This is a genomic window from Parabacteroides sp. AF39-10AC, from assembly GCF_003635405.1.
In the GTDB taxonomy this organism is placed as follows: Bacteria; Bacteroidota; Bacteroidia; order Bacteroidales; family Tannerellaceae; genus Parabacteroides; species Parabacteroides distasonis.
Genome location: NZ_QTLP01000006.1, coordinates 116,951 through 174,621, shown reverse-complemented (window position 1 = coordinate 174,621; position 57,671 = coordinate 116,951). Strand labels below are relative to the sequence as shown.

The following is a 57,671-nucleotide window of genomic DNA, read 5'->3' as shown; positions in this document are numbered from 1 at the left end:
TTTACCCGTTAGCTCTTTCAAGATAAGCGAAAGATACTGTGGGGTAATAAATAATTTCTCGGCATAGAAAGTAACGACGTGCTGCTCCTTGCAATGCTCGAAAAGCAATTGCAGGAACTGCTCGAAAAGCTCCTCCTTCCGGGAGAGTGTAGGTGCCGTCATCAGCTCCTTCTTACCCATAAAGATATTAGCCAACTCGATAAAGAAACCGACTAAGGCGTTTTGGAGAGCCTCCTTCTGGAAAAAATGGGTACGCAGCTTCATCTTTTCCCGTAAGATTGAGAATTGGTCGGATATATGCTCAGTCTCCTCGGCACTCATCGCAGCACATGGATTCTTACGGATCTGCATATAATGCACCATAGAGTTTTTTTTCCCTGCCGGGGTAGTATATCCATCCAGAAAAGATCTGGACACGATCAACAAACGCCCTCTCAAATCTTTGCTCACTTTCGATACCTGTATGATATGAGTCGGCATCAAGGTTATAAACGTATTCTTCTCTATCTTATATGGAATATAGTCTACCGAAATATCAGCAGTACCTTCCTGTACCAAGATCATCAACAAGGCATTTAAACGCATCGGGGTGGAATGCTCCAGCCTTTTTTCCTCGTAATTAATCAAATCTCCGTTCAGATCCGCTATCGATAAATCATCTTGAAAGTTGTCGCTGGACTCAATTCCCTTGATTAACTCAGTGACTTCAATTAAAGGTAAATTTTTCATATCTATCTGTAGATTTTTATTATCACCTCGGACAAAGATAGAAATAAAAAGCCAAAGACCACCCACTATTTCGTTTTTAACCAATTTTCATCCAAAATTGAACGAATAACAAGAATTTTTGACAATATCCTGTTTCATTCCATACCAATACCGTAACAGTATAAACCTTTCTGGTTTTCTAAATATATCAGACCTTTGCGAATAGATTCGACGGGAATATCCGGTCATTGGTCGATTCCAACGGACGAGTCAGCGCTTTTTACTTGTATACGGGGATTGCCCCGGCTACTTTTGACGTAACAAAAACGAATATGATAAAAGAACAGATTATTAATACGGCGTTCGATCTTTTTTCTCAATATGGCATCAAGAGTGTGAGTATGGATGATGTAGCGAAAGCGGCTGGTATCTCCAAGCGCACACTTTACGAGTCGTTCGAGGACAAGGAAACCTTGCTGATCGAGGGGATCGATCACAATTCCGAATCGCTCGGACAATATCTGACGGGACTGGAAAAAGAACCTTTCAATGCCTTGGAAGTAATCCTGCTTTTCTATGAGGAGATGATGAAAAACCCGAGATGGTTCAACGAGAAGTTTTACGAGGACTTGAAGAAATATCCGAAAGCCCAACAAAAAATAGAGATGAATAAAGCGAGAATGGGTAAGAGGTGTATGGACTTGTTCACACGGGGCGTTAAAGAGGGCGTGTTCCAAGAGGGGATCAACTTCGAGATCATGGCCTTACTGGTGAAAGAGCAGACGAAGATGTTGCGGCCTTCCAATGTCTTCTGCAAGCATTCCATCACCGAGGTATACAACACGATCCTCCTCACATTCCTGAAAGGGATCAGTACCGAGAAGGGAAGAGCGATCCTAGACCGATTCGATCTCAAACAATCCTATGATTTATAGCGAACACTTAATGAGTTTAATCACAGACAAAATCTATCCTAAATGAAACGATTATTGATGAGTAGAAAAATGATGTTGGTCACATTTATGGTATTGCCTTTTCTGGCGGCGAGACCGGTTCTGGCTCAAGACACCCTGAAACTGGATCTTGGGAAAGCGCTAGAGATCGCCCTTAGCGAGAACCCGACCGTAAAAGTTGCCGATAAAGAAATACAGAAGAAAAAGTACGCACGTAAAGGCTCGTACGCTTCTCTATTTCCGCAGATCAGTTTTGCGGGGGACTACAACCGTACCTTGAAGAAACAGGTGATGTATATGGATTTCGACATGGGTGACATGGGAGGCGGCAGCTTGCCCGAAGGCACGGACATGTCGAGTATGGACGAGGGTTTCGAGGTAGGACGTAGCAACAACTGGAGCTTGGGCTTCAACGCTTCCATGCCACTGGTGAACGCCTCCTTATGGAAAAGCTTGAGTATCTCGGCCTTAGACGTGGAATTGGCGGTGGAGCAAGCTCGCTCTTCTAAAATAGCGATGGTGAACCAAGTGAAAAAGAGCTTTTACGCCGTCCTTCTGGCAAGCGACTCTTACCGGGTATTCAAGCAAAGTTACGACAATGCCATGGAGAATTATCTGGATATCAAACGGAAGTATGAACAGGGAACCGTAGCTGAATACGACTTGATACGTGCCGATGTGACGGTAAAGAATACAGAGCCTAATCTGTTGCAGGCAGAGAACTCCCTTACCTTGGCTAAATGGCAGTTAAAAGCGTTATTGGGTATGGATCTGGATTTAAATATCGATTGCGACGGGCAACTGACGGATTTCAAGTCCAGCCTCTTCGCCGACTATCTATCCACGGATACAACCTTATCCGAGAATACGGACTTGAAACAATTAGACCTTCAGGCGGAACAGCTAAAAAAGACGCTGGTCATGCAGAAATTCGATTATCTGCCGACCTTGTCGCTGACCGGTCTATATCAATGGAGTGCCATGAACAATGACTTCAAGTTCAAGAATTACAGATGGAACCCCTATTCGATGATCGGTATCACGTTATCGGTTCCTATCTTCTCCGGAGGTAGTAAATTTTATAAGGTAAAGCAGACGAAAGTCTCCATCGACCAACTAAACCTGCAACGGGACGATACCAAGCGTAATTTGCAGTTGGCCGTTAAACAGTACATAGATAATATGAATACCTGTATCAAGAAGTTCGACGCCGCCCAAAAGGGAGTCGAGCAAGCGGAACGGGGATATATGATCTCGCAAAAACGGTACGACACCGGAGCCGGTACATGGCTGGAGATGAACGATGCCGAACTTGCCTTGACGCAGGCCCGGTTGAACTTCAACCAATCTATCTACGACTATATGGTAGCGAAGGCGGATCTGGAGAAAGTATTGGGTAACGGACAGATGAATTGAAAATTAAAAATTGAAAGTTTAATAGATAATAATTAGGAACAATTATATGAAGACAAGTCAAATGCTGAAAGTAATACCGATAGCTACATTGGCCCTGCTGATGTCTTGCTCGGGTAATAAGAGTGAGGAAGCCACGGAAACACAGAATGAGAAAGTAAAGGTGAAAGTGGAGACGGTCTCTGTTCAAGACGTGGAGCAACTCAGTGAATTTACCGCTACAGTGGAAGCGAATATCAAAAATAATATCGCTCCCCAAACCCCATTCCGTATCGAGAAAATCTTCGCCGAGGTAGGCGACCATGTAAAAGCCGGGCAGTTATTGGCCAAGATGGACGCTACAAGTCTAAAGCAAGCGAAGATACAATTGGATAACCAAGAGATCGAGTTCAAACGTATCGACGAGTTGTATAAGGTAGGCGGTGCTTCCAAATCCGCTTGGGATGCCCAAAAGACTTCCTTGGAGGTGGCTCGCGAGACGTATAAAAACTTGGTGGAGAACACCCAATTGCTAAGCCCGATCAGCGGAGTCGTAACCGCCCGTAACTACGATAGCGGCGATATGTACAGCGGCGGAAACCCCATCTATACGGTAGAGGAAATCCGTCCGGTCAAATTAATGGTGAATGTCTCCGAGAGTCTTTTTACGAAAGTGAAGAAGGGCCATGAGGTAGACATCCGGCTGGATGTCTACGGAGACGAGGTTTTCAAGGGTAAAGTCAACTTAGTTTACCCGACGATCGATCCCGCTACCCGCACGTTCCCCGTGGAGATCAAGATCGCCAACTCGGATGAGCGAGTGCGACCGGGTATGTTCGCCCGGGTGACAATGAGTTTCGGCCATATGGATCACGTGGTGGCTCCGGATCGCTCTATCGTAAAACAATCAGGCGCCGGCGACCGGTATATCTATGTATGCAAAGACGGCAAGGTATCCTACCAGAAGGTGGAGCTAGGACGCCGTATGGGTGATAAATATGAGATCATATCCGGAGTGGAGGATGGCGACCAAGTGGTTATCACCGGGCAAAGCCGCCTGACGAACGGTATGGAAGTTGAAATCGAAAACGAATAACAGACTATGAGTTTATATGGAACAGCGGTAAGAAAGCCCGTATCGACCGCCCTTGTATTTGTGGCGATCGTGATCTTCGGACTTTTTTCCTTAAGCAGGTTATCAGTGGACTTGCTTCCGGAGATAGAGACGAACACCATCATGGTGATGACGGCCTATCCCGGCGCCAGCGCTTCGGATATCGAGATGAATGTTTCGAAGCCCTTGGAAAACGTGTTGAATAGCGTAAGCGACTTGAAGCATATCACGTCGCAATCCCGTGAGAATATATCGATCGTAACGTTGGAATTTAATTATGGCATCGATATCGATGTCGCCACGAACGATGTCCGCGACAAACTGGACATGGTAGAGTCTTCCCTACCCGATGACGTAGAGAATCCGATCATCTTCAAGTTCGGTACGGACGATATTCCCATCTTGATCCTCTCCGTAACCGCGGAGGAGAGCACGAACGCTCTTTACAAGATCTTGGATGATAAGGTATCCAACCCATTGGCACGTATCAGTGGCGTGGGCGCCGTTTCTATCTCCGGTACGCCGATCCGTGAGTTGCAAGTGTATTGCGACCCGTACAAGTTGGAGGCTTACGGCCAGACCATCGAAGGTATCTCTACCATCATCGCGCAAGAGAACCGGAATACACCGGGGGGTAGCGTAGATATCGGCTCAAATACCTACTCCTTGCGTGTTCAAGGAGAATTCACGGACGCTAAGCAGATGCTGGACCTAGTGATCGGTAGCCAGAACGGAAAGAACATATATCTGCGTGACGTGGCCCGTGTAGAGGACAGTATCGAGGAACGTGCGCAAGAGACGTTCAACAACGGCACGAAAGGTGGTATGATCGTCATACAGAAACAGTCCGGAGCGAACTCGGTGAACATCGCCAAGAAGGTACACCAGAAACTTCCGGAGATACAGGCTAGCTTACCCTCAGACGTGAAGCTGGACGTAATCATGGATACTTCCACGAATATCTTGAATACGATCGATAGCTTGAAAGAGACGATCATGATTACCTTTATCATCGTTATGTTGGTGGTATTCGTGTTTTTGGGACGTTGGAGGGCCACGTTTATCATTATCTTGACCATCCCGATCTCCTTGATCGCTTCTTTCGCTTATTTGCTGGCCTCGGGTAATACGTTAAACATTATCTCGTTGAGCTCACTTTCTATCGCTATCGGCATGGTGGTGGACGACGCTATCGTGGTATTGGAGAACGTAACGACCCATATCGAGCGGGGTAGCCAGCCGAAACAGGCCGCCGTACACGCCACGAACGAGGTAGCTATCTCGGTTATCGCCTCCACCCTTACGATGTTGGCGGTGTTCTTGCCGTTGACGATGGTTACGGGTATGGCGGGTATCTTATTTAAGCAGTTGGGATGGATCGTTAGTATCATCATGATCGTTTCTACGGTAGGTGCCTTGACATTGACCCCGATGCTTTGCTCACAGTTATTACGCCAGCAACCGGAGAAGGGTAAATTGTACCGGATGTTCTTCACGCCTATCGAAAAGGGATTGAACGCCTTGGATCGCGGTTACGGACGCTTCTTGAACTGGGCCGTACGCCACCGGAAAACGGTGATCGTAGGCGCTACGCTGATCTTCATCGGCAGTATGATGCTGATACCGGTCATCAAGACGGAATTTTTCCCGACGCAAGATAACGCACGCATCGGTATAACGATTGAGTTGCCGATCGGTACACGGCAGGATATTACCCGTGAGTTAGCTCTCGACATCGACAAGAAGTTCCGTGAGAAATATCCGGAGATCCTGATCAGTAACTTCACGGAAGGTACGGCGGATACGGATAATACCTTCGCCCAGCTAAGCAATAACGGTACGCATATCATCGAGTTCAATATAAACCTGACTAGCGTGGGCGACCGTGAGAGAGGTCTTACCGAGATTTGCGAGTTGATGCGGCAGGACTTAGCCCAATACAGCGAGATCAAGAAATTCGAGGTACTCGCCGGAGGGCAGGAAGGTTCTATGGGTGGAGAGACCTCGGTTAACATCGAGATCTATGGTTTTGATTTCGCCCAGACGGATGCCGTGGCGAATGAGATCGCCCGTCGTATGAGAAATGTAAAAGGATGCTCGCAAGTAAATATCAGCCGTGAGGATTATATCCCGGAATACCAGATCGACTTCGACCGGGAGAAACTGGCCATCAACGGGCTGAACGTAACCACCGCCTCCATGTATCTCCGAAACCGTGTAAATGGTTCCACCGCTTCAAAATATCGTGAGGATGGAGATGAGTATGATATCAAGGTACGTTACGCCCCAGAGTTCCGTGAGTCCGTAGAGGATCTTGAGAATATTTTGATCTATAACAATGAGGGCAAAGGCATCCGCATCCGTGATTTAGGCAAGGTAGTGGAACGTATGACTCCCCCGACCATCGAGCGTAAAGACCGTGAGCGTGTGATCACCGTATCTGCCGTAGCGGGTAAGGGAGCAGCATTGAGCGACTTGGTTGCCGCCGCCCGGAATGAGTTGAAACAAATGGATATCCCATCCGACGTAAGTTGGCAGTTGGGTGGAACATTCGAAGATCAGCAGGATACATTTACCGATTTGGGTATCTTGATGGTATTGATCATCATCTTGGTATTCATCGTGATGGCTGCCCAGTTCGAGTCGTTGGTAGACCCGTTCGTGATCATGTTCTCTATCCCGTTCGCCTTTACAGGTATCGTATTGGGATTGGCGGTCACGCAGACACCATTGGGCGTTATGGCTTTGATCGGCGTGATCATGTTGATGGGTATCGTGGTTAAGAACGGTATCGTGCTGATCGACTATACGATCTTATGCCGGGAGCGTGGCATGGGTATTATCACGTCGGTAGTGACTGCCGGAAAATCCCGTCTCCGTCCGGTATTGATGACAACGTTGACGACCGTTTTGGGTATGATCCCGATGGCGGTGGGAACCGGCGAGGGTTCCGAGATGTGGCGCTCGATGGGTATGACTGTGGCTTGGGGTCTTTCCGTATCCACCTTGATTACCTTGATTATTGTTCCGACGGTCTATGCCGTATTCGCTGCCAACGGCGTAAAACGAAGACGCCGCAAAATAAGGAAGGCATTACGAAATAATTAATTATCTTTGCGTACCATAGGGAAGCCGAGGCCAAGCAAACCTCGATGGGCATTGTTAGGTCATAACAATGCCCATTGTAAGGTGCTTACGATGCCCATAATAAGCAGGCTTGAATGCCCATCGTAAGAAAAGCTTCCCTACGGATATGCGATCTCATAAAAAACAACTATATGAAAGCGATATTTATATCTTTCAATCAAGCGTATTACGAAGCTATCGTCAGTATCATGGACCGTAATAACCTTAAAGGTTTTACCTATTGGGATGTCGTGCAAGGACGGGGAAGTAAAACAGGCGAGCCACATTACGGCAATCACGCTTGGCCTACCTTGAATTCAGCTATCCTTACGATGGTAGAAGACGAGAAGGTCGATCATTTTCTGGAAATCCTACACAACTTAGACAAGGAAACGGAAGCGCAAGGGCTTCGGGCCTTCGTCTGGAATATAGAGAAAACCATCTAACTTAATTTTTCGAAACAACTACATTAATCTATTGATATGGACAAATCAATCCTGTTTACACCCGGTAAGATCGGTCCGCTAACACTTAGGAACCGCACGATCCGGGCCGCCGCATTCGAGAGTATGTGCCCGAGAAACGCTCCCTCGGAGCAGTTATTCAACTATCACACATCCGTAGCCGCCGGAGGGATCGGCATGACGAACATAGCTTATGCCGCCGTGACGCAAAGCGGCTTGTCGTTCGAGCGTCAGCTGTGGATGCGTCCGGATATTATTCCCGGCCTCCGCAAGCTCACCGACGCTATCCATAAAGAGGGAGCCGCCGCTTCCATCCAGTTAGGCCATTGTGGTAATATGTCGCATAAGCGGATTTGCGGATGCACGCCTATTTCAGCGTCCAGCGGTTTCAACCTCTACTCTCCCACGATCGTACGAGGTATGAGACAATCCGAGATCGCTTCCATGGCTCGTGCCTACGGTGAGGCCGTACGATTGGCACGTGAGGCAGGTATGGACGCTGTCGAGATCCATGCCGGGCATGGTTATCTGATCAGCCAATTCCTTTCCCCGTATACCAACCACCGGAAAGACGAATATGGAGGAAGCCTTGAGAACCGTATGCGCTTCATGAGAATGTGTATGGAAGAGGTGATGAAAGCAGCAGGTTCCGACATGGCCGTAACCGTAAAGACCAATATGCGGGACGGGTTCAAGGGAGGACTTGAAATAGACGAATGTCTAGAAGTAGCCCGTACACTCCAAGACCAATGCGGAGCGCATGCCTTAGTACTAAGCGGCGGATTCGTGAGCCGTGCCCCCATGTATGTAATGCGGGGAGAAATGCCGATCCGTACGATGGCGTATTATATGCCTCGCGGCTATCTACCGATTGGAATCCGCATGGTGGGTAAATATATGATTCCCTCGGAACCGTTTAAGGAGGCTTACTTCCTTGAAGATGCGTTGAAATTCCGCAAAGCCTTACATTTACCTCTTATTTACGTAGGAGGATTAGTCTCCAGAGACAAGATCGAGGAGGTACTGAACGACGGGTTCGAGTTTGTGGCCATGGCACGTGCCTTGGTGAACGAGCCGGGCTTCGTCAACCGTATGAAAGAAGACGAGCACGCCCGTTGCGATTGTGGGCATAGCAACTATTGTATCGCCCGTATGTATAGTGAGGATATGGTCTGTCATAAGAACGTGAAAGGTCTTCCGGAATGTATCGTACGTGAAATCAAAAGGCTTGAATATAAATAATGGAAAAGAAATGGGCTTTAGTCACGGGGGCCAGCTCCGGAATAGGTCTCGCCTATGCCGAGGAACTAGCCTCACGAGGCTATCAGTTAGTGATCGTCAGCAATGAGAAGCAGGCGATCCGGGAGAAAGGTGAGTTTCTCTCCGAGAAATATGGTATAGAAGTTTTGCCGCTTTATCGTGATTTGGCGATCCCCGGGGCGGCCAAGGAGCTATATGATACTTGCCAAGAGAAAAACATCCCAATAGAGGTATTGGTCAATAACGCCGGTATGTTTTTTTTCTGCGAGACCTTACAAGCTAAGGCCAACATCGTCGAGAAAATGCTCTACCTCCACGTGACCACTCCTACCCAGCTTTGTTATTATTTCGGGCAAGAGATGAAGAAACGGCGTCATGGATATATCCTCAATATGTCATCCCTATCTTGTTGGCTACCTTATCCGGGAATTACGCTGTACGCTTCCACCAAGCGATACTTGAAAAGCTTCTCCCGAGGCTTGCGTTCGGAGTTACTGGATTATGGAGTAAGCGTAACCGTACTTTGTCCCGGCGCCGTCGCCACGAATTTATATAACCTAAGCGACAACTTAAAGACCTTAGCGATCCGCCTAGGTATCATGATGCGCCCGGAAAAACTGGCTAAAAAAGGGATTAATGCCTTGTTTCACCACCGGGCTTCCCTATTACCGGGTCTCTTCAACAAAATATGCACACCCCTCGTTGTGCTCCTCCCCCACGGCCTTGTCCGCTGGATCATGCGAACCACGAAATTAGTGAAGCTAGATCGATAATCCGACAAATAACATGCGAAATATTTGTCACATCAAACAAAAATCGTATCTTTGCACCGCTTTTTAGCCCCGTACCGTGTGATGGGAAATTAGGAAGCAAAATAACTAATTTTGAGTAACACAAAAATTAAAGAAAATGAAGACTTTTGAGTTAGAAGGAAAAGGAAGAGAGATCGTCGCTCGTTCCGCTGATCAGAAAAGAGCCTTGAAGGCAATGCGTAAGAACAATGAAATTCCCGCTGTATTATACGGTGGCGAAAAAGTAACTCACTTCACGGTTACAAAAGAAGCCGTTCGTAAGTTGGTTTACACTCCGGAGATTTTCGTTGTTGAGTTAAGCATTGACGGTAACAAGACGATGGCAATCGTTAAGGACATGCAGTTCCAACCTGTAACTGACGAAATCCTTCACATGGACTTCTTGGAAGTATCTAAGGACAAAGCCGTAGTAATGGAAGTTCCGGTTGTTTTGGAAGGTCACGCAGAAGGTGTTAAAGCCGGTGGTAAGTTGTCTCTTCAAATGAGAAAACTGAAAGTGAAAGCTATATACGATCAAATCCCTGAAAAGTTGACGATTAATGTGGATCACCTTGGATTAGGTAAGACTATGCAGGTAGGTGCTTTGCACTTCGAAGGTCTTGAATTGATGAACGCTAAAAACGCTGTTGTTTGCGCCGTTCAATTGACTCGTGCCGCTCGTGGTGCTCAGGCTAAAGGATAATCTGAGGTAAAAACATTATTACAATACATGAAGGGGAGGATATTCATAGAATGTTCTTCCCCTTTCTTTTATAGATTCGAGGATAATGAAATATTTGATAACAGGACTTGGTAATATCGGTTCCGAATATTGGGGAACCCGCCATAATATAGGTTTCCGGGTTGTCAACCATCTGGTAGAGAGCGTAGGAGGCAATTTCACTGAGGAGCGATACGGGGCAATCGCACGCATACGGGTGAAAAACTGTGACTTGATCGTGCTAAAGCCGAATACTTTTATGAACCTCAGCGGCAACGCCGTTCGGTACTGGTTGCAAAAAGAGAACATTCCCGTGGAAAATCTATTGATTGTCGTAGATGATCTGGCATTGCCATTCGGAACCTTACGTCTGAAACCAAAGGGTAGCGACGCCGGGCATAACGGGTTGAAGAATATCGCCCAGTTATTGAATACGCAGGAATATTCCCGCCTTCGTTTCGGCATAGGCAGCGATTTCCCACGGGGCGGACAGATCGATTACGTGCTAGGGAAATTTCCCCCGGAGGAATTGCAATTGATGCCAGAGATATTGGATCGTGCGACAGAGATCATCAAGAGCTTCTGCCTCGCCGGCATCCAGATTACGATGAATCAATTTAATAATAAATAAAAGAGACTGAGAATACAGATATGAACGAGGTACGTATCGATAAATGGATGTGGGCGACCCGTATCTTTAAGACCCGCACGATAGCCGCGGAAGCTTGCAAGAAAGGGCGTATCATGATAGGTGGAGTAACGATCAAACCTTCCCGCATGATCAAGGTTGGCGATGTGATCCAAGTGCGTAAACCGCCGATCACCTTCTCTTTTAAGGTAATCGGATTGATCGAGAATCGTGTGGGCGCAAAGCTCGTCCCGAATTACTTGGAGAACGTGACAACCCCGGATCAGTATGAGATTCTGGAGATGAACCGTATCTCCGGTTTCGTGAACCGTGCGAAAGGTCTCGGACGTCCTACCAAGAAAGACCGTCGTGAACTGGAGCAATTCACTGAGCCGGAATTCATGGATGACGGATTCGATTTCGAGTTCGACTTTGGAGAAGAGGAAGAGGAGTAAGCATACTGATTTCCATTCAATTACATTTACCAATATTTTCATCAAGAAGTAAAAGTATTTTCACCTAGAGGTAAAACTGTTTACATACTGATGTAACGACATTTACCTCTAGAGGAAAAAACATTTACCATTAGAGGTAAATGGCGTTACAACGGTATGTAAACGGCAATTATCCCTATTGATTCTCCTCGGAAAGCAGATTCCCCTCCTCATCCCAGCTACGCCAGACACCAGATTTCTTCCCTGCCGTATAGAACATCTCATACAACAAATTTCCCTTATCACTCCAGATACGCCAAGGGCCGTCCTTTTGCCCTTCCTTATAAGAAGCCAGGCCGATCAGCTGGCCGTTCTCATTATATGTACGCCATTCTCCGTGAAAGATCCCATGATAATAGGAACGCACCTCGGCGATCTTGCCACTCGGATAATAAATCACGTAAGTTCCCTCCGGACGGCCATCTTTCAAATATAACTCCATCTTAAGCATACCATCGTCATAAAATTCCGTATAACGACCCGTATATGGAGTGGTTTGCGTGGCATCGGTATAATACTGTCCTTCGCTTAAAACCAAGTCTTGCGCTTGTACGGTCCATGAGGCCCCCGCCATAAAAGCAGAAAATAACAATAGCTTTTTATTCATGATACATTCTTATCTAAATTATATGCGAAAAGACACCGAGGGATCTTTCCGGATACCTCAGTGCCCCAAACAAATTCACAGCCTATTCAAAGTCAAGCTAAATTAATATTCAGTGTTATTCGGATCGAAGTTGGTCCAGTTAGCGGCCCAGTCATTCTTGCCATCAAAAGCTCCCTTATAAGATACCTTCTCGAAGAAAGCGTCGTTCAAAGCCGTATCAGAGAAATCCGCTCCGTCAATCTTATCCGCTACGATCGATGTATAGTCACCATCTTTAGCGATGATATCATTGCTGGAAGCGTAAGTAAGGTTGCTCAAGTCTGCTGTCTGAAAGTAATTTTGGCTAGTTTCATCCTTGAAATTCTCCCACATACCGGCGAAGATCACATTCTTAACAACCGCACCCACATTTGCGTTTTGCAGATACAAACCGTATGGCCAACCCACGAAAATCGAGTTATACACATTCAAGGAAGAGTTACGGCGGATGTGCATAGCGGCTTGGAATGATCCACCCTTAGCGCCATTAGCCGCGTCTTCCGTAACATAAAAGATATCATTTTCCGTTTTACCAGCTGATTCACCATAGAACGGACCGATCAAGGTCACGTTAGAAAAGACCGGAGTGGTAAGTGGAGTATTATTGGAACCATCAGCGTCGTTATCAGACTCGAAGCCATTGGACTTGGACGTATCAGCGTGCTTCGGGTCGCGAACGCCTAACAAGAACTGCAATTTACCTTGGAATCCATAGTCCGTATCAAACTCATCATCCCAACCTTTGTAAGCAATCAGGTGTTTTGCGTTTACCGTACCGCCAAACCACTCGAATGAGTCGTCGCCACAGAAAGAGACCTGCACGTATTCGATCGTAGTGCCACGGCCAACACCACCGCAAGTCAAACCATTGATCTCCTTATTTGGCTCCAATGGATAACCGGCGAACTCGATACGGACATATTTCACGATACCGGAGTTATCTTCCGGATCCTTTCCACCGTAGTAAGAACGAGGACCGCCCTCTATCTGAGCCTCGCCAGCCGTATTATTCACGATAGACTTGCCACAAAGAATCAAGCCACCCCAATCACCATAGGTACGAGAAGCTTTCGGTTGGTCGGAAGTGAACACGATCGGTTTCTCCGCCGTACCCTCGGCGATGAGCTTTCCGCCACGCTCGACGATCAAGGAGCCTTTAGACGATTTCTCCCCCTTGATTACCGTTCCCGGCTCGATCGTCAAGGTCACGCCATCCGTCACATATACGAAACCTCTCAACAGGTTGTTATCAGCAGCCTTCAAGGTCATATCCGAGGTAATCTCACCTTCCAATATAACATCTTGAGTTTCCTCTACAGGCGGCTCTACATTTACGAGATCATCATCGTCGCCACAAGCGGTTGTTCCAAACATCGTGGCCATACAGAAAGCGGCGGCCACACCTTTTAATAATAACTTGTTCATAAGTAAACGAATTTAGTTTATATGAGTGAATTCAAATTAAAACTTCACGGCTACACCTAGATTCACGGTCACACCCGGACGATAGCTACGGATTAATTGCTCGACCTCCCGTTTCTCTCCGGAAGCCTCTGTTAATTCTAGGAATTGTTTATATTCTACTTTTGAGTTCAATAGATCTTTTACGCCTCCCTTGACCTCCACGTATTTACCGATCTTCTTCGAGAAACTCAAGTCCAAGGAGTTACGGGGCATCTCATAGATATCGGGAATATCATCGTTCGGCTTCTGCTTCGGTACGCCTACCGTCTCAATACGCTTGCCAATCCGGTTATACAAGGCGGAGGCTGAGATTCCTGCGTTGTCATTCTGATAGAATAAGCCCGTATTGATCAAGTAAGGGGATTGCCCCTGCATCGCACGATCCCGCTCGAAAGAGCCCTCGGCGAAATACACCCTACTATGGATATAAGCCCCGTTGAATACGAAGCTCAAGCCTTTCAGACCGATAAAGTCCAGATTCTTCTTGATATCCAGCTCCACGCCGAAAGCATTCGCATGATCGGCGTTGTGGTATGTGTACTGCAATCCGGAACCCGCTTCCATATAGGTTTGCTCGATCGGATTATCGAACCGTTTGTAGAAACCGCCGATCGTCACCGTCTCACCCGGAGCCGGGTAAAATTCATAACGCAGATCCATATTATTCGCATAAGCGTTCTTCAAGTTTACGTTACCCGTGATATTCGCATCTAAGGCGAAATCATAATATACGTAAGGTACGATCTCCCGGAACTCCGCCCTATTCACGGAACGTCCATAAGCCAAGCGTACTTGGTGCTTCTCATTCAAATTATAAGCGATGTTGACGGAAGGAAAGAAATCCGTAGCGTTCTGATCCAGATGCACCGGTTTTATACCGTCCGACTCATAACCATCTAATTTCAATTGATAGTACTCCATACGTACACCTACGTTCGCATTCAGCCTCTCTCCCCAGTTCAGTTTAGCGGCTACGTAAGCGGCACCCAGCAGATTATCGGAAGTATAAGAGTCGCTCTTGTTCGTACTCTCTTTCATATAGATACGATCGGTCGATATATTTGCGTCCGAGAAGACCGAGCTGTAGTCCCATTCGGCAAAACGGTCATAACCACTTCCCAGCATATTATAGACAAAACGACGGGCATCAAAGTTACGTTTCTTAAACTCTCCATATACCCCCGTGTTCAAGACAGGGGTAAACATCTCCGAGACGGCGAACTTATGCTCGTAATTCAAGGCGGCGGAAGCGCTGTTATCTTTCAAGTCTTGATAATAACGAGTCGGGTCGGACACGTAATAACGAGAGTCACCATCCGTCGTACTCTCCAAAGATTTTACCACCTTGCGATCCGGTTCCTTGTAAGCGGCGAAAGCATAACCTAACGTCCAATCCAGTTTATTCATATCTTCTCTCAATTTATGCTCCCCGCTTAGCTGGCCGGAATAGGTAGTGCGTCCGGTATAAAGGGATTCCCATTTCCGGATATTTTGGTCGGAGTAGAAATCCGTTCCCTCTCGTTGCGATAAGGAAGAGGTTCCACGCTGGTTGAAGAAATTCCTGAACTCATATTTGCTCGTTCCCTTCATCAACGACCAGTTGAACAAGGCTCCTAATTTTGTCGTATTCTTATATTGTACATCATCGTAGCGGTAACGGTATGAGGATTGATCCTTGGCCATGTCGTACGAGAGGTAGTTGTTGTTTTTCATCTCGTAATAATCATAGCCCGTGCTATAGTTCACACTGGTGATATTACCGATCTTCATGTCACCGATATCAAAGGTACGATTCATCGTGAACGTCAGTTTCTGTTCCGGCATCGCCGTGAAATGACACACGTTCCATCCCGTATTCGCCCGCTTCGTAAACGCCGCCGCATCCGCTGCCGATATGTCGTTCAAATGAGATGGGGCGTTCGAGGGTAACATTCGGGAGCCAGCGCCAAAGCCCAGATAATCCAAGGCGGAACCTTTCGTCAGTTGGAAATCTCGGAAAGCGGAGTTTGTATTAAACCCGACTTGATAGGAGACGTTGAGCGTATTACCCTCGGGAATATTCTTGGTCAGCACCCGCACGAAACCTCCGGAGAAATCCGCCGGCAATTCCGCCGAGGGGCTTTTATAGATCATCATATTATCGATCAAGGAAGAGGGCAGCACATCGAACGAGAAGGCACGGCTGTCCGTCTCGCTGGAAGGGGTCGTGGCATTGTTCAGCCATACATTATTATAACGTTGCGCAAGCCCTCGAACTACGATAAAACGATCGTCCACGATGGTGATTCCCGGGATACGGCGTAGTACCTCGGCGGCATCGCTATCCTGTGTTTTACTGATTTGTTGGGCGGAAATGCCGTTCACGACCGGAAGGCTCTTGCGTACGGTATTTAATACGGCCATCTCGGTTCCCAATTTCCGTTGGGCCACTACGACCACATTCTGTAATTGGAGGTTAGCGTCGGAAAGCTCGATATTCAACACCGCCTCTTGGCGTGCGACTACCGGAACATCCTTTACCGTTTGCGTTTGGTACGACACGTAAGAGGCGGCTACCGTATAAGTACCCGGCTTCACGTTCTCGATACGAAAATTACCGTCTATATCCGTGATAGCGCCAACCGTAGTCCCCTCGATCACGACCGAGGCGCCGATCAACGGTTCTTTCATCTTAGCGTCCGTAACCGTCCCGCAGATAACCCCTGTTTGTGCCCATAGAGAGAATGACAGGAAAACTCCCATCCAGAAAAGCCCTAACCTTTTCAATCTTTTGCCCCTTAAACTCTTTCCCATTATCTTACTACTTATTATTTCATCTTTGATTTCGACGCGAAAGTACGGGGGCGATATTTCAAAGATGTTTAGATCCGATAACAATAAAGACTACAAATGTTACATTTTTAAGACCGCAACTTTTCCTTATCGTTTGACATAGCTAACGTATTTTTACTACATTTGCACTCCTGAATGCATAAAGACATTTAATAACATGAAGAACATTAAAATTTTTCCGAAAGACTGGTTGCAGTTGCATCCCTATAAACAAAGCACTCCCGTGGATTCCTATTATACCGGAATAGCGAACCGTATCTACGATATCATGGAGAAGACCGAGTTGGTAAACTCCTTCGAGGGCGAGGAAACAAAGCAGATCTGTATCCGCATGGCCGCCTACTTCGAGGACGTGATCTCCGGCATGGGGATTTGGCGTGCCTTCATCCTTACCCATAAGGAGCTATACGGCAAATACCTTCCCTTCTACACTCCGGACGATCATTATTACGACGATGAGGTGAACCTTGAGGACGTGCGCTTCCTCCTTTGGCATTATACCCAGCAGTATCACGGCTATCGTAAAGGCACTTTCGTCAGTCCGGACAACCCTGCCAACGAATCCACCGGCATGCTTATCTACGACCTGTTCTGCAAAGAGTGGACCACGGCGCCGGAGAATACCCGCATGGCCAAGCTTTTCGCCCTTGATACCCGCTACGAGCGGCAAGAGGATTACGACCGTCTATTGCAATGGTTCCATTACGAATCCTATATCCTGCCTGAGTCGGCCCGGGAACTGAGCGACTTCGCCCACGACCGCTGGAAGGAGCAGCCCGACCTCAACCAAGAGCAGCTTAACAACCTGCTCGTCAACAGCCACGGCATGATGGCCTACACCAGCAAGACCTCCTTGCTAGGTCTGACCTCCCCGCAATGGCTGACAAAGATATTGCCCGCCGAGCATCCCGACCATGCGGTATTTCAGAACACCGCCGACGAGTCTGTAGCTACCCTGCCCGACGATATGCTGGAGGAAAACCGCCAACAATACGAGACTTTCCGCAAAGCCGCAGGTGACAAACTGCTTCTCTATTTCGACAAGACCGAAGATGCACAAACATTTATCACGGAGACTTCCGGCCTTATCCCCGCCGAGAACTTCCATCTTCCCGAGGACTGGCAAGGCAAGAAGCTGGCGATCTACGCCACGCCCGAGGAAGGCGCCCAAGTCATTACCCGTGACGTGGAGCTGATCAAGGATGAGAACAATCCCTTCTACGACGCCAACCGTGCCGCCAAGCAAGCGCTCTCTTTCTTCATCGTGAAACATTGCAGCGTTTACTTCCTGAAAGAGCTGGTAGACCGAGGTATGTTGGCCGACGCACAAACAAAAAGCCTTACCAGCCCGGAACGTGGCAAGGCGATCATACAAGAGAATTGGAAGTTCCTAGCCCGCTATTTCATCCGAGAATATCCCGATAGATAAAACAGATAGGAAGCGACATCACAATCCGTGACAGCGCTTCCGGAAAAAAAGAAGCACTGTCGCAAAACGTGACGGTGCTTCTTTTTTTAGTTCATCTTTCATTTAGCAAACTAATCAACCAAATATCTTTCAAATAAAAAGAATAAACCCAGTGAATACTTACAAATAGAAACATTAGATAAGATATTCTTATCTTTTCTCCGTTCTTTCGCTCCTACAAGCAATCACATTATGCCATTAATACCTATATTTGCGAAACAAATTGACGCAATAATCATTTATACGCAAACATAAGGTCAACAAATGAAAACAAACAGAAATCATTTTAATAGCAGACAAGGATTATACGACCCGTCTTATGAACATGACGCTTGTGGAGTAGGAATGTTAGTAAATATCCACGGCGAGAAATCGCACGACATCATCGAATCAGCCCTTAAGGTACTAGAGAACATGAGGCATCGAGGCGCTGAGGGAGCCGATAACAAAACGGGTGACGGAGCGGGAATCCTATTACAGATCCCGCATGAGTTCATCCTCCTGCAAGGAATTCCGGTTCCAGAGAAAGGCAAATATGGCACCGGACTAATCTTTCTCCCCAAAGACGAGGAACAGCAAGCAAGCATCCTCAGTATCCTCATCGAAGAGATCGAGAAAGAGGGATTAACCTTGATGCACTTACGCAAAGTTCCCGTTCATACGGAAATCTTGGGAAAGGACGCACAAGCGACCGAACCGGATATCAAGCAGATATTCATCATCGGCTGCAACGATCAGCAAGAGCTGGAACTAAAGCTATACCTCATACGTAAGCGGGTCGAGAAAAGGGTATCGGCCACCGACCTTCCGGCCAAGGATGATTTCTATATAGCGTCTCTTTCCACCAAAAACATCGTTTACAAAGGCATGCTGGAATCCATGCAGCTACGCCATTACTTTCCGGACCTGACGCAACCTTATTTCACTAGCGGACTGGCCTTGGTACACTCACGTTTCAGCACCAACACCTTCCCCACTTGGAGCCTGGCGCAACCTTTCCGCCTACTGGCACATAACGGGGAAATCAACACGATACGAGGCAACCGGGGATGGATGGAGGCCCGGGAGAGCGTACTATCCTCCCCCAGAATCCCGGATATCAACGATATACGCCCGATCATCCAGCCGGGCATGAGTGACAGTGCCTCACTGGATAACGTATTGGAATTCTTCGTGGCCTCCGGGATGAGCCTGCCGCATGCCATGGCGATGCTGGTACCGGAGAGTTTCAACGAGAAGAACCCGATCTCCGAAGACCTAAAGGCTTTCTACGAATATCACTCCATCTTGATGGAACCGTGGGACGGGCCTGCCGCCCTGCTCTTTAGCGACGGACGCTACGCCGGAGGCATGCTAGACCGTAACGGTCTCCGCCCCGCCCGCTACCTGATCACGAAACATGACATGATGGTCGTGGCCTCCGAAGTCGGCGTCATGGATTTCGAGCCTAACGAGATCAAGGAAAAAGGCCGTCTGCAACCCGGAAAGATCTTACTCATCGATACCGAGAAAGGCGAGATTTATTACGATAGCGAGCTGAAGGAACAACTGGCGAACGCCCAGCCCTACCGTACTTGGCTGGAGAAAAACCGGGTGGAATTGGACGAGTTGAAATCCGGCCGTAAGATTCCTCATAAGGTAGAGAAATACGACAAGCTACTGCGTACGTTCGGATACAGCCGTGAGGATATCGAACGTATCATCGTACCGATGTGCACGGGAGGGGCGGAACCGGTCGGCTCCATGGGCAACGATACGCCACTGGCCATATTATCCGCCCGTCCGCAAATCCTCTATAATTATTTCCGCCAACAATTCGCCCAAGTAACCAACCCGCCGATCGACCCGATCCGCGAGGAACTCGTCATGAGCCTGACCGAGTATATCGGGGCCGTGGGAAGCAATATCTTAGTTCCAACCGAGAGCCACTGTAAAATGGTTCGGCTGAACCATCCGATCTTGACCAATACACAACTGGATCTCCTGTGTAACATCCGGTATAAGGGCTTTAAAAGTGTTAAGCTTCCCACTTTGTTTGACGCAGAGAAAGGATGCGCAGGACTGAAAGCTGCCTTGGACGAATTATGTAAACAAGCGGAGCAATCCGTCACCGACGGCGTTAACTACATCATTTTAAGCGACAGGAACGTAGATGAGAAAAAAGCGGTGATCCCCTCCCTGTTAGCGGTAAGCGCCGTGCATCACCATCTGATCTCCGTGCAGAAAAGGGTGCAAACAGCGCTGGTAGTGGAAACCGGCGAGATGCGTGAGGTAATGCACGCCGCCCTCTTACTAGGCTACGGAGCCAGTGCCATCAACCCCTATATGGCTTTCGCTATCTTAGATGATCTGGTAGACAGACAAGAGATACAATTGAATTACGAGACTGCCGAGAAGAATTACGTAAAAGCCATTTGCAAGGGTTTATTCAAGGTTATGAGCAAGATGGGGATCAGCACGATCCGCAGTTATCGGGGAGCAAAGCTTTTCGAGGCGATCGGCCTAAGCCGGGATCTGGCAGAGACTTACTTCGGGGGAACCACCAGCAACATCGGTGGTATCCGCTTGGAAGAGATAGCGGCAGATGCGATCGCCATGCACAATGACGCATTCTCCCACCCCACGGATTCTTTATTGGAACATAAAGGCATTTATTCCTTCCGCAAGGATGGCGAGAAACACGCTTGGAACCCGGATACCATTTCCATGCTTCAACTAGCTACCCGCTTGGGGAGCTACAAGAAATTCAAGGAATATTCCCATGTGGTTGATGAGAAGGAAAGCCCCATATTCTTGCGTGATTTCCTGACCTTCAAACAACGCACCCCGATCCCCTTGGAGCAGGTAGAGCCGGAAGAAGCGATCATGCGCCGCTTTGTCACGGGAGCGATGAGCTTCGGCTCTATCAGCCGGGAAGCGCACGAGACGATAGCTATAGCCATGAACAAGATACACGGACGCAGTAACACGGGCGAGGGTGGTGAGGACTCGGCTCGTTTCATCCCCCGTGAGGACGGGTTATCGCTCCGCTCCGCCATCAAGCAAGTAGCCTCCGGACGCTTCGGCGTGACCACGGAATATCTGGTAAACGCCGACGAGATCCAGATCAAGGTCGCCCAAGGAGCGAAACCGGGCGAAGGAGGACAGCTTCCCGGCTATAAGGTGAACGATATCATAGCGAGAACCCGTCACTCGATTCCGGGAATCTCTCTGATCTCTCCTCCACCTCACCACGACATTTATTCGATCGAGGACTTGGCACAACTGATCTTCGATCTGAAGAACGTGAACCCTCAAGCCGAGATCAGTGTGAAACTCGTATCCGAGAGTGGCGTGGGAACTATCGCCGCCGGTGTAGCCAAAGCTAAAGCGGACCGGATCGTGATCTCCGGGGCGGAAGGAGGAACGGGGGCTTCCCCGATAAGCTCTATCCGTTACGCCGGAATCCCACCCGAGCTAGGACTATCCGAGACTCAACAGACGCTCGTGATGAACGGCCTCCGGGGACAAGTCCGCTTGCAAACAGACGGACAATTGAAAACCGGACGGGATATCGTATTGATGGCGATGCTGGGTGCCGAGGAGTTTGGATTCGCCACCTCCGCCTTGATCGTCTTAGGCTGTGTGATGATGCGTAAATGCCATATGAACACGTGTCCGGTAGGTGTCGCTACCCAAGATGAGGAATTACGTAAACGCTTTCATGGCCGACACGAATATTTGGTGAATTTCTTCACCTTCCTCGCCCGTGAAGTTCGAGAATATCTGGCAGAGCTAGGCTATACGAAACTAGACGATATCATTGGCCGTACGGACTTACTCATGCGTAAACCTTCCGATCATATCGAGAAACATGATCTATTGGATCTCAGCCGCTTGATCCATCTACCGAAACAAGCCGCCACGCAGGTCATCCATCATGTCACCCGTCAACTCCACGCGATCGACAACGTGAAAGATGTGGATATAATCCGTCACGCAAAGGCCGCCATCGAATCCGGACAGGAAGTATCGTTGGATTACGCGATAGCCAACACCGATCGTTCCGTAGGAGCCATACTTTCCGGCGAGATCGCCAAGCGGTACGGGAACATCGGGTTACCGGAGAACACCCTGCATATCAAGTTCAAGGGGGCGGCGGGCCAGAGCTTCGGAGCCTTTCTGGCTCACGGCGTACATTTCCGGTTGGAAGGCGAGGCGAACGACTATCTCGGAAAAGGATTGAGCGGCGGACACATCAGTTTAATGCCTCCGGTACGCTCCACCTTTATAGCGGAAGACAATACGATAGCCGGTAATACCTTATTATATGGGGCTACCAGCGGTGAGGTTTATATCAACGGCCGGGTCGGAGAGCGTTTCTGCGTGCGAAACTCCGGGGCGATCGCTGTCGTGGAAGGTGTAGGCGACCATTGTTGCGAGTACATGACCGGAGGCCGGGTTGTCGTCTTAGGCAATACAGGCCGGAACTTCGCCGCCGGAATGAGCGGTGGTGTCGCTTACGTGTGGAACAAGAATGGTGATTTCGACTACTATTGCAACATGGAAATGGTAGAGCTTTCCTTGATCGAGGATAGCACCTCACGAAAGGAACTTCATGAATTGATCCGCAAGCATTATCATCATACCGGCAGCCATCTGGCCGGATTGATGCTCGATAACTGGAACAAGTACGTGGATGAGTTCATCCAGATCGTCCCGATCGAATACAAGAAAGTACTCCAAGAGGAACAGATGCGCAAACTCCAACGCAAGATCGCGGAGATGCAGAAAGACTACTAAATATTTACACAAAAACAAGAGAACTATGGGAAACCCAAGAGCATTTCTAACGATACATAGACAAGAGGCGGGCTATCGTCCCGTCCACGAACGTATAGATGATTTCAGCGAGGTAGAACAGACCTTGAACAGCGGTGACCGCCGTACGCAGGCCTCCCGCTGCATGGATTGTGGCGTACCCTTCTGCCACTGGGCCTGCCCGCTGGGTAACAAGCAACCAGAATGGCAAGATTTGTTATACAAAGGCCGTTACAAAGAGTCATATCACGTATTAGAGCAGACCGACGATTTCCCGGAGTTCACGGGACGTGTCTGCCCCGCCCTCTGCGAGAAAAGCTGCGTACTGAAACTTAGCTGCGACGAACCTGTCACGATCCGTGAGAACGAGGCGGCTATCGTGGAAGCCGCTTTCCGGGAAGGATACGTACAGCCTATCCAACCGGTACGCAACGGGAAAAAGGTAGCCGTGATCGGTAGCGGTCCCGCCGGATTGACCGTGGCGAACCAATTGAACCGGAAAGGATATGAAGTCACCGTATTCGAGAAAGATGAGTTACCGGGCGGCTTGCTACGCTTCGGCATCCCCAATTTCAAGCTAGGCAAGCACATTATCGATCGCCGTATCCGTATCATGGAGCAAGAAGGGATTCTTTTCCGTGTAAACACGATGGTCGGCAAAGAGATATTAGCGAAAGATGTAGTGAAAGATTTCGACGCTGTTTGCGTAGCGATCGGCGCCGAGGTTCCCCGGGATCTATCTATCGAGGGACGTCATTTAAGAGGCGTACATTTCGCCTTGGAGTTATTAAGCCAGCAGAACCGGATCTTAGAAGGCATCCCCATCCCGCCCAAAAGCCAGATCAATTGTAAGGGCAAGAAAGTCTTAGTGATTGGCGGAGGCGATACGGGTAGCGATTGCGTAGGGACAGCGAACCGTCATGGGGCGGCCTGTGTCACCCAGATCGAGATCATGCCCCAGCCACCCGTCGGACAGAATCCGGCGACACCTTGGCCCATGTATCCGCAAGTACTGAAAACCAGCAGCAGCCATGAGGAAGGTTGTATCCGCCGGTGGAATCTAGCCTCTAACCGTTTTATCGGAGAGAAAAACAACCTGATAGGGGTTGAGGTAGAAGAAGTCGAATGGGTTCCCTCCCCAGACGGAGGCCGTCCGCAGATGAGACAGACCGGCAAGAAAGAGATCATCGAGGCCGATCTGGTTTTCCTCGCCATGGGCTTCCTACATCCGGTACAAGAAGGATTGATCAAAGAACTGCGATTGGCTACCGACAACCGCGATAATATCGCCGTAGATAATGCCGGATACACCGCCAACAGCAACCTATTCGCCTGCGGAGACGCTGTCAGCGGAGCGAGCCTAGTCGTAAAAGCGATGGCCTCCGGCCGTAATGTCGCCCGATCCATCGACCGTTTCTTACAAACCAACTAATTTTCAACTCTCAATTTTCAATTATCATGTGTGGTATAACAGCGATATTCAATATACACGACGGAGCGCAAGCCCTGCGTAAACAAGCGTTATTAATGAGTAAACGAATCCGTCACCGTGGACCGGATTGGAGTGGTATCTACCAAGGCAAAACCGCTATCTTGGCCCATGAACGCCTCTCCATCGTAGACCCTGCCTCCGGAGGGCAGCCTTTGGTCAGCCCCGACGGGAAACTCATCCTCTGCGTCAACGGAGAGATCTACAACCATCAGGAATTACGAGAACGGTTAAAAGGCGATTACGAGTTCCAAACCGGCTCCGATTGCGAGGTGATCCTCGCCTTATACAAGAAGAAAGGGATTGATTTCATCGAGGATCTCAATGGTATTTTCGCCTTCGCTCTCTATGACGAGGAGAAAGGGGTTTACTTGATCGCCCGTGACCCGATCGGCGTGATCCCGCTCTACATCGGATACGATGACGAGGGACACTTGATGGTATCTTCTGAGTTAAAAGGACTTGAAGGCTTCGCCACTCATTACGAGCCGTTCCTCCCCGGTCATTATTTCTATAGCGAAGACCGTAAACTCACGAGATGGTACACCCGTGACTGGATGGATTACGCCAACGTGAAAGATAATCCTACCGACGTACAACAACTTCACGATGCGCTGGAAGCCGCCGTCAAACGCCAACTGATGAGCGATGTCCCTTATGGCGTCCTTCTATCCGGAGGTCTGGATTCCTCCATCACCTCCGCTATCGCCAAGAAATACGCGGCGAAACGCATCGAGACCAATGGGAAAGCGGACGCATGGTGGCCTCAACTCCACTCGTTCGCCATCGGATTGAAAGATGCCCCGGACTTGATCGCCGCCCGTAAAGTAGCGGATGCGATCGGTACGGTTCATCATGAGATCCATTATACGATACAAGAAGGATTGGACGCTTTACGAGATGTCATTTATCATATCGAGACCTATGATGTCACTACCGTCCGAGCCTCCACCCCCATGTATTTATTGGCCCGTGTGATCCGGAGCATGGGTATCAAGATGGTACTAAGCGGCGAGGGGGCGGACGAGGTATTCGGGGGATATTTATATTTCCATAAGGCCCCGAACGCACAGGCTTTCCATGAAGAGACCCTGCGCAAATTAAGCAAACTGTATTTATATGATTGCTTGCGCGCGAACAAAAGCCTTTGCGCATGGGGCGTAGAAGGACGAGTGCCGTTCTTGGATAAAGAGTTTCTTGATGTGGCCATGCGTCTGAATCCGGTGGCAAAGATATGCCCGGGTACGATCATCGAGAAGAAGATACTTCGAGAAGCATTTTCCGACAGCTTGCCCAAGGAGATCGCTTGGCGGCAAAAAGAGCAATTCTCGGATGGGGTAGGCTATGGCTGGATCGATACATTAAAGAAAATAACCTCCGAGTCGGTCACTGATGAAGAGATGGCGAATGCCGCCAAACGATTCCCGATCAATCCGCCCCAAAACAAGGAAGAGTATTATTACCGCTCCATCTTTGAAGAGCATTTCCCCAGCGAAAGCGCGGCGAGAAGCGTACCTTCCATTCCTAGCGTAGCATGTTCTACCGCAGAGGCTTTAGCTTGGGACTCGGCTTTCAAAAACATGAACGAGCCAAGTGGCAGGGCCATAAAAGACGTACATGAATCCGCTTATTGACGAATATTTCTTTTCTTTAGTAGCAAAATGCACCAACTTTTATGAATAATAAACGCTGGTGCATTTAATTTTTATAATAACTTTGCCAGCTAGAGTCATAAAACACTTTAAAACAAATTTATATGAAGAAAATCTTTACATGCATTAGTTTGGCAGCCGCTACATTCATGGCTACCACCCCAGTGATGGCACAACAACAAAAACAAATATCAGACCAAGAAAAGGTGGCTTTTGTAAAAGCTGCCGTACCGGCGATATTTGATCAAGTAAAACAAATCAGTGGTATAGATTTCATGGGATTAACAAATCCCAACATTGAAACCGTACTAAACTCTCCGCTTTTTGGCACACAAGGCATGTTACGTGCAGCTACATCAACACCGATTAGTATTCAGCCAGATAGTATGAATATTAATTTAAGTGAGGTAGATATCAATGGCATACCAGCTACAGTAAAGCCAATGTTAGCCAATATCAAATTAAAATTTGCGGATTACAAAGATTATACGATGACAACCGCAAATGGGCAAACTATCGAAATCAGCGTACCTTTGAAAGTTACAGCTAGTGCTTTAGATGGTTTTATCTCTTGCGGTGTGAATTTTTCTGTAGGAGAAAAGAAAGGGTTACTTCCGTTTAGTTCCTTCACGGCCAATCTTGATCTTGGAGATCTTGAAGCACTATTGACATCATTAGGTATGACTAATATAAAGAGTGGCACTCTTGTTTCCATGACAGAAACAGGTTCCAATGCTGTTTATAATTATGATATTAAAATTGGAGAAAGCTTACGTGGAATAACAGCGATAAGCAAACTTCCAAACTTCCAGATATCCATTGATATGACTAAAATGCAGAGTCAAAAACCAACAATCAACGCATCTTTGAAGGGTATCATAACAAATGGAATATTGCCTATGGGGGATGCAGTAGTATATTTAAATCCACAGGCAACAGTAGCAGGTACTATAACTCCTGACTCTACAATCTTAACCTCATACGTTTCCGGAACTGTCAACGTAGATAAATACAAAAAACTAGTACAAAATGTCAATGTTGTAAATAGCAAGAAGATCCAAACACGTTACACAACGTATGAGAAAAAGACATTAGATGCTACTTGGAGTTGGGAAGACGCTAGTATGACAACTATACAAGGTAATCAAGAAATTAATCCTCAACATTTAGCATCTTCTATATTGAATGGAGTTTTTACTGATCTGGTTTCAGGAAGTTCTACTTCTTTCAACATGAGTACAACTGAATTTGAGTCTGAAGCAGATAGTAAAGGTATTACAACATTTGCAATGGAAGTTGTTCCATCTATGGTAGGTACACAAGCAGCTAAAGCAACTATTAAAATGAGTTCATACGATGATGAAGCAAAAGCATTGAAAGCAAGTATGAATATAGATGTAACTATGCCATTAAAAAATCAAACTATCACAGTTGATTTTACACCAGCAGATTATACAGCTCCTGTAGGAACAATGTATATCAAATCTAATGCTATGGGTATCATCACAGACAACGAGACTATCGAGAATGATGTCGAAGAGGTTAAGGTTTCTACAACCGCTAGCGGTCTTTATGTAAAGAATGGTAAGGGTAATTATGTAATCGTTAATATGGTAGGTAGAGTTGTTTCTACGGGTATCATCACTAGCGATGAGCAATACATCAGCACTCCGAATATGCCGAACGGTATTTATATGATCTCAATCGATCAGTCTAAGCTCTTGAGATCTGCTCATAAGACAACTGTTAAGTTCGTAAAATAAATTATCTAGATAATTAGTTAATCTGATAAAAGGAGCTATCCGGAAACAAAACCGAGTAGCTCCTTTCTTTTTGTCAATTTGTAAACCAAACTCCCGGAGAGTTGATTTTTCTGGCCTGATGTACTTCTCGTCCCTAAATATGAGAAAAAATATTAGCAAATGATTGTTTAGTAATATATTAACCAAATACGACCTTTTGTTCTAGAGAAATAATTCATGCTAGTTCACATTTATACGGGTCAAAACATGTTTTTTATACGGATAAAAGAGGCATTTCATACGGTTGTATCGCCCGACGCGACTATATGTATCGCCTTACGCGACCTATCGCGTTGGCTAACGCCACTACTTGCATCGCCCAACGCGACCTTTCGTGTGACAAAACATGACCTTTTACGTAGAAATCAGTGGTTAAATACATATTTTCACCCATTATCTATCCCTAGTTGAGACTTCTTGAAAAAGAGGCTCGTCAGACAAACAGACTTATTTTAAGCAAATAGATAGATATATAGCTTTTTTACTTACAGTTACAGCAACCCATATTCACAAAGCATATATTACGATATAAAACCAAAACGCACACTTCTAATTATCATTTATAACTAAAAGCATATATTATAACTTCAATCTATTACAAACCTCATATTTATAAAACATTCGAGCCTCTCACCTGTTATATACTTATCAAAACGTTATATATTTGCATTACAATAAAACAAAAAGAAATAATATAAAGAATAATATCATCAAAATGACAAAATCAATCAGATTCACAAAGATGCACGGTGCCGGAAATGATTACATCTATGTAAACACGATGGTCTATCCGATAGACAACCCCGAGGAATTATCTATCGCATGGAGCAAGCCGCACACAGGCATAGGATCTGATGGTTTGGTCTTGATAGGTTCTTCAGACATCGCGGATTTCAGCATGCATATCTATAATGCGGACGGCTCCGAGGCGATGATGTGCGGAAACGCATCCAGATGTATTGGCAAATATGTCTATGAGGCCGGCCTAACGCAAAAGAACAAGGTTACCTTAGAGACCTTATCAGGTATCAAAGAGCTACAATTGAAAATAGAGCGTGAAGAGGTCACCGAGGTCACGGTAGATATGGGAATGCCTGCCGTAGGCGAGATCGCCTTGGAGGTTGAGGCTGGAAGAGAAATTTACACCGGCACCGTCATCTCCATGGGAAATCCTCATTTGGTTATCTTCGTGGACGAGATGGACAAGGTCGATCTGGCAAGCGTAGGCCCGTTACTGGAATGCCTCCCGCTTTTTCCGGACCGGACAAACGTGGAGTTCGTGCAGGTGCTAAAACCGGACGAGGTACGGATGAGGGTGTGGGAACGAGGTTCCGGCATCACCCAAGCCTGCGGAACCGGAGCTTGCGCCACCGCCGTGGCCGGCGTCGTACGTGGGAAGACAAAGCGAAAGACGAAGGTCATCATGGATGGGGGCCCTTTAACCATCGAGTGGGACGAGCGAAGCGGTAAGGTCTTTATGACCGGCGGAGCGGTCAACGTGTTCGAGGGATTCATCAAAGTCTGACACGGGGAACAAGACAAAACAACAAAAACAACAACATAAAAACAAAAGAACTGAGTATGGCACTAATTAATGAACATTTCCTGAAACTACAGAACAATTACCTTTTCTCCGACATCGCGAAAAAGGTAAACAGCTTCAAGGTTACCCATCCCAAGGATAAGATCATTCGAATGGGTATTGGTGACGTTACGCAACCACTTGCCCCCGCCGTTATCGAGGCGATGCATAAAGCAGTGGAAGAAATGGCGAGCAAGGATACATTCCACGGATATGGCCCCGAGCAGGGATATCCTTTCCTAATCGACGCTATCATTAAAAACGATTATGCCAGCCGGGGAGTCTTTATCGAACCGAGCGAGGTATTCATCAGCGACGGAGCGAAAAGCGATTGTGGAAATATAGGCGACATGCTCCGCCACGACAATAGTATCGGGGTGACAGACCCCGTATATCCGGTCTACATCGACTCGAACGTAATGAGCGGACGCACTGGGGTATTGGAAAACGGGAAATGGAGCGATGTCGTATACATCCCTTGCACGGAGGAAAACAACTTCGTACCGGATCTGCCCAGTCGCAGGGTGGACATCCTTTACCTCTGCTATCCCAATAACCCGACCGGAACGACCTTGACTAAGGACGAATTGAAGAAATGGGTAAACTATGCCCTTGCCAACGACGTGCTTATCATGTACGACTCCGCTTACGAGGCTTATATACAGGACCCGAATATCCCCCACTCTATCTACGAGATCAAAGGAGCGAAGAAGGTAGCCATCGAATTCCGGAGCTTCTCTAAAACCGCCGGGTTCACGGGGATACGTTGCGGATACACGGTCGTACCGAAGGAGCTGAACGCCTTCACGCTGGACGGGCAACGGGTACAGTTGAACAAATTATGGAACCGTCGCCAATGCACGAAATTCAACGGAACCAGTTACATAACCCAACGGGGTGCGGAAGCGGTTTATTCCACCGCCGGGAAACAGCAAGTAACAGCTACTATCAATTATTATATGACCAACGCGAAGATCATGAAAGAGGGTCTGCAAAACTGCGGTCTTACGGTGTACGGAGGCGATAACGCCCCATACCTCTGGCTAAAGACCCCGGACAGCCTCTCCTCATGGAAATTCTTTGACAAACTGCTTTATGAAGTCAAGATAGTCGGAACCCCCGGAGTGGGATTCGGACCGAGCGGGGAAGGTTATCTACGCCTCACCGCTTTCGGCGATAGGGATGACACCCTAGAGGCCATGGCTAGGCTGAGGAAGTGGCTAAGATAAGTCATTTACTATAAACAACAATAATCATCAGGTATTATGTCAAAGTTAAGATTTAGAGTCGTAGAATCGGCGTTCGAGAAGAAAGCGACCGAGCTAACCACTCCCGCCGAGAGACCTTCCGAGTATTACGGTGAGTTAGTATTCAACCGTGAGAAGATGTTCAAATATCTTCCAGAGAGAGCGTACGAGAGACTGGTGGACTCCATCGACAACGGTACCCCGCTAGACCGTGAGACAGCGAACGCCGTGGCCTCCGGCATGAAGAAATGGGCGATGGAAAAAGGCGCTACCCACTACACCCACTGGTTCCATCCCTTGACAGAAGGTACCGCCGAGAAGCACGACGCTTTCATCGAGCACGATGGCAAAGGCGGCGTACTTGAGGAATTCGAGGGCAAACTACTGATCCAGCAAGAGCCGGACGCCTCCAGTTTCCCGAACGGCGGTATCCGCAATACGTTCGAGGCCCGTGGCTACTCGGCTTGGGATCCTTCCTCCCCTGCTTTTATCGTAGGAGACACCCTGTGCATCCCGACGATCTTCATCGCTTACACAGGCGAGTCCCTCGACTACAAAGCTCCCTTGCTGAAAGCCTTGGAAGCCGTGAACAAGGCGGCGGTCGATGTCTGCCACTACTTCAACCCGGACGTGAAGAAAGTATACGCCTACCTAGGTTGGGAACAGGAATACTTCCTAGTAGACGAGGGCCTATACGCCGCACGTCCCGATCTGTTGATGACCGGCCGAACCTTGATGGGACATGAAAGCTCGAAGAACCAACAGTTGGAGGATCATTACTTCGGAGCCATCCCCACCCGTGTCATGGAATTCATGAAAGACCTCGAGGTTGAGGCATTGAAACTTGGCATTCCCGTAAAGACCCGTCATAACGAGGTCGCCCCGAACCAATTCGAGCTGGCTCCCATCTTCGAGGAATGCAACCTCGCCAATGACCATAACTTACTGATCATGGCCCTAATGCGCAAGATCTCCCGCAAACATGGGTTCCGTGTCCTGTTGCACGAGAAACCGTTCAAAGGCGTGAACGGTTCCGGCAAACACAATAACTGGTCGCTGGGAACCGATACCGGAATCCTTTTGATGGGACCGGGTAAGACGCCGGAAGACAACCTGCGCTTCGTCACCTTCGTGGTCAACGTACTGAAAGCCGTGTACACCCATAACGCATTGCTGAAGGCCAGCATCTCCAGCGCTACCAACGCCCATCGTCTGGGAGCGAACGAGGCTCCCCCAGCGATCATCTCCAGCTTCTTAGGGACACAGTTGTCCAAGGTTTTGGAACATCTGGAGAACAGCGATACGGAAGATTTCAACCTAGCGGGAAAGCAAGGCATGAAACTCGATATCGCCCGTATCCCCGAGTTATTGATCGATAACACGGATCGTAATCGTACCTCCCCTTTCGCCTTCACCGGTAATCGTTTCGAGTTCCGTGCCGTAGGTTCCTCCGCGAACTGCGCCGCCGCCATGCTGGTATTGAACGCCGCCGTAGCGGATCAGTTGAGGCAGTTCAAGGCCGAGGTAGACGCTAAGATAGCCACCGGAAAGGATAAGTTCGCCGCTATCATCGAGGTAATCCGCAAGGATATCAAGGAATGCAAGGCGATCCATTTCGACGGCAATGGCTACAGCGAGGAATGGAAGGCCGAGGCCGCACGCCGGGGCTTGGATTGCGAGACCAGCGTGCCTTTGATCTTCGACGCTTATTTGAAAGATAGCAGCGTCCGCATGTTCGAGTCCACGGGAGTCATGACCCGTAAGGAGCTGGAGGCTCGCAACGAGGTCAAATGGGAGATGTACACGAAGAAGATCCAGATCGAGGCCCGTGTATTAGGCGACCTGACGATGAACCATATCATCCCGATGGCCACCAAATACCAGTCTTCCTTGATCGACAACGTATATAAGATGCGTGAATTATTCCCCGCCGATAAAGCCGCCCATCTATCCTCCAAGAACATGGAGATCATCGAGGATATAGCGAACCGCACGATCTTCATCAAGGAAAAAGTGGACGAGATGGTCAACGCCCGCAAGATAGCCAACAAGATCGAGAGCGAGCGGGAGAAGGCGATCGCTTACCACGACCGGATCGTCCCGATGATGGAAGCCATCCGTTACCATATCGACAAGTTGGAACTGGTTGTCGATGACCAGATATGGACCTTGCCGAAATACCGTGAGCTTTTATTCATCAGATAGTCTTATTCAGACAGTAGTTTTTTGTTGATTGTTTTGTGTTTACAAGGGGAGGATGCTGCGAAGTATGCCTCTCCTTCTTTTTTATCCCATACAAAATACATACCTTTGGGGCATAAATATATAGGAGGGAAATTGATATGACGACAATAGAGTTACAACAATGGAGAGAAAGCTTTATCGAGAGGTATCTCAATAAAATAGACGATATGGAAACGGTCCTAAAGATCGAGAAATATATGAAACGAATTATGTCCAAGGCGAATGCAGCATCTCCCATTTCATTCAGTTTGAAAGAAGCCAATAGGGAAATAGATATAGCCGAACAGGAGCTAGAAGAAGGTAAAGGCATCAATGAGGATGATATGCACCAATTCTTTGAGACATGGAGAAACAAGCTAAAGTAATCTGGGCACCCCGTGCGAAAAGACAAGCTGATTTAGCCATAGCCTACTGTTTAAAGCACTTTGGGAAACAAGCTGCTCTCAACTTTATCGATAAGTTGGAGAAGAATTGTATCCGGATAAAGAACAATCCTCTTATTGGTACTATAGAAGAGACTTTCGCCGATAGAGACAAGGAATATCGCTCCTTGATCGAGGGACATCATAAACTTATATATACCCAAGAAGGAAAACGTTCCATACGTATCGTATTGTTGTGGGACTGTCGTCAAAACCCCGATAAATTAAGAACATCTATCAGATAAACAATAACAAATATGAATTACGGATTCGTCAAAGTAGCGGCAGCCGTACCACAGGTTAAAGTGGCTGACTGCTTTTATAATATTCAACAGATCGAGGGATTGATGCGCCAAGCGTCCCAAAAAGAGGTCCAGATCATCGCCTTCCCCGAATTATCGGTTACGTCTTATACTTGCATGGATTTGTTCTCGCAAGAGACCTTACTCAGAAACGCCGAGAAAGCCTTGCTGGATTTAGTGAACAACACCGCCGATCTGGATTTACTAACGATCGTAGGTTGCCCGCTTGTCAGCGGAAGCCAACTGATAAACGCCGCCGTCGCTTTCCAACGGGGCGAGATATTGGGGGTAGTGCCCAAAAGTTACCTGCCCAGCTACAAGGAGTTCCAAGAAGAGCGTTGGTTCACGGCCTCTTCACACCTACAGCAATCCATGATCACGATCGGTAACCGGGAAGTGCCGCTGGATTGCTACCTGATCTTCGAGTACGATGAGGTACGTGTGGGTATCGAGATCTGCGAGGATCTTTGGGTTCCCATCCCTCCCAGCTCCGAGCTAGCCATGCAGGGGGCGAACTTGATATTCAATCTATCCGCCAGCAACGAGTTGATCGGTAAGCATGCTTACTTACGATCCTTGATCTGCCAGCAATCCGCACGTTGTATCGCCGGATACGTCTACGCTTCCGCCGGTTTAGGAGAATCCAGTACCGACCTCGTATTCGCGGGAAACGGTATCATAGCGGAGAACGGCACGTTATTAAGGGAATCCGAGCGTTTCTCCATGGAGGAGCAACTCGTTATCAGCGAGATCGATATCCAGAACTTACAGAACGACCGACGGATCAACACCAGTTTCATGCAGGGTTATCTCAACCATAACATGGATAACGGCACCGTAGTCTCATTCAGCCTTCCCAACCGGACACTGGATTTGACCCGGGCAATCGACCCGCATCCCTTTACCCCTTCCGGCGATGCCTTGAAAGAACGTTGCGAGGAAATATTCCATATACAGGTAGCGGGACTCGCCAAGCGCATCCTCCACGCCCACGCCCAAACCGCCGTCGTAGGCATCTCCGGGGGACTGGATTCCACCTTGGCCCTACTGGTCACCGTCATGACCTTCGATGCCTTGAAGATCCCACGGGATAAGATCATCGGCATCACCATGCCCGGCTTCGGAACGACGGATCGTACCTATACCAATGCCTGCGACTTGATACGCTCCCTGGGCGTGACCCTCCGGGAGATCTCCATCAAGGACGCTTGCATCCAACACTTCAAGGATATCAATCACGACATCCATGTACATGACGTGACGTACGAGAACAGCCAAGCCCGTGAGCGTACCCAACTTCTTATGGACGTGGCGAACCAAGCGAACGGCCTCGTGATCGGTACGGGAGACCTCTCGGAGCTTGCCTTGGGCTGGGCTACTTACAATGGCGACCATATGTCTATGTACGGCGTCAACGGTAGCATTCCCAAGACATTGGTTAAATATCTGGTGGAATGGGTGGCCAATAACAAGGTAGACGAGGCTTCCCGCGCCACGTTATTAGATATAGTAGACACTCCGATCAGCCCGGAATTGATTCCCGCCGACGAGCATGGGAATATCAAGCAGAAGACAGAGGATTTGGTAGGCCCGTACGAGCTGCACGATTTCTTCCTCTATCACTTCTTACGCTTCGGAGCCTCACCCGCGAAGATTTATTTCTTGGCGAAGCGGGCATTCGGGGAAACCTACGACGATGCCACCCTCAAGAAATGGCTCCATACCTTCTTCCGCCGCTTCTTCCAGCAACAGTTCAAGCGCAGTTGCCTGCCGGACGGCCCGAAAGTGGGCTCCATCAGCCTCTCCCCCCGCGGAGACTGGCGAATGCCGAGCGACGCGATGGCTACGCTTTGGCTGGATGAGATCGCAGGGCTTTAACATTTTTTCAATGGTATAGTCATAGACGAGGCTCTCTTATGGGCCATAGACGAGACACCTACCCCCATAAGAGAGCCTAATCTATGACCTATGAGAGAGCCTCGTCTCTCACCCGTATTAACCGAGGCCCTAACATAGATCGTAACTAATCGAACTGCGTAATCACCCTGCGAATCCGGGTGAAGCTATCCGTATCCTTCTCCAGTTTATAGATGTGCTTATAGGACAGGGCATCCTGCTCGGTCGGCGAACCATTGATCAAGAGAATATCCCGGTCGTTGGCAAATTTCAAGATCCCCGCCACGTTATTCGGGTGCAGCTTCCCGATCTCATCCATCATGCAATGGAGCCTGAAATCGGAGAATACCGTGGAGGCGTTCCGCTTGAACACGTTCAGCAACATGATATTCACCATGGATTTGACCAAGATATCCGTACCCTCGGAGCCTACGTTCGTAAGACGTTCTACGAAGCCCGTATCATTCCGGTTCTCGATCACCCGGAATTTAAGGTCGAAGAAGTCCGCCAAGCGGATCAAGTTGCCGGAATAAGCGTCCATCGACTTGATCAACTCACGTAGCAACGTCGTCGCCTTCTCCCGGGTAGCCGTATCGTCGGCTGAGGAAGCGAAGAGGTTCTGCCCCAAATCCCAGCTATATTCCTCGTTGAATCGCTTGATCTCCTTCAACAGATTGACGATCTTGTTCTGGCTCGGATCAATACGCATCTCGATACACTGGATAATCCCCACGAAGTTCTTCTCCTTGAAATCGGCGTTGATCTGATCCACCACGCCACGGATATTGCCTTCCTGAGAGACCATGCTTTTCGTGTCCGCCGTAATCTGCCGGAAGATATCGGAGTTGCGGGTATTGATACGCGATTGGTATTCCGAGACCTTATCCTCGTCGATAAACTCCTTCAAGTCGCAAGCGAAATCCATATACTCTTTATCATCCGAGAAGCTCGTCTTGAAGGCGAACACATTATCCTCGGAGAAATTGCCGGTGTAGGCGGTTATCTCCTTGCGCAGCTCGGAAAGCTTCTGGGATTGCTCGCTGACGCGGATCGTGATCTCCCGTACCAAGGAACGGCAATCGCCATCCGTATCGGTACGATTCATGGAAGAGAAAATGGATTCCCTAGAGGTAAACCAGTCCAACAGGGTAGAGCGGTGATATTCCTCCCGGTTCTCCAACGCTTTCCGGTTGGCCTCCTTCAGCTCCTTCAACTCGGCATCTACCTTGAAGATACTCCGGTTCACGTCCGCCAGACGTTTTTTCAATTCCTCCCGTTCCCCGTGGATGATCTGCTGCAAGCGCAGGCTCTCCGTCGTCCAGTCGGATACCTTATCCAGCATCTCTCGTTTATCTTTCAGATACTCGATAATCAATGCCTTGGTCTCGTTGATATATTTAATCTCCCCACCGATATACGCCAAGCGGGAATGGATCTCCTCCAAACGTTTCGGATCGCCACCACTGGCGGTCAGGCTATCCAATTGCTCCCTGTCATATCCGGATTTGCGCTCTTCCAACTCCGCTTTCTTGCGTGCGATCTCCTCCGAGATAGCTTCCCTTGCGACGGAGAGTTCCTTATCCAAAGCAGCCAACTCATCTTTCTCTTGCTCATCCAAGGAAGCGAGTTCCCGGTCCATCTTACCTTGAAGCGTGGCGATCTCCTGCTGGATCGAGGAAAGGACGGCTTCGGCAGCGTTCAACTCCTCCTCCAAGCGCCGGATCTCCTCCTGCCTCAGACGGGTCGCCTGATCCCGCAAGGCCGACAGACAAGACTCGTCTTCCTTCTTGCGGACCGCCAGTTGCTCCAACTCATATTCCGCATGATAGATATCCTCCTTGATGGGCTTCACCGAGGATTGATATTGCTTGCGAAGATTCTCCTTAGCCGCCTCCAAATCCTGCCGCGCCGTAGCGATGAACCGCTGGATTCCGGCACGTTTTTCCTCGGCCTCCTTCTTCTCCGTCAAGTAATCCTCCTTGGTCTTGACATTCCGGTGAATCCCGGAGGTGAAGCGGATTCCATAAAAGGTATCTCCCTCGCCTACCTCCGCCGTAAACTCTTTCCCGTAAAGCAGACGCTCGTCACACACTTGCCCGATCGTCTGCTCCCAGCCGGGTTTATGCTCGGACAGCCAGTTGAAGAAGCTATCTTTCTGGTTGTCCAAGAACTCCGTCAGTTCCGCTAGCTTAGCGCTCAGGGCCTCGATCTTCACCTCGTTGGATTCCGCTAGCTTTTGATAATCCTCATCCAAATGCTTCTCGGCGGTCTCGAACTCTTTCGTCTGGTAGTTCAACTCGTACTTCAGCTCACGGATCTTCAGCTCCAAGTCCTTCCGGTTCGCGTCGTAATTGCCGAGACGCCCCTTGACCGCCTCCAATTCCTCCGAGGTTCCCGACTGCCCCCGGGCAGTCTTGATACGCATCTTCAAGGCGGCGACCTCCGTCGTACGTTTCTCCCGATCCACCAACAAACGCTCTTTCTCCTCCGAGGCGGCATGGCGCAATTCCTCCCGTAGCCGTCGATAATACTCCCGGCGAGCCTCCCGACGAGCATTGATCTCGGTCTCTGCCGCCAGTAATTGTTTCTGTTTCTCGTTCTCGAAGCCGGCCAACTCGTTCTTCAGATTAGCTATTAAATTGGCGTGCAAGACCGAGGCTTCTTTATTCTTGGAAGAAAGCAAATCTTTCTCCACGACTAAGGATTCCTGTTCCTGCTGTAAGATCTCCAATTTGTTACAACGATCCATCGCCGTCTGGATATCTTTTCCGGCATAGAAAACCCGTTTCGCTTCCGCCTCCGACAAGGCGTTTTTCAGCACGGCCAACTCGCCTTCCATCGTGGCTGTCCGGTTCTTCGATTCAGCGTCCAGCTTATCCCTTTGCTTATAGAAATCCGATTTGACCGCCTCCTGCTCGTGTATCTTCCGGGACAACTCCGGCAAGATACGCTCCGTTTGCAGATAAGCCCCGCGCAATTGGCGGCACAGATCGTTGATCCGTAAATCCCGCTTACGGATATCGTCCGACAAGGTGGAGATCCCGGCGGCCTTCCGCGCCATGCCCGGCTCACGGAAAACACCGATATCATTCAGTTGCGCCTCAAAGCCGGATAGATGGCTCCGATAACGGCTCAAGTCGATCACGCTATCCGCCTCGTTCAAGGAGGTGATGATCGTCTGCTTGATATAATCCGCCTCCAAGCGTGAATTCAGCAAGACGTTCTGGATCGTACGGATGATATTCTGGTAGGAGCCGCTCTCCATCAAGGAAAAACAGGAGTAATCCCGTTTATTATCCGAGTTTCCGTAGAGGATATTCCGGTATTCCTCATACGTGGAGATCGCCCCGCTATACTTGATACCGTTCTTATCGAGCACCGAGCGGATACGATCCGACGGATAAGGCGCTCCCTCCTCGTCGATAAAAAGATCCGACCGGTACGGAGAGGCGATAAAACGGTAGCAGATACGGTTCATCGTCTTATAGCTAAGTACCGTAAACCAACCATCCTCCCTCGCTACCTCGTAGATGATCGAGGAATCGGCATAAGGGAAATAATAATCCTGATACGACTTCTTCTCGACCGGGATTCCGAGCCGCTGCGTATCGGCGTTGTAAAAGAAAAGGATCGCACGGAGGATCGTACTCTTCCCCACTCCCTGCGTTCCGATTAAATGTATATTTCCATCCAGCTGTACTTCCGAGTAACGGATAGCGGCGCTGTTTATAAATACTATTTTATTGAGATATCTCATCTTCGTTCTTTATGTTAATACTATGGATCATCTTCGTGAGGTAATCCCACGAGGAGAGCACTTTCCACGTCCCGTTCATATCGCTCACGCACTCGATAAAGCCCTCTTTCGTCATCCTGTCCAAGATGGTATCGAGGATATCCTTGCGTTTTTCCTTGCCTCCGGTATGTTTTTTCAACCCGTCCAGCTTCATCTCTAGATCCATGTCGATACGGGAACGTACCAATATCTCCGCCGGCGAGAAAGTGAAACCGGGCCCGAAGGCCGTATCGTACGTACAGAAGAAGTCCATGATATCGATCCAAGCGAAGAAACGCTGGAGCTTTTGCTCCAAGGTAGCCCGGGGCTCCTTGCGGGAGAAGTAAAAGTAATTATTCCCCTGCTCCAACACGAAATTGATATGCGAGAAATAATCACGTAAACGCTCAAAATTATCTTCTACGACCGAGAAGAGTGTCCTCAACTCCTTTACACTTGTATTCGAGCACAGAAAATTACCTTTCGACAGGTAATCATAGATCTGTGCGGTCTGTACCGGTAAATTATCTATCATCCTTATTATTGTTGTTTTATTTTATCCAGTTGTAGAGACGGGGCGTGCCCCGTCTCATCACAGGGGACACGCCCCGTCTCTACAACTAGGTTCTTTGAATAATGGCATATTCTATATGCTCCGTATGCCCAAAACGGTCTGTTATCTCCAACTCATTTTCATAGAGGGAGAGCAAACGGCAAAATAACGTAACCTTCGCCTCGAAATCCATCTCCCGGTTATACTCGTAGCCCATCACGAAAGAGAACAAATCCCCTCCGGTCCGGCTAAAAAGATCCATCATCTTCCGGGTATTGATAGCGGCCTCCCCCACTTCTTGATTCTCCATCTGCTCGGCGGAGATCACGCCTAGCTCCTGCCGGTGGATCGCCTTGTCCGGCCGCATGCCGTCGGCCACCTTCAAGATGACATCCAGCGCCTCGTCCGTTTGCAAATAAGGAATGGAAATCTTGAATAAGGTAGGCTGCACGCCCTCCAATACCACGGAACGCTCCGCATCTACCACCTCCCGTACATTCGTGTTCTCCTGTAACTCAAACTGCTCCCGCAGATATTTGATACGACGCAGCTTACGGGTAAAACCCACCTGCGTACGGATCTGGTTCAAGTAATCAATGATATCCTGTTGGGAATGGATCAAGCTATGGCCGGCGCTCAATAACTCCGTCTTCAACTCACGGGCGATCGTCAACAGCTCCTCGTCCGGGACTTGGGCGAAAAAGGGAGTCCGTTCCCGATCCAGCAGCTTCTCCACTTCCACGATCAGGCGGTTGATCTCGATTCGTTTAGCGTCCAGATTCTCCAGTTTGGCGATCTTCACCTTATAGCTCGGCTCGTTCTTGAACGTATTATCGATCACCCGTTGCAAGGACACCACGTTACGTACCAAGATCTTCCCGATCTTCCGCAAATGCGCCTTGACCGATCGCAGATAACCCAGCTTACGCAAATCGTTATCCTCCTTGCCATAATAATCGATCAATTGATACACCAACTGGATATTCTCATCGATCACTGAGGTAGAAATCTCCTCATTCGCCTCCAGAAGCAGCTCATAGAAAGAGAGATAATGCTCATCCATCTCGATATAAGGGCCGTTCCTGCGGATCACCTCACGCTCGATCAGGATATTCAATTTATTCTCATCGATAATATCCAACGCATAATCATAGCGAAACGGTAATGATTTTCTTTTCTCAAATAAGACCTCCAATAGGTCCTTTCCCAGATTTAGCGTGTTCGTTATATGGGGTATTGAATTATATATGTACATCCTAAACAATTAAGGACACAAAGGTAATAAAAATACAAGTAACCCTTTTTTCTCCGTGATGAAAAAGGATTTCCATCGTAGTGAAAAAGCTTTTTCATCACGGTGGAAAAAGTTTTTCACTACGATGGAAAAAGAGGAAAATCACGAAGAGTTATCAATCCGCCGGATAGACAATTCCCAACTGCCGGCGTACTTCATCGATAATCTCCAATGTAATCAAAGAATTATCAAGGCTATTGATTTCTGACTCCCGCTTGCCAGACAAGACGAGGTTGATAAATTCCGCTACCTCATAATAGTACTCATCCTTATCGGCGACCACGCTTAGGTCTTCCGGAACCGGTTCCGGGCCTTTTCCCATCGCCGGAGCTAAACGGGGAGAATACGTCACTTTACGGATGATATTGATCCGGTCCAAGGTCAAGTTCCCCTCCTCCCCTTGTATCTCGGTAGGCAAGGCGGAGTTGGCGATCTTAGAATAAAGCACCGTGGCGTTCATCCCCTCATACAAGAAATTCACGGCCCCTTGCCCGTCCGCTCCTGAGGACAGGACTATGCCCGAGGCATCTATCTTCTTTGGGCGACCAAACAAGACAACCATCGGATAGACCGTATAAATACCGATATCCATCATGGCCCCATTAGACAACTCCGGCTTGAAAGCGTTCAACACGATTCCTTCCTTGAACTTATCATAACGGGAGGAATACTGGCAATAGCAGGCGAAATAACGACGAACCGTACCTACACGCCCAAGATTCTCTCGCACGGCAAGGAAATTTGGCGTAAGCGTAGGCTTCATCGCCTCCATCAACGTGACATTATATGTACGGGAAGCCTCGATCATCGCACGTACTTCTTTCGCGTTGGAAGCGAAGGGTTTCTCGCAAAGAACATGCTTGCCATAGCTCATGCAAAGAATACTCTGGGAGGCATGAAGGAAGTTCGGGGAGGCAATATACACAGCGTCGATCAACGGGCTTTTCGCCATCTCCTCCAAGGAGGTAAACGTATACGGTATATTATGTTTCGAGGCGAAAGCATCCGCCGTCTCCTGAGTTCTCGAATATACAGCTACCAGTTCAAAACGCTCATCCTGCCGGGCTCCGGCAATTACCCAATCACTTATGAAATTGGTTCCGACTACACCAAAACGTACTTTATCCATATTCTATCGTATTATGTTCTTTATTTACAAATGTACGATTTCTGTTTAACATAAATACTCCGTGGAAATGTTATTGTATCTATAAAAAGGATAAGTCACAGGAACTTTTTCGCGACGACGCTGTTTAATCTATACAATTTAAAACCGTTTTAAAACTAAATCAAGTATGAAAAGAATTGTATCTTTTATCGTCGTTCTCGCTGTCGCTATGTGCGGAATGACACAAGTAATGGCTCAAAAATCGATAACAAAGGAAGCCAAAAAAGTAGAGAGAGAAATCAAGAAACAAGAGCGTCTGGCACAAGATGCCGTAGAAGGCCAAGAAGAGTTTAACGCCGCTGTACAAGCTATCAACAACCAATCATTCGTATTGGAGGCTAACAACATACAACCGATGAACGGACAGGTATTCTACGTAAATTCAAATACGAACTTCGTATCTTTGAATGACGGACAGGCTATGGTCCAGATCGCGTCCAACTCTCCGTATCCCGGTCCTAACGGATTAGGTGGTATCACCGTACAAGGTAGCGCCTCCAATATCCAGACCAAGCAGGATGACAAGGGCAATGTTTATCTGAACATGAACGTACAGGGTGTGTTTATCTCCGCTACCGTTAGCTTGATGCTTACCAACGGAACAAACAACGCAACCGTTACCGTAGACCCGAACTTCTCCGGTAGAAACTTGAGAATGACCGGTACCCTACTTCCGTACTCACAATCGAACATTTTCCAGGGAACAACATATTAATCATGTCCAACTTTTCTATAATAAGGAAGGCGGTGCTCCGTGAGGAACATCGCCTTCGAACTATTTATAGATAGCCTTATCTCTTATTTACGGAAAGGAGCCTTTACCACTTGAGCCTTCAAGTTCTTATTACGCACCTTGATAAAGATATCCGTACCAGCTTTCGCAAACTCAGGTTTCACGTATCCCATACCGATCCCCTTCTTCAATACCGGAGACATCGTACCGGAAGTAACCACGCCAATTACATTCCCTTCCGCATCGGCGATCTCATAGCCATGACGGGGAATTCCCTTTTCCTGCAACTCGAAAGCACACAACTTACGGGTTACGCCCTCTTTCTTCTGACGCTCCAATTCCGCACGATTCGTAAAGTTCTTACCCTCGGCGAACTTCGTGATCCAGCCTAAACCAGCCTCGATCGGAGAAGTCGTATCATCCAAATCATTTCCATACAGACAGAAGCCCATCTCAAGACGAAGTGTATCACGTGCTCCCAAACCGATCGGCTTGATCCCTTCCGGCTTTCCAGCCTCGAAGATAGCGTTCCAAATCGTCATCGCATCACTCGGATAGAAATACAACTCGAAGCCACCCGCACCGGTATACCCCGTGTTGGAGATAATCACGTTCTTGCAACCGGCGAACTCACCCGTCACAAATGAATAGTAAGGAATAGAAGATAAATCAACCGGAGTAAGACGTTGAAGAACCTCCTGTGCTTTCGGTCCTTGGATAGCCAATTGAGCCGTACGGTCGGAAGAATTCTCCAATTCGACACCTACCGTATTATGGCTTACGCACCAATCCCAATCCTTGTCGATATTACCGGCGTTTACGACCAGCAAATATTTCTCCGGCTCGTAATGATATACCAAAAGGTCATCCACGATACCTCCCTTGTCGTTCGGGAAGCAAGTATATTGAGCCTTGCCAAGCGGCAAGACAGAAGCGTCGTTAGAAGTTACGCTTTGAATGAAAGCCAAGGCGTTCGGGCCTTTTACCCAAAACTCGCCCATGTGGGAAACATCGAACACACCTACACCATTCACTACAGTCATGTGTTCGTCGATAATTCCGGAATATTCGATAGGCATATTGAAACCTGCGAATTCGTGCATCTTTGCGCCCAACGCGATATGCACGTCGGTAAACGGAGTTGTTTTCATGTAATTATTGCATTTAAGATTTACGAGCCGATAGCTCTATGATTTTTATAACTGTTTCCATACTCTTCTCCAACGAACGAACGGGCAAGAACTCATAACGTCCGTGGAAATTCAGGCCTCCCGCAAAAATATTCGGGCAAGGCAATCCCATAAACGACAGGCGGGCACCATCCGTACCTCCCCGGATCGGTTTCACGATCGGTTCTACCCCAACGGAGGTCATCGCCTCAAACGCCAAATCAACGATATGTTTCTGGGGCTCCACAACCTCGCGCATATTGTAATATTGATCCCGAAGCTCTAAATGCGCACATCCCGGATGCGCTTCATTCATCTTATCAACCAACATACGAAGCAATTCTTTCTTCTCCTCGAACAACTTCCGGTCATGGTCACGGATGATGTAAGATAGAGTAGCTTCCTCGACTGAACCGGTCATACCGGTCAAATGGAAGAATCCCTCATAACCAGTCGTATGCTCCGGACGTTGCTCGGCCGGCAACCAAGAAGCAAACTCGATCGCACGCAAGGAAGCGTTTTGCATCTTATCCTTGGCGTATCCCGGATGTACGTTCAAGCCCTTGAAGATAATTTTAGCGCCGGCGGCATTGAAATTCTCATATTCCAACTCACCGATTTGTCCACCGTCAATCGTATATCCCCAATCACAACCGAACTTCTCCACGTCGAAATGATCGGCACCTTGTCCGATTTCCTCATCCGGGGTAAAAGCGATACGGATCTTACCGTGCTTGATCTCCGGATGATCCTTCAAATATTGCATAGAGGCGACGATAGCGGCTACACCTCCCTTATCATCGGCACCTAATAAAGTCTTACCATTCGTTACGATAATATCCTGTCCCTTATAATCTGAAAGCTCTGGGAACATCGATTGAGATAGTACAACATTTTCTTCCGCATCCAAGACAATATCACCACCCAGATAAGTCACGATACGAGGTTGAACATTCTTACCCGACATATCCGGACTCGTATCCAAATGAGCGATAAAACCGATAGTCGGGATTTTCTCGTCCGTATTAGCCGGCAGAGTAGCCATTACATAACTATTCTCATCCAAGGAGATCTCCTCCATACCAATCGCTTCCAATTCCTTCACCAAAGCCTCGGCAAAGACACGTTGTCCCGGCGTACTAGGAGTCGTACCCGTCTCCTCGTTCGACTGGGTATCGAACGTAACGTACTTTAAAAATCTATCTAAAACTGTCATAACTCACTCTTTTTAGCCATTAAAACATTGCAGGCATAAAAGTAGGTAAAATTTTTCTAAAAACAGCTTGAACCATCAAAGCAATGCGTACAAACCTTACACTTAGGAAGGTCGATCGCCTCCACCAAGGTTTCCAGCGTATTAAACTTCAAGGAACTCAACCCGAAACGCTCGGCGATAATTCCGACCATCTTCTTATATTCCGGAGAGTCTGTCGTAGCATATTTATCCAGATTCTTATTCTCATCCCCTTCCAATTCCTTGATAATCTGACGAGTTATCAACTCCAAAGGACTCTTGGAAGAAGTAAAACCGATAAACGGGCAACTATAAATCAATGGAGGGCAAGCGATACGCATATGTACCTCTTTCGCCCCATAATCATATAAGATCTTCACGTTATCACGAAGCTGTGTACCACGCACGATCGAGTCGTCGCAGAAAAGGATGCGTCTGCCTTCCAGCATCGCACGGTTCGGTATCAATTTCATCTTAGCCACCAAGGAACGCATCTCTTGGTTAGCTGGGGTAAAACTACGAGGCCACGTCGGTGTATACTTAGCGATAGCCCGATGATAAGGCACCCCCTTACCTTCCGCATACCCCAAAGCCATACCCACACCGGAGTCCGGTATACCACAAGCGCAATCCACCTCCGAGTCATCCTTCTGCCCCATCTTATAGCCACTCATAAACCGGACATCTTCCACGTTCTTTCCCTCATAGCAAGAAACAGGGAATCCATAATATACCCAAAGGAAAGAGCAGATCTGCATCCCTTCATTCGGTTTACGCATCTGCTCCATACCATCGGCACGCAACCGGACGATCTCGCCCGGGCCTATAAATTTCTCGATCTCATAATCCAAGTTCGGAAGACTGCTGGACTCGCTGGTCGCCGCATAAGCCCCGTCTTTCCTTCCGATTACGATCGGCGTACGCCCCCATTTGTCACGGGCAGCGATAATACCATCCTCCGTCAGGAGCAACATGGAGCAAGAGCCCTTTATCTTATTGTAAACATTCTCAATGCCCTCCACGAAGTCCTTACCTTGTGTAATCAGCAAAGCGACTAACTCCGTCTGATTCGTTTTTCCTGAACTCAATTCCGAAAAATGCATATTCGCCTTCAATAACTCATCCTCCAATTCGTCCAAGTTATTGATCTTCGCCACCGTCACGATCGCGAATTTTCCTAAGTGAGAGTTGATAACGATTGGCTGCGCATCCGTATCGCTGATAATACCGACCCCGGCATTTCCTTTGAATTTAGGAAGCCCCGGTTCAAACTTGGTGCGGAAATAAGAATTCTCCAGATTGTGGATCGAACGCGTAAATCCTTCTTCCTTATCGTACGTAGCCATACCGCCTCTGCGGGTTCCTAGATGAGAATTGTAGTCCGTACCATAGAATAAATCCGTAATACAGTCTCCATTAGAAATAGTTCCGAAAAAACCACCCATTGTTTTTTATGTTTGTATTTATGTTTGAGACCGCAAAGTTACAAGTTTATTTATATATGTTCCAAAATTTACTTCATAACGTTTATTATCATCGGCAATAAAAAAAGGATACCCCTTTTCGGGATATCCTTTTCCTTATTCTTTGGTCGCAGAAACTTAAGCCTCAGCAACAACTTCTTTTACAGAAACGAATGATCTGTTTTCTTTTCCTCTACGGAAAGTAACAACGCCATCTACCAACGCATACAACGTATGATCCTTACCGATACCTACGTTCTCGCCCGGATGATGAACCGTACCTCTTTGACGAACGATGATGTTACCAGCTTTAGCAACCTCACCACCAAAAAGCTTAACACCTAATCTTTTACTTTGTGATTCACGGCCGTTCTTAGAACTACCCACACCTTTCTTATGTGCCATTTCTTTTCTTCTCCTTTAAACGTTAAGCAATAACTTCTTTAATACTCACCTCAGTGAACTGCTGACGGTGACCGTTCAATTTACGGTAACCTTTTCTTCTCTTCTTGTGGAATACCAGCACCTTGTCACCTTTTACCAGCGGAGATAATACCTCACATACTACCTTTGCGCCCTCTACAGTAGGAACACCCACTGTTACCTCACCGTTGTTATCTACTAACAACACCTTGTCAAACTCCACAACAGCACCGCTTTCTGCGTTCTGAATGTGATGAACGAACAATTTCTTGCCTTGCTCAGCCTTGAACTGTTGTCCGTTAATTTCTACGATTACGTACATCTGTCTTAAAATCTTTTAAACAGGTTAGGTCCCGGGGGTGGGCTCCGTCTCCGGCTCCACTTATTTACCCTCTGCGGAAAATCGAGTGCAAAGATAGAGTTTTTTATTTAATTCCACAAACATCTTCTTGAACTTTTAAAAAGCCACGCATAAGACGATGAGAATACAGAGCTTTTTACTACCTTTGCAACTAATAATATATTACTATTATCCAAATAAAGATGCAGGAAACAAATAATATGTTATCAGTTCTTGACAACTATACGCTAGACAACCCGGATGAGATCGCTAAAGAAATAGCCAACGACTTCCGCAAGCGACGTATAGAGAAGAATCTGACACGCGAACAAGTGTCGGAGAAGGCAGGTGTAGCAGTCAGTAATATCGTGCGATTCGAACAGAAAGGTCTTATCTCACTCAAGAACCTTATCGGCATAGCAATGGCATTAGGTTACACTTCGGAGATAAAGAAGCTTTTTTCCGAACCAAAATACTCCACCATGGAGGAGCTACTACAAATCCGCAAGAATACCAACAAGAAAAAAGTACATAAGTAATGAGAATCAAAAAAATAGAAAGACTTATCGTAAAGTATCACGAACAGATAGTCGGGACGCTTTCGCTCACTCCCGACAACAAACAGTGTGCCTTTGAATACGATAAAGCATGGCTTTCCAACGGTTTCAGTATATCCCCATTGGAACTTCCGCTGAAACTGGGATTGTTCATCGCAAAGCCCTCACCTTTTTATGGAAATTTCGGCGTTTTCGAAGACAGTCTGCCCGACGGCTATGGCCGCTACCTCTTGCATAAGACCTTACTCAAAGAAGGCATCAACGATACCCAATTGTCAGCGCTCGACCGTCTAAGCCTAGTGGGAAATGGGGGTATGGGAGCACTCACATACGAACCGGAAACCACCATAGGCACTTCGCATGAGACCCTTGATTTCGATCTGCTGCAAGAAAAAGCCTTGGAAGTGTTGCATGAGAAGAACGACGATGACGTAGAACTTCTTCTTTTCAACAGCCGAAATAGCGGCGGATGCAGACCCAAGGCACTGTTCTCCAACAATGAAGGGCATTGGATGGTGAAGTTCCGCCATACATACGACCCTCAAGACATGGGATTGATAGAATTTCATTACAATGAGTTAGCACGACAATGTGGCATCCACGTTCCGGACTTCAAACTAACCAACGGTAAGTATTTCACGACACGCCGCTTCGACATCTCGCAAGAAGGAGAACGTTTGCATACAGTCACAGCCGGAGGGCTGCTTAACATTCCACTATCCAACCCAATTCTTGATTATAGCAACTTACTGGCCCTAACTGGCTATCTAACGCAGAATCCTTTAGAAGTGGAAGAAATGTTTCGTCGTATGGTTTTCAACTATTTCACAGACAACAAAGATGATCATTGCAAGAATTTCAGTTTCACAATACAGAAAAGTGATACCAGCACATGGCAATGGCATCTTGCTCCCGCCTACGATCTCACCCTATGCACAGAGGGTTATAATGGTGAACATGCGACTTCGGTCAATGGAACCGGACATCCCACCATTCAGGACATGATAACCATCGGTACTAAAAGCAAGATGAATAAACTGCGCTGCATGCGAATCATTGAAGAGGTTAGAACTGGCTGCGGAGATTTGTTGCGGAACAAAGACTGGGAGTAATTTCGATGACAGGTAAGTACTCATTCACCTCCACTACCCTTGTTTTTCAACACCGCATTCACTACCATAGAACAGCTATCAGACTTCTCTGACCCGAAATATCCATACACTACACTGTTCATCTGACAGAAACAGACGATGAAGAGATGATGCCCCCCTTGCGTTGATAACGATCCCATAGGGTCTTAAAATCTGTACTTGTTACCATATCTTTTTATGAATCTGGAACGAAGGTCTAGAGATATCGCTCTTTGTTTATCAACAAGACTATTTGTCTATAGAAATCTACTTTTTGCCTTCAAAAAAATCAAAGTCAATACTTACCTCCGAATTTTAAACAACTTGAATTTACTCTTCTTAAACAATCTAAAATCAAATTCCCAGTGCTACTTCTTTTGCTTCCAATATATTATCCTCAATAGAACAATAAGTCCAACTTCCATACCGTCCTATGGAATAGATGTCTTTTTCTTTCAATATACTCTTATAACGAGAGATTGCTTCTTGACTTTCTTTACTAATATGTACATAAGCAGGCTTCATCAAGACAGTTTCATAGTCAACCAACTTCTGTGTTGTCACCACACCCATCCTCTTTAAATCTGTCATCACACGATCTAAATACAAGCCTTCTTTGCATAATACCTCATTTTCCGGAAAACCTATCTCAACATACAAAGACATCTTGTCTGTTCCCAATATATTGTCATAATAGCCCAACCGATAAAAAATATAATCCTTTTCAGGAACATACACCCAACTATTCCTTTGGTCGTTGCCTTTAGAATCAAAACCTAAATTAAATACCAAAACCTTATTGCATGAAAAAGTATTGGAATCATATCCCAAGCGACATTGGTCTAACAAAGAGGGTAATGGCTGAGTGGATATCAATCGATCATATTTTATTTTCCGTTTATTAGTTATCGCAACTTTCTCCTCCATGTCTATTCCCAAGAGCTCTTCATTCAAGCAGACTTTTGTACGATCTACATTCTTCAACAGAGACTGAACATATTCCATCGCACCGTCTTTAGGATAAGTAAAAGAACTATTGTAAGAGGAATTATCTTGCGAACGAAAGTTCAAGATAATATCTTCCTTATTCGCTTTTGGGAAAAAGCGTCCCATCGCATTCATATCTAACCGATCCAAATCATAGGCATACAATTTCTCATTATAAGGGATCAAGAACTTTTCAGCGATTGATTTACCATAATTGGCATAAACCATCTCCTTAAAAGAGCGTATACCTCCATGATTTACGGAAAACAAATCATAAAGACAATCGATCAGCTCCTCTTTATCCAATTGATGAATATTCTTCTGGAAAGGAAAATCTATATAATCGCCTTTATAATAAATCTGAGTGTGTTTCTCCACTTTCAACAAAGAAGAAGGAGATAAATTCTGGCAAACAAATTCTTCGATATTCGGATGTTGGAAATGAAAGAAATGCCCCGAATAATCCCACACATATCCATTCCGTTTAATCGTACGGCAATATCCTCCCGGTTCATTTTCTTTCTCTATCAACAAATAATCATTTTTTATAAAATTGGCATAACTAATACCAGATATACCCGCACCTATAATCAAATCCATCATCAACTATATTTTAAAACGCTCCTTATAGCCCAGTTTATAAAATAATAAATACTTCTCAGTAGCCCCAACTTCTCCACTTTATAATAAATCAAGAATTGAGGCTTAATCAGTTTTTTCCTGTTACGTGTGACGCTGGTGGAAACCAAACGGTAAGATGCCAAGACTTTCGGATTACCATAAGCATAGTCCACCTTATCCCGCAATATCTCCAACCAAAAGGCATAGTCATCGCGCAAGCTTTTCAATTCTTCTCTAAAATAGCGATCACCCGCTACCTTGCGATCATATATGGTAGTAAGACAAGAAATAGGATTAGATTTCAGTATATCCCTATAATTCACCTTCTCCGGAACAATGAATGGCTGTAATACTTGTTCCCCTTGTTCGTTGATACGATGATAGGAGGCGGTGACTATCGCCGCGTTCTTTTCTCTCATGAAACTCAATTGAGACTCCAAGAAAGCAGGAGACCAAATATCATCTGAATCCAAGAAAGTAATATACCGCCCCCGCACTTCGCGCAACGCTATATTCCTAGCCCCAGACGAGCCTTTATTCACCGGAGATGCGATCAATTTTATACGCTTATCCTTCTCCGCATATCTCTTCACTTCAGCTATTCCCGCGCCACCATCAGGCGAACAATCGTCTACGATAATCATCTCCCAATCCGAATAGGTTTGTGCCTGTACCGAACGAATCGTCTCACCTATAAAAGCCGCACCTTTATACATGGGTGTAATAATAGAAACCAATTCTTCCTTCATATCAATAAGTTTTAATAATTCTTTCCACTAGTACAATAAACTCATGCTACTTAATCCCTCTACCATTTATCAAATTCGTATATAAAGTGGTATATTCCTTCACTGTCGTATCTATATTAAAATCCAAACTCCTTTGCTCGCATCTACAGGCGACTTCCTCATATACTGCGGGATGCTCGGTTAAATAACGTATCTTTTCCGCCAAATCGCGTTCATTCCCATTTTCAAACAAGAGGCCGGCCCCCTCAACGACCTCACGAATACCATCTATATCCGACACGATAACCGGGCGACCTGCCGCCATTATCTCCACCGTGGAAAGGCCAAATCCTTCATAAAAAGACGCTAACACACCGATATCGCTAGCCTTTGCCAATCGCGGTATGTCCGCACGTCGTCCTAAGAAATGCACACGATGTCCTACGCTACATCTATTCACCTCTTCACGACAACGAGCCGTATCACCAGAGCCTACATAAAACAAATGATACTTCTCCGGCAACAGAGCTATCGCTCTTACGGGTGTAAGATGGTCTTTTGGGGAAAAAAATCGAGCCACCATTATTACCGCCACATCTTCACTTTTTAACCCAATCTCTTTTTTTGTATATCCCGTAGCGTTTATAAAACGTCGCAAAGGGATGCCATTATAAACAACAAGGCTCCGCCGTCCTGTCCCGGCCCAAGTATCCAAAGCGATTTTTGCGGCCTTACTCACCGCCGTTATCGCGTCATAACAGCGATAAACAAGTTTCTCAACCGGACGAAACAACCAAGGTTTCTCCCGTCTGCGATTCCATGCGGAATGTTCCGTCGTGACAAATATCCGTTTCTTCCGACATAGCAGACTGATTAATGCCACAAAATACTGCGCCGGAAACAAATGAGCGTGTATAAAGTCATACCGACGGATGTATTTATACAAGAAAAACAAGTTCAACGGATTGCGAACAGACGCATATTTCCCATGAATGACATGAATGCCAGACCTCTCAAACTCATCCGCCATAGAATCCTTATTTTTATCCAAGACTAACACATCTATAGTGGATCCCGGTATTTGCTGTTTTAAAGAAGGAAGAAGAGTAATCAGGAAAGTCTCCAAGCCTCCTTCTGATAAGGTACCTGTGATATGTAATATCCTCATAAGAATGTAGTATGATTATCCCAAAGTTTACGTGTAAGTATTTTCAAGAGAATAGGATAGGTTTTACTATATAATGTACAATGATTTTTTAAGACAAAGTTCAACATCTGTAACCTAGATAGATTAGGGAATTCAAAAAAATCATCCAACAACTTTAAATTTTCATTCGAAATTTGGTCGCAAAAGCAGGCTGTTATCTGTTTCATTGTTTCAAACGTTTTACAATTAAGTATACCTTTCCGCTTATTATCTTTCCAAAAATTTAACGCAATCTGCAATAAACTCTTAGGACGTATCCCCGTGACATTACATTCATGTTGCCGATAAAGCATCAACGGCTTATCTATAAAAGTAATTTCACCAAACAATACCGCTAAAAATGTCACCGTAAAATCATGCATAATTGTAACACCATGATATTGGAGAACAAGTTTTTTCAACTTATCATTAAACAATGAGGAACACCCCTGTACACCTCCACAACGAAATAACATATCCGGCAAAGATTGAATAGCATAAGCGATCTCGGGCTGTCCTACTCCATCTTCCATATTATAAGAATAGGCATTACAATACACCAACTGCGGAACATCTTGCCGCCTCCTTTTCATTGTTTTCCACAACACCTCCAGTTTATTCTCCAACCAAAAATCATCTTGATCACAGAATATGGTATATGCAGTTTTACTATAAGGCAATAATGCCAAGAAATTACCAATACACCCCAACGATCCTTGTTCATCTGTTACAAGATGAATACGGTTATCCATTTTTTCATAACGACGAACAATAGTCACCGTCTCATCTTTAGAGCCATCATCACGCACATATAATTGCCACTCTTTATATGTCTGTCCGATAAGAGACAGCAGCTGTTGCTCTATATAGCGTTCGCCATTATAGGAGGCCAATAAAATACTTATTTCACTATTCATATTTAATTTTAAAACGAATAAATAACAGATGAGATATAAATAAATACTGAATACTCAATGACAAGAAAGTAAAAATCCAATCCGCAAAAAAAGCGAGTAATAAAGCATGAAAAAACAAGGCATATATCGCCACAAATAATTTCACACCCCGTCTCATAAAGTTATATAAAGTCCCCCAAGCAATTCCAACAAGAATAGCAAACAAAAAAATGCCCCAGTATCCAAAATCAACATAATAATTAAACATATTTGTATACACATTGGTAGGTAATGGAACATACGCCCATCCAGAAGCATCAAGATGTTTGATATTATCCCCCAGCCCCATAACATCCAGCACTTTCACTATACTACTAAAAGTCGCTGCGCCCGGAGTCACATTGAATGATAAATCACCTTTCAATATCAGATCAAAAGCTGGCATTGGAGACAATATATAAATCAACAAATATTCCGTTAATGTTACATCTTCAGCATCCCCTCTTACCAAAACAAGTATCGTCATTACTCCCACCAACAATAACAAACAAATTATCATTCTCGAAAATGTCAGCTTTCCATAATAATATTGCAAGAATAAAACAGCAAAAACAGAACATGCGATTCCTCCCTTATTACCTAAACATAGTAGTACAATCAAAACTGCGACAAACAGCAATTTAAAACTAATTGATTTAGCGCCATAAGTGTACATATAAGAGATGATAAACACCACCGACACATTTAAGAAATACATCAAATAGTTTAAAAGAGCAGGAAGTTCATCTTCATGATAAATAAACATATTACGAGAACCACTCATTATATTATCCCCATAATCCTTACTTATCGTATTTAGAAAACAAAGTAGAATAACATTCAATAGAACTAACAAAAGAGACAATTTTTGAAAGATCTTCATATTTGGCATCTGCCACAACAAGATCTTTGGAATAGGTAAATTGAATTTTGAAAACGCCAAAGAACAGACACAAAAAGGGATACACCACAAAAGCAGCGCACAATAAAATAAATCCGATAACGGATATAATCCATGTTGCAGTACGTTATAACACAACACCATAATCAGCCACAACATCGAGGTTAAAAACGCAGGATGAGTCCAAGAATGAGAACATTTATAGCTAAAGAGAGCTAGAAACGATAATATCACAACAACAATTATGGCCAACATGATAATTTTTCAATAAAATGCCCCAACTATAATAAATCACGCATCCTACGCTTATGATTCCAATCAATCAACCAACATGCTAATTTCGGAAAACCAATCGCAGCTAATATAAGAGTTAATCTAATAGATTTAGATAATGCTTTGTAACTCCAAATGCACTTATTAGTTTCCGGGTAAGTGGCTTTCCATGCCTTTACGTCTCGATTCGCAGCATTCCATATCAACCCGCGTTTTGATTCGAACTTGATGTATAAAACAATTAAAGCGAACTCGGTATCTTCCGACTTGCCCTGCTTCTTGAAGAAGTCTTCCAATATGGAAGCACAACGTATCTGTTCATCGATATTACGACGCGAAAGCTGCGATACCGTAGAAGAAGTATTCTGCTTGTTGTAATGATATAACGCTTCGGGAACGACTACCGTACGCTGGCTAAAATAGCGCAATCGGCAAGTGACACTTACATCTTCCCACATATTCAGCCCCGGGAAAAACGAGATTTTATTATTTACATATAAATTTCTCTTGATCAGTTTGTTCCAAACTGAACAACGCAATACATCTATATACAACAGATCTTTGTATTGCTCCTCTTTATATGGGTAACAAAGATTTTCCTGCCGACTTTTATATTCTAAACTAATATTACAACAAACTATGTCGGCTTTTGTATCCATGGCACACGCATAAAGCTTCTCCAGCATATCCGGCTCTATCCAGTCATCACTATCCACATGGATCACGTAATCACCTGTAGCATAATTCATAGCGGTATTACGAACCACGGCCAGGCCGTGGTTCGTGTCGTGGTTCACGACACGAACCGACATTTTTTCACCCCTTTCATTCCCAGAATAGGCGCGAAGCGCCTCAAAAATTTCCTCCATACTATGATCTGGGGTACAATCATTGACTATAATAACCTCCACTCCTTCTTGCATGGTCTGATTCAATACGGAAAACAGGCAACGCCTTACATATTTCTCCACATTATAGACAGGAATCAACACACTGATTTTGGGATGATTTGATTCTTCAAACATTTATTTTCGCAAATTTATGATTAGACAACATACACGTTTAAACAAGTTTATAGCATAAGTATCGGTCAGACATAACACGAACGTACTTAGCAGAACATATAGGGTAACAGATTTTAATCCATAAACACTCCAATCCCAATAAGAATTTACAGAATAGGTAAAGTAAACACGTGAGATTTTCATACAAAACATAAAAAGCACGATCATGATCACTACATATTTTGAATATCGCCTCACATATTCCCAAGTACTTTCCCTAAAACCATTATGATAAAGAAAATAAGGCTTCCAGCCACAAACAATAACCAATAGGCTAATCATAACCCCGGCCAAAATACCATCCAAGCCGAAGAAATGCCCCAACAAAATTGAAAAGCCCAAATTTAAAGAAGCCTCCGCTACAGGAGCCCATACATCTTGAAACAGGCCATAGGCAGCTATAAAGGAATCATTGGTGCGTGTCAAACTGATAAATGTGTTAATAATCAGAATGACAAAAGCTACAGGCGGCAAGATATACTCCGCACCAACCCACAATGTGACGAAAGAGTCACCCAATATGTACAAGCCGAAACAAACAATAGAAGCCAGCCACATGCGTAACAAAGTGATCTCCCAAAATACGTTCTTAATATGCCGTTTGTCATTTCCCGCAACTAAATTCCCTATACCCGCATTTAGGCCATTAAGAATGGCGTTCATCAAGGCAGTGACACCGAGCGTAATCAACATGTAGTTGCCGTAAACAGCCACCAACGTCAAGGACGCATAGGCATAAATCACCAGAGGGCTAGTCTGCGTCAAAACAAAAACACCAATCTTATGAAAAAAGAGTTGTTTCGTTTTCTTGACTATCTCGGGATAGGCATCCTTCAACCGTTTCCCATCAGCCACTTGAGACCTCAGCCACGGATATTCTCTCCGAATACTTCGGTCAAGCACATAAGAAGTAGCGACAGCCATCAATACCTCTAGTATCATCCACCAAACATAACCGTCCTGAAAATAGCAAATGGCAAGCAACTGCAAGATAACCTTGGTAATCTTTCCACCCTGCACACTCTGCGTAATCTTATACTCCTTTTGGTCAGCAGAGAGAACGACCTGCCGATAGTTGACAAAATAACCCAACAATGCGGCGATCAACAATGCGATGAACGAGCCGTAGGCATACCACAACGGCACTTGCGCCTTGGCGAATAGCAATGGGAAGAAGCACATCAATACTACAGCTCCCGCTATGATAATGAAAGCGATCCTACGATATAGCCAACCTTGGATGGACACGATATCATTTATCGCTTGGCGGTTTCCCTCGAACAAGGGCTTGTAAAGACTGTACGCCACTGCCGTGCCGATTCCTAATTCCGCAAGGTTAAGGACCCCCAGTAGATTCTGAGCCGTGGTATTCAACCCCAGTACCTCCGCCCCCAAATAATCCAAGAAAATCTTCCTTGAAAAGAACTGGAGGATCAGGTTGATGAAATAAAAAAACAACGCTACCGAGCTGTTTTTAATACTCTTGGATGTTCGTGAATCTGTTTTTGCCATATTCTTCACAGATCTATTTGCCCCAAGGCATAGGACAGTACACTTTCAAGTAATGAGACAAGTCATTCCCTATAGGAACACCTCATATCTCGTTCCTATAAGTTAAAATCCTCGCATATCTTCTTGAT

General features: G+C 46.5%; 45 protein-coding genes (1 of these 45 cut by a window edge). 24 read left to right on the top strand and 21 right to left on the bottom strand.

Features of this window, described 5'->3' with window-relative positions; genetic code table 11:
- Positions 1 to 729, bottom strand: partial view of an AraC family transcriptional regulator gene (locus tag DW033_RS07615; RefSeq protein WP_048928073.1) — the 5' portion only. The gene continues 177 nt to the left of window position 1, outside the view; only the first 729 of its 906 coding nucleotides appear in the window; it begins with the start codon at positions 727 to 729; its stop codon lies beyond the left edge, outside the window.
- Between the two features lie 311 nt (positions 730 to 1,040).
- Here DW033_RS07615 and DW033_RS07610 point away from each other — a divergent pair, with 311 nt between their 5' ends.
- From DW033_RS07610 to DW033_RS07565, 10 genes are all read left to right on the top strand, one after another.
- The gene (locus tag DW033_RS07610; RefSeq protein ID WP_005866074.1) at positions 1,041 to 1,643 is read left to right on the top strand and encodes a TetR/AcrR family transcriptional regulator; all 603 of its coding nucleotides are present in this window, start codon (positions 1,041 to 1,043) and stop codon (positions 1,641 to 1,643) included.
- Between the two features lie 42 nt (positions 1,644 to 1,685).
- Positions 1,686 to 3,077: a TolC family protein gene (locus DW033_RS07605; RefSeq protein ID WP_008778062.1), complete on the top strand. Its 1,392-nt coding sequence runs from the start codon at positions 1,686 to 1,688 to the stop codon at positions 3,075 to 3,077.
- 46 nt (positions 3,078 to 3,123) lie between these two features.
- Complete coding sequence (locus DW033_RS07600; protein ID WP_008774010.1) at positions 3,124 to 4,149, top strand: efflux RND transporter periplasmic adaptor subunit; 1,026 nt, start codon at positions 3,124 to 3,126, stop codon at positions 4,147 to 4,149.
- Positions 4,150 to 4,155: 6 nt separating this feature from the next.
- Positions 4,156 to 7,275 (top strand): efflux RND transporter permease subunit, encoded by a 3,120-nt coding sequence (locus tag DW033_RS07595; RefSeq protein ID WP_048928072.1) that lies wholly within the window; start codon positions 4,156 to 4,158, stop codon positions 7,273 to 7,275.
- A gap of 170 nt (positions 7,276 to 7,445) precedes the next feature.
- Entirely contained in the window at positions 7,446 to 7,739 is a 294-nt protein-coding gene (locus DW033_RS07590; RefSeq protein ID WP_005866064.1) for a PG0541 family transporter-associated protein, read from the top strand.
- A gap of 36 nt (positions 7,740 to 7,775) precedes the next feature.
- Positions 7,776 to 8,999, top strand: a complete 1,224-nt coding sequence (locus DW033_RS07585) for an NADH:flavin oxidoreductase (protein WP_122382618.1) — start codon at positions 7,776 to 7,778, stop codon at positions 8,997 to 8,999.
- Positions 8,999 to 9,790, top strand: a complete 792-nt coding sequence (locus DW033_RS07580; RefSeq protein ID WP_122382617.1) for an SDR family oxidoreductase — start codon at positions 8,999 to 9,001, stop codon at positions 9,788 to 9,790. Before DW033_RS07585 ends, DW033_RS07580 begins: the two co-directional genes overlap by 1 nt.
- Before the next feature lie 136 nt (positions 9,791 to 9,926).
- Entirely contained in the window at positions 9,927 to 10,511 is a 585-nt protein-coding gene (locus DW033_RS07575; RefSeq protein ID WP_005861962.1) for a 50S ribosomal protein L25/general stress protein Ctc, read from the top strand.
- Between the two features lie 85 nt (positions 10,512 to 10,596).
- Positions 10,597 to 11,160 carry an aminoacyl-tRNA hydrolase gene (pth, locus tag DW033_RS07570; RefSeq protein WP_005861960.1) on the top strand — a complete coding sequence of 188 codons (564 nt, stop codon included), beginning with the start codon at positions 10,597 to 10,599 and terminating at the stop codon, positions 11,158 to 11,160.
- Positions 11,161 to 11,180: 20 nt separating this feature from the next.
- A complete protein-coding gene (locus tag DW033_RS07565) occupies positions 11,181 to 11,612 on the top strand; it encodes an RNA-binding S4 domain-containing protein (protein ID WP_008774015.1) in 432 nt (143 codons plus the stop codon).
- 175 nt (positions 11,613 to 11,787) lie between these two features.
- Here DW033_RS07565 and DW033_RS07560 read toward each other — a convergent pair whose 3' ends face one another.
- From DW033_RS07560 to DW033_RS07550, 3 genes are all read right to left on the bottom strand, one after another.
- Positions 11,788 to 12,258, bottom strand: a complete 471-nt coding sequence (locus DW033_RS07560) for a toxin-antitoxin system YwqK family antitoxin (protein ID WP_005866059.1) — start codon at positions 12,256 to 12,258, stop codon at positions 11,788 to 11,790.
- 102 nt (positions 12,259 to 12,360) lie between these two features.
- A complete protein-coding gene (locus DW033_RS07555; RefSeq protein ID WP_005866058.1) occupies positions 12,361 to 13,722 on the bottom strand; it encodes a hypothetical protein in 1,362 nt (453 codons plus the stop codon).
- 36 nt (positions 13,723 to 13,758) lie between these two features.
- Positions 13,759 to 16,554 carry a TonB-dependent receptor gene (locus tag DW033_RS07550; protein ID WP_122382616.1) on the bottom strand — a complete coding sequence of 932 codons (2,796 nt, stop codon included), beginning with the start codon at positions 16,552 to 16,554 and terminating at the stop codon, positions 13,759 to 13,761.
- Positions 16,555 to 16,750: 196 nt separating this feature from the next.
- On the opposite strand from DW033_RS07550, the gene DW033_RS07545 reads away from it, so the two are divergent.
- The 11 genes from DW033_RS07545 (at position 16,751) to DW033_RS07495 (ending at position 35,479) form a co-directional block, all read left to right on the top strand.
- Positions 16,751 to 18,022 carry a DUF3843 family protein gene (locus tag DW033_RS07545; RefSeq protein ID WP_122382615.1) on the top strand — a complete coding sequence of 424 codons (1,272 nt, stop codon included), beginning with the start codon at positions 16,751 to 16,753 and terminating at the stop codon, positions 18,020 to 18,022.
- Between the two features lie 303 nt (positions 18,023 to 18,325).
- Positions 18,326 to 22,843, top strand: coding sequence for a glutamate synthase large subunit (gltB, locus tag DW033_RS07540; protein WP_122382614.1), 4,518 nt, complete (start codon positions 18,326 to 18,328; stop codon positions 22,841 to 22,843).
- Positions 22,844 to 22,868: 25 nt separating this feature from the next.
- Positions 22,869 to 24,293, top strand: a complete 1,425-nt coding sequence (locus DW033_RS07535) for a glutamate synthase subunit beta (RefSeq protein ID WP_122382613.1) — start codon at positions 22,869 to 22,871, stop codon at positions 24,291 to 24,293.
- Between the two features lie 26 nt (positions 24,294 to 24,319).
- Positions 24,320 to 25,984 (top strand): asparagine synthase B, encoded by a 1,665-nt coding sequence (asnB, locus tag DW033_RS07530; RefSeq protein WP_122382612.1) that lies wholly within the window; start codon positions 24,320 to 24,322, stop codon positions 25,982 to 25,984.
- Between the two features lie 122 nt (positions 25,985 to 26,106).
- Complete coding sequence (locus DW033_RS07525) at positions 26,107 to 27,765, top strand: DUF6383 domain-containing protein (RefSeq protein WP_122382611.1); 1,659 nt, start codon at positions 26,107 to 26,109, stop codon at positions 27,763 to 27,765.
- A 754-nt stretch (positions 27,766 to 28,519) separates the two neighbouring features.
- Positions 28,520 to 29,329 carry a diaminopimelate epimerase gene (gene dapF / locus DW033_RS07520; protein ID WP_095231394.1) on the top strand — a complete coding sequence of 270 codons (810 nt, stop codon included), beginning with the start codon at positions 28,520 to 28,522 and terminating at the stop codon, positions 29,327 to 29,329.
- A 56-nt stretch (positions 29,330 to 29,385) separates the two neighbouring features.
- Positions 29,386 to 30,615: an LL-diaminopimelate aminotransferase gene (locus DW033_RS07515; RefSeq protein WP_005866042.1), complete on the top strand. Its 1,230-nt coding sequence runs from the start codon at positions 29,386 to 29,388 to the stop codon at positions 30,613 to 30,615.
- Positions 30,616 to 30,651: 36 nt separating this feature from the next.
- Positions 30,652 to 32,838 carry a glutamine synthetase III gene (locus tag DW033_RS07510; RefSeq protein WP_008774024.1) on the top strand — a complete coding sequence of 729 codons (2,187 nt, stop codon included), beginning with the start codon at positions 30,652 to 30,654 and terminating at the stop codon, positions 32,836 to 32,838.
- Between the two features lie 137 nt (positions 32,839 to 32,975).
- Complete coding sequence (locus DW033_RS07505; RefSeq protein WP_005866038.1) at positions 32,976 to 33,242, top strand: hypothetical protein; 267 nt, start codon at positions 32,976 to 32,978, stop codon at positions 33,240 to 33,242.
- On the top strand, positions 33,221 to 33,544 hold the full coding sequence (locus DW033_RS07500) for a type II toxin-antitoxin system RelE/ParE family toxin (protein ID WP_008774025.1): 324 nt from the start codon (positions 33,221 to 33,223) through the stop codon (positions 33,542 to 33,544). The genes DW033_RS07505 and DW033_RS07500 overlap by 22 nt, the downstream gene beginning before the upstream one ends.
- A gap of 12 nt (positions 33,545 to 33,556) precedes the next feature.
- Positions 33,557 to 35,479, top strand: coding sequence for an NAD(+) synthase (locus DW033_RS07495; protein WP_122382610.1), 1,923 nt, complete (start codon positions 33,557 to 33,559; stop codon positions 35,477 to 35,479).
- A gap of 145 nt (positions 35,480 to 35,624) precedes the next feature.
- Here DW033_RS07495 and DW033_RS07490 read toward each other — a convergent pair whose 3' ends face one another.
- The 4 genes from DW033_RS07490 to DW033_RS07475 all read right to left on the bottom strand — a co-directional run bounded on the left by DW033_RS07490 (position 35,625) and on the right by DW033_RS07475 (position 42,248).
- Positions 35,625 to 39,254, bottom strand: coding sequence for an ATP-binding protein (locus DW033_RS07490; protein ID WP_122382609.1), 3,630 nt, complete (start codon positions 39,252 to 39,254; stop codon positions 35,625 to 35,627).
- Positions 39,238 to 39,807 (bottom strand): hypothetical protein, encoded by a 570-nt coding sequence (locus DW033_RS07485; RefSeq protein ID WP_005866029.1) that lies wholly within the window; start codon positions 39,805 to 39,807, stop codon positions 39,238 to 39,240. The genes DW033_RS07490 and DW033_RS07485 overlap by 17 nt, the downstream gene beginning before the upstream one ends.
- Before the next feature lie 85 nt (positions 39,808 to 39,892).
- Positions 39,893 to 41,080 carry a hypothetical protein gene (locus DW033_RS07480; protein ID WP_122382608.1) on the bottom strand — a complete coding sequence of 396 codons (1,188 nt, stop codon included), beginning with the start codon at positions 41,078 to 41,080 and terminating at the stop codon, positions 39,893 to 39,895.
- Between the two features lie 154 nt (positions 41,081 to 41,234).
- A complete protein-coding gene (locus tag DW033_RS07475; protein ID WP_005861919.1) occupies positions 41,235 to 42,248 on the bottom strand; it encodes a Gfo/Idh/MocA family protein in 1,014 nt (337 codons plus the stop codon).
- A 166-nt stretch (positions 42,249 to 42,414) separates the two neighbouring features.
- Here DW033_RS07475 and DW033_RS07470 point away from each other — a divergent pair, with 166 nt between their 5' ends.
- Positions 42,415 to 43,002: a DUF4251 domain-containing protein gene (locus tag DW033_RS07470; protein ID WP_005861917.1), complete on the top strand. Its 588-nt coding sequence runs from the start codon at positions 42,415 to 42,417 to the stop codon at positions 43,000 to 43,002.
- 83 nt (positions 43,003 to 43,085) lie between these two features.
- Here the strand turns inward: DW033_RS07470 and gcvT are convergent, their stop codons facing one another.
- From gcvT to rplU, 5 genes are all read right to left on the bottom strand, one after another.
- The gene (gene gcvT, locus DW033_RS07465) at positions 43,086 to 44,171 is read right to left on the bottom strand and encodes a glycine cleavage system aminomethyltransferase GcvT (protein WP_122382607.1); all 1,086 of its coding nucleotides are present in this window, start codon (positions 44,169 to 44,171) and stop codon (positions 43,086 to 43,088) included.
- 13 nt (positions 44,172 to 44,184) lie between these two features.
- Entirely contained in the window at positions 44,185 to 45,405 is a 1,221-nt protein-coding gene (gene pepT / locus DW033_RS07460; RefSeq protein WP_008774030.1) for a peptidase T, read from the bottom strand.
- 56 nt (positions 45,406 to 45,461) lie between these two features.
- Positions 45,462 to 46,868 (bottom strand): amidophosphoribosyltransferase, encoded by a 1,407-nt coding sequence (locus tag DW033_RS07455; protein ID WP_008774031.1) that lies wholly within the window; start codon positions 46,866 to 46,868, stop codon positions 45,462 to 45,464.
- 156 nt (positions 46,869 to 47,024) lie between these two features.
- Complete coding sequence (gene rpmA, locus DW033_RS07450; protein ID WP_005861909.1) at positions 47,025 to 47,291, bottom strand: 50S ribosomal protein L27; 267 nt, start codon at positions 47,289 to 47,291, stop codon at positions 47,025 to 47,027.
- A 22-nt stretch (positions 47,292 to 47,313) separates the two neighbouring features.
- Positions 47,314 to 47,631: a 50S ribosomal protein L21 gene (rplU, locus tag DW033_RS07445; RefSeq protein WP_005861907.1), complete on the bottom strand. Its 318-nt coding sequence runs from the start codon at positions 47,629 to 47,631 to the stop codon at positions 47,314 to 47,316.
- Positions 47,632 to 47,852: 221 nt separating this feature from the next.
- On the opposite strand from rplU, the gene DW033_RS07440 reads away from it, so the two are divergent.
- Both DW033_RS07440 and DW033_RS07435 read left to right on the top strand, forming a co-directional pair.
- The gene (locus tag DW033_RS07440; protein WP_005861905.1) at positions 47,853 to 48,188 is read left to right on the top strand and encodes a helix-turn-helix domain-containing protein; all 336 of its coding nucleotides are present in this window, start codon (positions 47,853 to 47,855) and stop codon (positions 48,186 to 48,188) included.
- The gene (locus DW033_RS07435) at positions 48,188 to 49,318 is read left to right on the top strand and encodes a type II toxin-antitoxin system HipA family toxin (RefSeq protein WP_121960981.1); all 1,131 of its coding nucleotides are present in this window, start codon (positions 48,188 to 48,190) and stop codon (positions 49,316 to 49,318) included. Before DW033_RS07440 ends, DW033_RS07435 begins: the two co-directional genes overlap by 1 nt.
- A 20-nt stretch (positions 49,319 to 49,338) precedes the next feature.
- On the opposite strand, the gene DW033_RS24485 is transcribed toward DW033_RS07435, so the two are convergent.
- The 8 genes from DW033_RS24485 to DW033_RS07400 form a co-directional block, all read right to left on the bottom strand.
- Entirely contained in the window at positions 49,339 to 49,497 is a 159-nt protein-coding gene (locus DW033_RS24485) for a hypothetical protein (RefSeq protein ID WP_154396217.1), read from the bottom strand.
- Positions 49,498 to 49,690: 193 nt separating this feature from the next.
- The gene (locus tag DW033_RS07430; RefSeq protein WP_121961003.1) at positions 49,691 to 50,923 is read right to left on the bottom strand and encodes an NAD(P)/FAD-dependent oxidoreductase; all 1,233 of its coding nucleotides are present in this window, start codon (positions 50,921 to 50,923) and stop codon (positions 49,691 to 49,693) included.
- 2 nt (positions 50,924 to 50,925) lie between these two features.
- Positions 50,926 to 51,693, bottom strand: a complete 768-nt coding sequence (locus tag DW033_RS07425; RefSeq protein ID WP_121960982.1) for a glycosyltransferase family 2 protein — start codon at positions 51,691 to 51,693, stop codon at positions 50,926 to 50,928.
- Between the two features lie 46 nt (positions 51,694 to 51,739).
- The gene (locus DW033_RS07420) at positions 51,740 to 52,840 is read right to left on the bottom strand and encodes a glycosyltransferase (RefSeq protein WP_122382606.1); all 1,101 of its coding nucleotides are present in this window, start codon (positions 52,838 to 52,840) and stop codon (positions 51,740 to 51,742) included.
- Positions 52,837 to 53,775, bottom strand: coding sequence for a glycosyltransferase (locus tag DW033_RS07415; protein WP_122382605.1), 939 nt, complete (start codon positions 53,773 to 53,775; stop codon positions 52,837 to 52,839). The genes DW033_RS07420 and DW033_RS07415 overlap by 4 nt, the downstream gene beginning before the upstream one ends.
- The gene (locus tag DW033_RS07410; RefSeq protein WP_121960985.1) at positions 53,768 to 54,949 is read right to left on the bottom strand and encodes an O-antigen polymerase; all 1,182 of its coding nucleotides are present in this window, start codon (positions 54,947 to 54,949) and stop codon (positions 53,768 to 53,770) included. The genes DW033_RS07415 and DW033_RS07410 overlap by 8 nt, the downstream gene beginning before the upstream one ends.
- Before the next feature lie 26 nt (positions 54,950 to 54,975).
- Positions 54,976 to 55,992, bottom strand: coding sequence for a glycosyltransferase family 2 protein (locus DW033_RS07405; RefSeq protein ID WP_121960986.1), 1,017 nt, complete (start codon positions 55,990 to 55,992; stop codon positions 54,976 to 54,978).
- A complete protein-coding gene (locus tag DW033_RS07400) occupies positions 55,993 to 57,543 on the bottom strand; it encodes a lipopolysaccharide biosynthesis protein (protein ID WP_121960987.1) in 1,551 nt (516 codons plus the stop codon).
- Positions 57,544 to 57,671: the final 128 nt, after the last annotated feature.

Excerpts from the sequence above, each read along its gene's own strand:
- DW033_RS07510 (WP_008774024.1), top strand. The coding sequence starts at position 30,652 with ATGTCAAAGTTAAGATTTAGAGTCGTAGAATCGGCGTTCGAGAAGAAA.
- dapF (WP_095231394.1), top strand. The coding sequence starts at position 28,520 with ATGACAAAATCAATCAGATTCACAAAGATGCACGGTGCCGGAAATGAT.
- DW033_RS07435 (WP_121960981.1), top strand. The coding sequence starts at position 48,188 with ATGAGAATCAAAAAAATAGAAAGACTTATCGTAAAGTATCACGAACAG.
- DW033_RS07585 (WP_122382618.1), top strand. The coding sequence starts at position 7,776 with ATGGACAAATCAATCCTGTTTACACCCGGTAAGATCGGTCCGCTAACA.
- DW033_RS07470 (WP_005861917.1), top strand. The coding sequence starts at position 42,415 with ATGAAAAGAATTGTATCTTTTATCGTCGTTCTCGCTGTCGCTATGTGC.
- DW033_RS07430 (WP_121961003.1), bottom strand. The coding sequence starts at position 50,923 with ATGGATTTGATTATAGGTGCGGGTATATCTGGTATTAGTTATGCCAAT.
- DW033_RS07580 (WP_122382617.1), top strand. The coding sequence starts at position 8,999 with ATGGAAAAGAAATGGGCTTTAGTCACGGGGGCCAGCTCCGGAATAGGT.
- DW033_RS07425 (WP_121960982.1), bottom strand. The coding sequence starts at position 51,693 with ATGAAGGAAGAATTGGTTTCTATTATTACACCCATGTATAAAGGTGCG.
- DW033_RS24485 (WP_154396217.1), bottom strand. The coding sequence starts at position 49,497 with ATGGGATCGTTATCAACGCAAGGGGGGCATCATCTCTTCATCGTCTGT.
- rpmA (WP_005861909.1), bottom strand. The coding sequence starts at position 47,291 with ATGGCACATAAGAAAGGTGTGGGTAGTTCTAAGAACGGCCGTGAATCA.
- DW033_RS07475 (WP_005861919.1), bottom strand. The coding sequence starts at position 42,248 with ATGGATAAAGTACGTTTTGGTGTAGTCGGAACCAATTTCATAAGTGAT.
- DW033_RS07610 (WP_005866074.1), top strand. The coding sequence starts at position 1,041 with ATGATAAAAGAACAGATTATTAATACGGCGTTCGATCTTTTTTCTCAA.
- DW033_RS07400 (WP_121960987.1), bottom strand. The coding sequence starts at position 57,543 with ATGGCAAAAACAGATTCACGAACATCCAAGAGTATTAAAAACAGCTCG.
- DW033_RS07565 (WP_008774015.1), top strand. The coding sequence starts at position 11,181 with ATGAACGAGGTACGTATCGATAAATGGATGTGGGCGACCCGTATCTTT.
- DW033_RS07505 (WP_005866038.1), top strand. The coding sequence starts at position 32,976 with ATGACGACAATAGAGTTACAACAATGGAGAGAAAGCTTTATCGAGAGG.
- pth (WP_005861960.1), top strand. The coding sequence starts at position 10,597 with ATGAAATATTTGATAACAGGACTTGGTAATATCGGTTCCGAATATTGG.
- DW033_RS07555 (WP_005866058.1), bottom strand. The coding sequence starts at position 13,722 with ATGAACAAGTTATTATTAAAAGGTGTGGCCGCCGCTTTCTGTATGGCC.
- DW033_RS07595 (WP_048928072.1), top strand. The coding sequence starts at position 4,156 with ATGAGTTTATATGGAACAGCGGTAAGAAAGCCCGTATCGACCGCCCTT.
- DW033_RS07490 (WP_122382609.1), bottom strand. The coding sequence starts at position 39,254 with ATGAGATATCTCAATAAAATAGTATTTATAAACAGCGCCGCTATCCGT.
- DW033_RS07550 (WP_122382616.1), bottom strand. The coding sequence starts at position 16,554 with ATGGGAAAGAGTTTAAGGGGCAAAAGATTGAAAAGGTTAGGGCTTTTC.
- DW033_RS07405 (WP_121960986.1), bottom strand. The coding sequence starts at position 55,992 with ATGTTTGAAGAATCAAATCATCCCAAAATCAGTGTGTTGATTCCTGTC.
- DW033_RS07525 (WP_122382611.1), top strand. The coding sequence starts at position 26,107 with ATGAAGAAAATCTTTACATGCATTAGTTTGGCAGCCGCTACATTCATG.
- DW033_RS07560 (WP_005866059.1), bottom strand. The coding sequence starts at position 12,258 with ATGAATAAAAAGCTATTGTTATTTTCTGCTTTTATGGCGGGGGCCTCA.
- DW033_RS07575 (WP_005861962.1), top strand. The coding sequence starts at position 9,927 with ATGAAGACTTTTGAGTTAGAAGGAAAAGGAAGAGAGATCGTCGCTCGT.
- DW033_RS07410 (WP_121960985.1), bottom strand. The coding sequence starts at position 54,949 with ATGTTGGCCATAATTGTTGTTGTGATATTATCGTTTCTAGCTCTCTTT.
- DW033_RS07495 (WP_122382610.1), top strand. The coding sequence starts at position 33,557 with ATGAATTACGGATTCGTCAAAGTAGCGGCAGCCGTACCACAGGTTAAA.
- DW033_RS07545 (WP_122382615.1), top strand. The coding sequence starts at position 16,751 with ATGAAGAACATTAAAATTTTTCCGAAAGACTGGTTGCAGTTGCATCCC.
- DW033_RS07535 (WP_122382613.1), top strand. The coding sequence starts at position 22,869 with ATGGGAAACCCAAGAGCATTTCTAACGATACATAGACAAGAGGCGGGC.
- gltB (WP_122382614.1), top strand. The coding sequence starts at position 18,326 with ATGAAAACAAACAGAAATCATTTTAATAGCAGACAAGGATTATACGAC.
- DW033_RS07420 (WP_122382606.1), bottom strand. The coding sequence starts at position 52,840 with ATGAGGATATTACATATCACAGGTACCTTATCAGAAGGAGGCTTGGAG.
- DW033_RS07440 (WP_005861905.1), top strand. The coding sequence starts at position 47,853 with ATGCAGGAAACAAATAATATGTTATCAGTTCTTGACAACTATACGCTA.
- DW033_RS07605 (WP_008778062.1), top strand. The coding sequence starts at position 1,686 with ATGAAACGATTATTGATGAGTAGAAAAATGATGTTGGTCACATTTATG.
- DW033_RS07415 (WP_122382605.1), bottom strand. The coding sequence starts at position 53,775 with ATGAATAGTGAAATAAGTATTTTATTGGCCTCCTATAATGGCGAACGC.
- gcvT (WP_122382607.1), bottom strand. The coding sequence starts at position 44,171 with ATGAAAACAACTCCGTTTACCGACGTGCATATCGCGTTGGGCGCAAAG.
- DW033_RS07455 (WP_008774031.1), bottom strand. The coding sequence starts at position 46,868 with ATGGGTGGTTTTTTCGGAACTATTTCTAATGGAGACTGTATTACGGAT.
- DW033_RS07480 (WP_122382608.1), bottom strand. The coding sequence starts at position 41,080 with ATGTACATATATAATTCAATACCCCATATAACGAACACGCTAAATCTG.
- rplU (WP_005861907.1), bottom strand. The coding sequence starts at position 47,631 with ATGTACGTAATCGTAGAAATTAACGGACAACAGTTCAAGGCTGAGCAA.
- pepT (WP_008774030.1), bottom strand. The coding sequence starts at position 45,405 with ATGACAGTTTTAGATAGATTTTTAAAGTACGTTACGTTCGATACCCAG.
- DW033_RS07515 (WP_005866042.1), top strand. The coding sequence starts at position 29,386 with ATGGCACTAATTAATGAACATTTCCTGAAACTACAGAACAATTACCTT.
- DW033_RS07485 (WP_005866029.1), bottom strand. The coding sequence starts at position 39,807 with ATGATAGATAATTTACCGGTACAGACCGCACAGATCTATGATTACCTG.
- DW033_RS07600 (WP_008774010.1), top strand. The coding sequence starts at position 3,124 with ATGAAGACAAGTCAAATGCTGAAAGTAATACCGATAGCTACATTGGCC.
- asnB (WP_122382612.1), top strand. The coding sequence starts at position 24,320 with ATGTGTGGTATAACAGCGATATTCAATATACACGACGGAGCGCAAGCC.
- DW033_RS07590 (WP_005866064.1), top strand. The coding sequence starts at position 7,446 with ATGAAAGCGATATTTATATCTTTCAATCAAGCGTATTACGAAGCTATC.
- DW033_RS07500 (WP_008774025.1), top strand. The coding sequence starts at position 33,221 with ATGGAGAAACAAGCTAAAGTAATCTGGGCACCCCGTGCGAAAAGACAA.